Here is a 54,894-nt window from a genome sequence, read left to right on the forward strand (position 1 = left end):
AGAAAAGCCCTGCTAGAAATAGCGGGGCTTTTTTGCGTTTAAATCTTAGTGTTTCGTCCTTAGACGAAAAGAGTCCCGAGGTAAACCCTCAACTATTTATCAGAAAACCTAGTCTTACGACTAGGCTTTCATCGTTCTGGCAATGATTTGTATGAGGTTGCTTACCTTCCATTCCCCTTGAACCTATTGAGATCAGAAAGCTCGATTACTCATTGTGATCTCTATGTCTTCAGGGTCTGATAACAAGTGAGCTTTATTTAATGAGTTGATCGTGACAAATTCTAGCGATGGTATTTAAGTAATATATATTCACTTTTATGAAGCAAGAGCTACTTGGATTGCTGACTCTATAGTTGGAAATGGATCGTCGAACTCTGAGTTCACACCTAATCTAAAATCTTCTTAGGTATTTGATCTTTCTCCGGTATAGCCCTAGTCAGGCTAGATGTTCGTATAGCGAATATTTGTCAGCTCTTATCGCTTCTAAATAGTTTGTTTTCTATTTAAACACTATCGCTAGAATTAGAGCTAAAGTCTCTCTAAGTTTCATTGGAGAGACCCTAATTGAATCATCTTATACAGCTCAACTCTTCTAGCTCTGAATTCGCACTTAAAGCTGCTTAATCGATTGGATTCGTTCCTCCGTGTGGTGTCTAGTCTAGTTCCTAGTGGGATATTTAAGCTTAAACTGAAGTTGATGAAAGGTCGTATAGTTGGAAGTTATCTAGGGCAAGCTGCAGATACAAAAAAGCCGATGCTTAGCATCGGCTTCATTTTAGGTGTACTAGATTAAGCTGGTTGAACTAGAGTGAGTGCCTTACGAGATACCTCGTGAGCTGCTTTGGTTAAGTTTTGCTTCTCTAGTGCATCTGACAGGTATCCGTAATCTGACACATTAGAGCGAAGTGCGAGTGCTTTTTCGAAGTGACTTTGCGCTTCTGCCCATTTTTGCTCTCTTAGGTAGAACTGAGCCAATGCACTGTGTGCTTCTGCATTGTTGCTATCTTTACTGATTGCGCGCTCTAGCATCACAACCACTGGATGGTGATCGGCTAGATTAAGTTCAGGAAGCAACATGTAGAGTTCATTTGAACCATTCTTTGCAATGTTCTCTTTTATCACAGTGAAGGCTTCAGAATCAGCTCTACGAGCGATCAGTTGCTTCACAAAGCAGGAAACAAGGTGAGAGCTTTGTTTTTGCTTTCTTGAAAGCTTATTCCAGTGGCTTATTAAGCCTTCGCTACCTTGTTGTTGTGCGACGTCGTGAAGCAAACCGCATTGTGCTTTTTGTTCTAGATCTCGTTGATCATCAGCAGTCATAAGTTTGTTTTTAACGAGCTTAGGCGTTAATTCTAACAGTGGCTGCCATAACTTAAGCTGTATGTAGGTGGCTTTTAGTAGGCCAAGTACTGCTGTGTTGTTAGGGTGCGAGCCTTTTAGGTTTGAGAGAGTATCGAATGCTGCTTCGTAGTTTGATTCACTGATTTGCTGTTTCGCTTTGGTTAGTTCAACAGCCAATAGAGAGTCGTCTTGTTGACTAGCAAGCTCGATGTACTTATCTCGCTCAGCCGTATTGCCTTGTTCATGCGCGGCTTGAGAAGCCACTAGGTAACAAAGCAGAGGCATGTCGTGGTGGTTAGCCCAACGAGTTACCTTCTTCTCTGCGCCTTTCCAATCTCCTTCAAGAAGTTTGATGATGCCTTCATTGGTATAGCGACGAGAGTGTTTCAGTTTACGAACGCTGAACCAGTTCCAAGTGGTTGAGCTCGCGTAAATAAGCTTTTTAAATAGGTATTCCAAGCCAAATAGTGCAGCTAAAAGGGCAATCACAAAGATAGCCATTGTTGTCACACTCATTTCAATCGTCTTATTAGCAATTGAAATCAGTACATAACCTTGTTGGCCAGAGAACTGTGTACCGACAAACAAACCTGCACCTAGAATGAGAAAAAGAAAAATCAAACGAATCATTATTTTTCCTCCGAGGTCATTACCGTTACCTCACGGCGTAGACGTTCGCGAATCACATCCGACAACTCATTTTGAGACTCAAGTTTTACTGGGTATTTAACCGAGATGTTCTGCTCACTTAACTGTTTAATCGCCTTTTCGAACTCGATTACTGAGTTGTTATCTTGGTTTAGGTATGATTTCGACCACTCGTTAGCTGTTTGCAGTGCAGCACTGTAGATATCGCCTTGTTCTTTATAGACTGCGCGAATGGCTGTCTCTAGTTTACCTTTGATATTTTCACGTAGGTAGAAGTGCTGCTCTGGTGATAATAGAGGAACGGCTTCTCCATCACGGCTACGGAAAGTGATGAAGTTTTCTGAGAAGTCTTTCATCGATGTCATCAGGTTATTCTGCCAATCATTAATATCTTGCGACACCGCCTTTTTCTCAACAACTGTCGCTTCAGGGAGAATCGCATTAGCAAGCGGTAGAATATCGACTTGTTGCTGTAGGCTTGTGATATGCAGAACTAAGCCGTCACGGTCGATGAGAGGAACAGTACGAAGCTTAGTAATGTCATTGGTCATGGATTGACGCAGAGACACTAAGCTAGGGTCATTCAGTGCGGCGATACGTTGATCGGCGCTTTCCATTAGTTTGGTTGCACTAACAACATCATGTTCTAGGAAGAGTTTACGGCCGGCAAGTTTTACGAGGTAATCGGCTTCGGCAAGTAACCAGTCGTTCGGGCGACGTCCTTTCACATCTGCAACCGCTAGTTGTAAGCTTTGAATACTCTGTTGTTGTTGGGTTTGTACAACCTGAGTTTTCTCTACTGCTTGCGATGCTTCTTGGATGGTCTCTTGCTTGATGGTTTGTAGGTCTTTATTTACTGCAGATTGGGTATTTTGTAGTTGCGCTTGAAGCGCTGCGATTTGAGCTGAATAATCTGCGCTCTTTTGTTGCATTTGAAAGGCAATGCCACCGCTGAAAAGAATAGAAATAGCGATCGCAATAGCGCCTAGTTTGACACCGCGCTTACCTTGCTTTTCCGCTTTCTCTATTTGGTCTTTATGTTCAGCTTGAGACTGCTCATTTTGAGTGGTGTTTGACGCAGAGGCATCAAGTTTTTGTTCGGGCTGTTTTGTCTCTGTAGATTCAGCTTTTTCGTCTTCAACAACGACTGGCTGAGTATCTTGTTTCTTTTCAGGTTCAATATGCTCATTATTTTTTTTGCTTGTCATGCTTATTTCCTGTTTCTAGCTAAGGCCGGAGAGCAGCCAGTAATATTTGGTTCGTAGCACTTTGAGTATTGGTCACATTGGAGAAGCCGAGCTGTTGTGCTCGTTCTGCTATGCGCTGGCTTGGGACAAATAGTTGTCTTGTTGAAAGCCAAGCCAAATACTCGTCAGGGGTTATTGAGCAGAGATACTCCAATTGTTCCTGACTAGTGATGACAACTTTAGATGTTTTTTTGTTTACCCATGTTTGATAGGTATTGTGGTCGTTAATAGGAATATATTCTCTACGGTAGGTCTCACAATAAGAGACTTGTGCACCTCTTTTGATTAAAGAATCCCTAATAAGCTCCCGCCCACCATTGCCACGCAGTATCAAAATGGATTTATTATTTACGCTATTAAGTTCAGCCAGTTTAAGAAGGTGTTCACTATCACTCACCTGAGGGTAGTTTACTTTTTGTTTGCAAGATTTGCTTAAAATATGCGCGGTTTTTTGACCGACGCCAAGATAAAGCGGCGAAGTTGGCCAAATAGAAGAGGTTTTCGAAAGGATGATCTGGGCAGCAGTCACTGCATGGTGACTGACTGCTATTACGATATCGCTGTTTTTGAGCTGAGAACCTAGGTTCTCGGCTAGGGTGCTATCAACGATTCGAATAAGCGGATGATGGATTGCTTGAATCCCTTCATCCGCAAGTTGTTGGCAAAGCGATTGCCCCTCAGAGCCGGGGCGAGTTACCAACACGGTCATGATTATTCTTGGTCTGCGTAGAGCTTGGTTAAGATTTCTCTCGCACCGTCATCTAGCAGTTGATTTGCTAGAGTAATGCCAAGCGCTTCAGCATCTTTACGAGAGCCTGAGATCTCGCCGCGAACCATTTTAGAGCCATCCGGCTCACCGACAAGTGCTCGCAGCCAAATGTTGTCGCCATCCAATAGTGAGTAGCTACCGATAGGAACCTGGCAACCACCTTCCAGAGTCAGGTTCATTGCACGTTCGCATAGCACACGATCAGCGGTGTCTTTGTCATTAAGTGGTTCAAGAAGTTTAATGAGTCGTTCGTCATCAAGGCGACACTCGATCCCTACCGCACCTTGTCCAACGGCAGGTAGAGATTGTTCGGGTGCGATGAAGCTACGGATGCGCTCTTCTAATTTTAGGCGTTTAAGACCAGCCGCTGCCAGTACGATAGCGTCATATTGTCCATTATCAAGTTTACCTAAACGAGTCCCCACGTTACCACGCAGTTCTTTAATGATTAGATCAGGACGGTATTCAAGTAATTGACACTGGCGACGCAGGCTACATGTACCAACGATAGCGCCTTGTGGTAGTTCGTCGATGTTGTTGTAGGTATTTGATACGAAAGCATCACGAGGATCTTCACGTTCACAGATAGTCACCAGACCTAGACCTTCAGGAAAGTCGACAGGGACATCTTTCATAGAATGAACGGCTAGGTCAGCACGACCCTCTAGCATTGCCACTTCGAGTTCTTTTACGAACAGCCCTTTACCACCGACTTTAGCAAGCGGGGTATCGAGGATGACGTCACCTTTGGTCACCATCGTTACCAACTCAACCTCTAAGCCAGGGTGAGCAGCTTGAAGAGCATCCCTTACAAAGTATGCCTGCCAAAGGGCAAGAGGGCTTTTTCTGGTGGCGATACGGATTGGTGCTGAATTTGTCATGGTGTTTCCGGTATAGGTTCTTTAATTGCTTAATCCTATCATTGTGAAAAGAAAATTTTTACTGTTTGATCATCCCATGCTTTGATAGCTGAGGGATTTTCATTAGTTCACCAAAATAGTGTGATTAGTATCTCATTTGAAACATGGGCTATTATTAGAAATAGTCAATAAAGAGGACACTACGGCGCCGTGAGTTTTACTTATTGTCATTAAGGAGTTGGTAGGCGAGACTGGTTCCTTTGCTTTACCATTAGAGGTAAAAGTGTTAAATTGATCACGTTTTGTTGCTTGTATCGCTTAGTAACTAAACAGAAGTGCATTTATCTTAAACCAAGGACTTACCTTGCAGGCTTACACTCAGACTTTGATTCAACGATTGGACAATCTAAACCAACAGCGCATTGATCGTGCGTTGGCGTTGATGACTTTGCAAGGTCAGCGAGTTTTCAACCTAATACCTGCACTGCTTCATTTTAATCATCCCATGATGCCTGGTTATTACGACGAGCAAGTTCCTTTTGGAATACGAAGCTTCACCTTAAACTCATTCCAAAAGCAATTTGTATCTGATACTGAATTAACGCTGGGTGGCAAACTCACCGAGGCTACTGAGCCTGCTATCCTGGGTCTGTACACCATGGGTAGCACTTCTTCTATTGGCCAAAGCACCTCTAGTGATCTCGATATTTGGGTCTGTGTTTCGTCGGATATGGATGGCGCGTCGCGTGATAGCCTGACGAATAAATGTCTGCTTATTACGGACTGGGCTGAAACCTTAGGCATTGAAGCTAACTTTTTCCTGATGGACGAAGAGCGTTTCCGTTCGAATCATTCTGAAGAGATGACTGGTGATAATTGTGGTTCGTCTCAGCACCTATTATTACTTGATGAATTTTATCGTTCTGCGGTTCGTTTGGCTGGTCAACGCCTGTTATGGCAAATCATTCCGCCAGAAATGGAGGAGTGCTATGACGAGTATGTTCAAGGCTTATGTCAGGGTGGGGCTCTTGATTGTTCGCAGTGGATTGATTTCGGTAAGTTGAATAGCATCCCTGCTGAAGAGTATTTTGGCTCCAACTTGTGGCAACTGTATAAGAGTATCGACTCACCGTATAAATCGGTGTTGAAGGCGATCTTGTTAGAAGCTTACTCTTGGGAATACCCAAATACACAACTTCTAAGTATTGATACCAAGCGTCGCTTTTTTACGGATGAACCTGATCTCTATGGTATGGATAGTTACTATCTGATGCTCGAGAAGGTGACTCGTTACCTAGAGCGGATAAACGATCATATTCGACTGGATCTAGTGAGACGCTGTTTCTACCTGAAAACCCATGAGAAACTGTCACGTGAAGCGGGTATGGGATCTGTGGCGTGGCGTCGTGAAGCTTTGACTGAGATGACAACATCTTGGAATTGGGGGAATGAAATCATTGCAGAGCTCGATAACCGCCGTAACTGGAAGGTTGAGCAGGTCAAAGTTGTGCACCATGCACTGCTTGATGCATTGATGCTGAGCTATCGTAATCTGATTCAGTTTGCTCGTCGTAATAACATTACTTCAGCGATTAGCCCACAAGATATCAGTATCTTAGCTCGTAAGCTTTATGCGGCTTTTGAAGTGTTACCAGGTAAAGTGACGTTATTGAACCCACAAATCTCACCGGATCTCCATGAGCCGGATTTGAGCTTTATTGAGGTTCGCCAAGGCCAAGCTAACAAGGCCGGTTGGTATCTGTACAAACAACCATTGATTGCCCATCGAATCCTTGGGCAGCCATCGCTCGAGCACCATGAGTACTTGAGTAAGTTGGTGGCTTGGTCATTCTTTAATGGTTTAATTACGGAATCAACTCGTTTGCATTCTGTCGTTCGTGATGCTCATATTGATATTGATAAGTTCTATCAAATGGTGAGTGATCTGCGTAATACCTTCTCGTTGCATAAGCGTCGTCCAAGCATGCAAGCGCTCGCGAGTCCGTGTGAGATAAGCCAACTGGCGATGTTCATCAACTTCGAAAATGACCCAACTTCGGAGTTAACAGGTCGTGCATTAAAAGTGGATGTGAAGAACGCTGATATTTTCAGTTTTGGAGAAGAAGGTAAGAGCTTAGTCGGCAGTGTTGATTTGGTTTATCGAAACTCTTGGCATGAAGTGCGTACACTTCATTTCCAAGGTGATACTGCAATGCTAGATGCTTTGAAAACGGTACTTGGCAAAATGCACCAAGATGCCTTGCCGCCAGAGTCTGTTGATGTTTTCTGCTACAGTAAAAATTTGCGCGGTGTGATGCGTAACACGGTTTATCAATTACTGGCTGAGTGTATTGATTTACGCTTGAAACCGATCGAACCAGAGAAACGTCGTCGCTTTAAGGCGATCCGCTTAGCGAACAAGATGTTCGGTTTGTTCTTCGAACGTCGTGGAGTATCGGTACAAATGCTCGAAAATTCGGTTGATTTCTATCGTAGTATTTCAACGAATAAGTTGAAGGGCTCACCGCTATTGATGCTCGATAAGGAACAAGAATACCAACTACCAGAAGTGGTGGATGGTTTTGCGAGTGAAGGTTTAATTCAATTTTTCTTTGAAGATACGGATAAAGGTTTCAATATTTACGTATTGGATGAATCTAATCAAATTGAGGCTTACCACCAATACAATGGTGAGAAAGATGAGATGATTGCGAGCGTGAACTCTTTCTATACCTCGGTAAAAGATGAGACAAAGGTGTCATCTAAGTTGATTAATTTCAATCTACCTCAGTATTACCAAATTGTTCATCCGGAAGAAGGCAGTTCTTATGTTGTGCCTTATCGCAACGATGCTATTTTGTCTTCGCGGAGTTCGAAGATAGTAAATATTTAGGTTTATATCAGCGGGTAGATATTAAAAAGGAGTGATTGATTCACTCCTTTTAGTTTTTCTTACAAATGATTAAACCCAATCAATTTCTTCACCTGCGTGTTTCACGCATTCTTCTTTAACCATCTCAAACAGTTCCATACCAGTCTTTGAGCATGTCCACTTGTCGCCAACTAACTTGAAGTGAAAGCCTCCTGATTTCGACGCCAACCAGACCTCATGCATTGGTTCCTGGCGATTGATGATGATCTGGCTGCGGTCTTCAAATTCCAGCGTCATCACGTTGCCTGTCACTTCGTAATCAACATCTGCCTCTGATTCATCGATGGCTTCTTCGATGTTTTGCATCTGTATATCGACCAGTTGATGAAATTCAGTATCGTTCATCCTTTCTATCCTATTGCTTTTCCTGAGTGTGGTGCGATTATAGGGGGCATTGAGTTAATAATCACGATATGCAAAATGAAAAAATTAATTACCGCTCTGTTTATGGTGTCCGTTATTGGACTTTCTGGTTGTGGTCAAACAGGTCCGTTGTACGATCCTGATGAAGTACAACAGGTAGAACAATCAGAATAAGTGAAACACGCAGAAATCGTTATTTATAAGGGATAAGAACTTTGGATTACTTCAACTATCAGGAAGATGGCCAGCTTTGGGCTGAGGACGTCGCACTTTCACAACTCGCAGAGCAATATGGTACACCGCTGTATGTATATTCTCGTGCAACATTAGAACGCCACTGGAACGCGTTCGATTCATCAGTTGGTGAGCATCCGCACTTGGTGTGTTATGCCGTTAAAGCTAACTCAAACCTTGGTGTATTGAATACTTTAGCTCGCTTGGGTTCTGGTTTTGATATCGTTTCTGGCGGTGAGTTAGAGCGTGTGATTGCTGCCGGTGGCGATCCGGCGAAAGTTGTGTTCTCTGGGGTCGGCAAAACAGCCGCTGAAATGAAGCGTGCGCTTGAGTTGAACATTAAGTGTTTCAACGTAGAGTCTGAACCAGAACTCGAACGGTTAAATAAAGTGGCGGGCGAATTGGGTGTTAAAGCGCCTATTTCACTGCGTATCAACCCAGATGTTGATGCCAACACTCACCCTTATATTTCTACTGGTTTGCGTGATAACAAATTTGGCATTGCTTTCGATCGTGCTCCTGCCGTGTACGCTTTTGCACAAACACTCGATAACTTATCTATCCATGGTATCGATTGTCATATTGGCTCTCAGTTAACGGATCTCGAACCATTCATCGATGCAACAGACCGTCTGCTTGCACTTATCGATCAACTGCGAACTGATGGTATTAATATCAAGCACCTCGATGTAGGTGGTGGTTTGGGTGTGGTTTATCGCGATGAATTGCCACCACAACCTTCCGATTATGCGAAAGCTTTGCTTGCTCGATTAGAAAATCATTCTGATCTAGAGCTGATTTTCGAGCCAGGAAGAGCGATTGCGGCGAACGCTGGTGTATTATTAACAAAAGTTGAGTTCCTGAAGCCAACAGAACATAAGAATTTTGCCATCATCGATGCAGCAATGAACGACCTAATGCGTCCCGCGCTTTATCAAGCATGGCAGGATATTGTGCCAGTGAGCCCACGTCAGGGTGAGGCTGTGACCTATGATTTGGTTGGCCCTATTTGTGAAACGGGTGACTTCCTAGGTAAAGATCGTGACCTTGTTCTTGAAGAAGGTGACTTACTAGCAGTTCGCTCCGCTGGTGCTTATGGCTTCGCGATGTCATCTAACTACAACACTCGTTCGCGTGCGGCTGAAGTGATGGTTGATGGCGATAAAACTCATTTGGTTCGTCAGCGTGAAGAGCTTACGAGTCTGTGGGAACTTGAAAACATTCTTCCGGAGTAATTTTAAGCGTTATGCACTTCCACTTTTCTAAAATGCATGGTTTGGGCAATGATTTCATGGTCGTGGACTGCATTACTCAAAATATCTTCTTTTCTCCAGATTTGATCCGTCGTTTGGCGGACCGTCACACTGGTGTGGGCTTTGATCAACTGCTTGTGGTTGAGGCTCCTTATGATCCAGAAACTGATTTCCATTACCGCATATTTAATGCGGATGGCAGTGAAGTGGAACAGTGTGGTAATGGTGCTCGTTGCTTTGCACGATTCGTTCGAATGAAAGGTTTAACGAATAGGTACAGCATCAACGTGAGCACCAAGAAAGGTAAAATGGCTCTTAAGATTGAGGATAATGACCAGATCACCGTCAATATGGGTGTGCCTGAGTTCGAACCTAGCAAGATTCCCTTTAAGGCAAAGCAGTCAGAGAAGACGTATATCCTAAGAACGGACGAGCACACTTTATTCTGCGGCGCTGTGAGTATGGGTAACCCACATGTCGTCACGGTTGTTGATGATGTGGACACTGCTGATGTTGAAACGCTAGGTCCACTTCTTGAATCACATGAACGTTTCCCTGAGCGTGTGAATGCTGGCTTTATGCAAGTGGTTAACCGTGAAGAGGTTCGCTTACGTGTTTACGAACGTGGTGCAGGTGAAACTCAAGCATGTGGCAGCGGTGCATGTGGCGCGGTTGCGGTTGGTATCATTCAAGGCTTGCTGGCTGAGAATGTGAAGGTTCGTTTACCTGGCGGTGACTTACACATTAGTTGGCAAGGCCCGGGTAAGCCTCTGTTTATGACAGGCCCTGCAACACATGTGTTTGATGGTCAACTTTCTTGTTAATAACGATTCATCACAAATAGATTCATAAAACATAAAGGATAGGTTTTGTCTTACGTTGAAGCCGACGCACTCACCGCAGAAGTGGTCGCGGAATATTTACGTGATAACCCAGATTTTTTTCAAGATAGGAAAGATTTGGTCGATCGCCTTGCTATCAATAATGTTGAGCAGGGCGCTGTTTCCTTAGTTGAAGTCCAGCTAAAACGACAACGTCATAGAATCGAAGAGCTCGAAGAAGAGATCACTGGCCTGATGTCGCTGGCGGCGAATAACGATAAAACTTTCTATGAGTTTATGGATCTTCAAGTCCAAGTACTGAAGTGCAACGACTTCATGCAGGTGATTAAAACCGTTGAACAGAAGGCATTGGATCTAGGTCTTAAAGCTTATATTCGAGTGCTTTCTCAAACTGGTTTCTATCAGCTTAATGAAGAGCGTTATTCGAAGTTTTGTTGGAATCATTTTAACGGTAAAGATGCTTATCTAGGGCGCTTGAGAAAAGCAGACAGACAAGATTTGTTTGGTAATTTTCAAGTACCAGAGCTAGGCTCTTATGTAGTACTACCACTTGCTAAGCAGTCTCCGTTGGGGTTGCTCGCCTTCTCTAGTGAAGATGGTGGTCATTTCCAACCGTATATGGATACGCTATTTTTACGCCATTTAGCGCTTGTCGTTGCGCATTTGGCGGACACCTTACCTTGGCAGATAAATAATGAGCCTAGAGCCCAAAGCACCTCTTCCTAATCGTCTTCAAACTCCACTTTCTCGCTTTTATGAGTACCTTAGAAGCGAGAAGGGGCTTAGCCTACACACTCAACGTAATTACAAACAACAGCTTGAAACTATGGCCGCACACTTGGTCACCCTCGGGCTGAAAGATTGGGGGCAAGTGGACGCGGCGTGGGTAAGACAACTTGCCAGTAAAGGCATGCGTGAGGGGATGAAAGCGAGCAGTATCGCAACACGCTTGTCTTCACTACGTAGCTTCTTTGATTTCCTTGTGTTGCGTGGCGAAATGACCGCCAACCCTGCCAAAGGGGTCTCAGCACCTCGCAAGCAGCGCCCTCTACCCAAAAACCTCGATGTCGACGAGGTTGGTCAGTTGCTTGAAGTGAGTGGAGACGACCCATTATCGATTCGTGACCGAGCTATGATGGAAGTGATGTATGGTGCGGGGTTACGATTGGCGGAGTTGGTCAGCATCAATCTAAAAGATGTGTTGGGTCGACAGGGTGAAATTCGCGTGGTTGGTAAGGGCGACAAAGAACGCAAAGCGCCTTTTTCTGGTTTGGCTAAAGAGTGGGTCGACAAATGGCTAAAAGTACGCGGTGACTTAGCTTCACCGGGTGAAAACGCTTTGTTTGTCTCTAAGTTAGGAACGCGCATCTCTCACCGTAGTGTACAAAAACGTATGGAAGATTGGGGTAAGAAGCAATCTGTGGCGAGCCACATAAGCCCTCATAAACTTCGCCACTCGTTTGCAACGCATGTGCTTGAGTCTAGCCAGAACCTTCGAGCTGTCCAAGAGCTGTTGGGGCACGAAAATATCTCGACTACTCAAGTTTATACCCACTTAGACTTCCAACACTTAGCCCAAGCGTACGATCAAGCTCACCCAAGAGCACGTAAGAAGAACAAAGGTTAGATAAGGGTTTACTATGCGAATTTATCGAGGGTTGAAGACCATCAAAGCGATGACCTTTGACTTGGATGACACCTTGTATGATAACTGGCCTGTGATAATGAAAGTAGAAAAAGAGATGGCGCAATGGTTGAATCAAAAACATCCGGTGTCGGCTTCTTTATCACAAGAAGAATGGCAGGGGGTGAAACAACAGGTCGCTGCTGAAAACCCCAATTTAAAGCACGATGTCACCGTATGGCGCGAGACTCAGATTAAGGTCGGCTTACTGCAGTTGGGTTATTCACAGCAGCAAGCAGAGCAGGCGGCTCGTGAAGGTATCGAACATGCATTATGGCTACGTAATCAAGTCGATGTCCCTCAAGAAACGCATCGAGTGATGACAGAACTTAGCCAACGTATTCCTTTGGTTGCGATTACTAATGGTAATGTGGATCCTCATCAAATCGGTTTGGGGCAGTACTTTCAACGAATCCTTAAAGCTGGCCCTGATGGCAGAGCTAAACCTTACCCAGATATGTTTGATAAAGCCCAACGAGACTTAGCGTGTGATGCTGAGAACATTCTTCATGTTGGCGATCATCTTAGAACCGACGTCTACGGTGCGAAGCGAAGTGGTTTCCAAGCATGCTGGTTTAATGACATTGGTTCCAGTTTATACCTATCTCCTAAGGCAAGAGTGCTACCTGATGTTGAAATAGACCAACTTAGCGATCTCGTGCGACTGATTTAACCGCTACTGTAAGCTCATTACGCCGCATTTATAATATGAATAGCTAGATTAGTCGCTATTCAAACTTGGTTTAGACTAGGCTTATTGGTGCGGCGTTATTCGCGATTCATTTCAGTCATAGCAGGTTATTCACTTTACTCGATTTGGAACAAGGGTTGGCATGCAAACATTTACATTTCTCGCACACACTGAGGAGTTATTCAAATCTCAATTCGATCAGCGAGAGTGGTGTGACAATAAGCAATACCTTATTCAACTTTTCTCAGATCAATCCTCTGATGTTGCTCGTGGTATTGCGAGTGTCGCCTTAAATCATTTAAACCGTGCCACTTTAATCGGGCAGAGTGCTCGTCATGTGATCTGTGATAACACTCTCAAGAGTGCATGTACCTTAGTCATTATCAGTGAATTTAACGAAACAAATTTAACCTCTACCGTTCAGCCTTTTACGGGCAACCTCAATCATGACAGCCAAGTACTGGCTTCCCAGTTGGAGCTATCTAAAGATACCAAAGCGGTGATAAGCCTGTGCGATCAGATTGAAGGTCGCGATTACCCTATCTATAGTGCTTTTGAAAACCTACCTTACGTATTCCCCATTGCTGGTGGGTTGTGTCAGGAAAGCGAATTTGGGCGTTGGGTTTTACATAACGAACAGACCTACCAACACGCTTGCGTAGCAGTGGCTTTGACTAACCCCAAACTGAAGGTGTGGTCGGATGCGTACTCTGAGTGGAATCCGATTGGGGTAAAATTGAGAGTGACTCACGCGGTGGGAAATCGCTTATATTCGCTGAATGACAAACCAGCTATCGACGTTTTCAAATATTATCTTGCTGATGGAAAAGACCTGCCTTTTAGCCAGTTGATGAGTTTTCCGCTCTATCGAGAGTTAGGCAGAAAGAAGGAAATCTCGACACCGCGGCGCATTAATGATGATGGCAGTATTGAGTTTGATAGCCCTTGGCATACCGGAGAGGAAGCGCAGTTTTGTTATAATCACCCATCTTTGAGCGCAGAAAAAGTTCGTCATGGTGCAGAGGTACTTGCTATGCATCAACCTGAATCTGTGATCATTTATAACTGTGTCTCTCGGCTGGAATTTATTGATAGTAAGCTTGAGTTGAAGCCATTTGAGGGGATAGTGGATGCGTGCGGTGCATACTGTATGGGGGAGTTATATCGTAATGAAGATCGCCAAGAGATACTTCACCACAGCCTCACCTACATTGCGATGCGCGAGTCGGACGAAATCAAAGAGTTTCACAGTGAAGATTTTCAGTGTGGCTCAACGGTGTCGCCACTGCTTAATCTTGTCAGAAACGCAGTCGCCGATCTCGATAGCGTGAACACTCAGATGGAGAAAAAACTTCACCTACAGGCTCGAAAATTAACGGAAAGCTATCGGATTGATTCTCGTACTGGCTTACCGAATCGTATTGTACTAAAAGAACGCCTCAATACGATTACTCTCACTGAACATTTGCTGACACTCAAGTTAACCAACTTTCATCAGGTTAACGAAAAATATGGTTACCAAGTAGGGGACCAGTTGTTACTCGATTTGTCCAATCACTTTGTTGAGCGATTGCAGCTTCGTGTGGGTAAGGCGTCTCAATTAAAAGTAGAACTTTTCAGTATTGGGGTTGGCGAATGGGCGATCATCTTTAATGCGCGCGTTGATAGCGTGAAGATAGAGCAAGGTTTCATTGAATTTGCTGATGATATTGAACACATTAATTTTGAGCCGTATGGATTAACCGATATTGATTACCTGTCGGTTTCTCTGTGTGGTGGTTTCGCCAGTCGTTGCGACTTCTTAACCGACACGGGCGATGAGATTTTGTTAAAAGCGATTGAAGCTCGACGTTATGGGGTGCGTAACAATACCCATATTACTAACGCCAAAGACATTCAAGTCAGTGAAGAAGATCGTAAGGAACAACTAGGTTGGTTGAGTTGCGTAAGCCGAGCGATCTTAGATCAGAATATTATCACTTACTCACAACCTATTGTGGCATCGGGCACTCACGAAATGATTGGCCAAGAGTGTTTGGTCAGAATCATGGAATCAGATGGTACTATTGTCCCACCAGGTAAGTTTCTACCTATGATTGCTGATACGCATCTCTATACTCGACTTAGCCGACACATGATTAAGAATACAATAGGTTATATGGCGGATAAGCAGAGCCCGTTCTCGATCAACCTTTCCCCACAAGACTTGTTGAGTGATAAGACACTTGAGGTTCTCGAGGCTGCCATCTGTGACATCAACGATCCCACGAGACTTGGTTTAGAAGTTCTCGAGTCAGAACAGATCAAAGATTATGGCCGAATGATTGAGGTGTGTGACCACTTCCGGGCTCTCGGGGCGAGAATCATTGTTGATGATTTTGGCTCTGGCTATTCCAACATTGATGAGATCATAAAGCTTGAACCACAGATTATTAAGCTTGACGGTAGTCTGATTCGCAATATCGATAAAGATAAGAAGCAACGTAAGATAGCTCAACAACTCGTCAGTCTGTGTCATATCTTAAACGCTAAGACGGTAGCGGAGTTCGTTCATAATGAACAGGTATGTCGAATAGCAGAGGAGATGGGGGTTGATTACTTGCAGGGTTACCACTTTGGTGAACCCCAGCGTCTGTTTTGATGGGGCGATTGACGTAGTAGATCGTTTCACGTGAAACATTAATTGGTTCAATAGATTAAAGTACGATGTAAAAAAGGGTGAGCTTATGGATCACCCTTTTGGATCACGCTACTTATCTCAAGCCTCTGTACTTAACTATTTGAGTAAGTGACCACACTTATCCGCTTGGAATACTTTGAGGTAATGTTGGTAGTAATCGTCAATCAGCCTTGCAGGCTCTTCTTCACCTAGTGCTCTGAGCAGTTCGACACCTACCTCACAAGTACATAGATGACCGCTGTCTTGATTGCGGCGTAGGGTATAGGAGGATTCGCTGGTAATATCGAGATGAACCTGAGGAATGGTTTTTAACCACGGGCTCTTGTTGAGCATCTTCTTCGCTTCTTGCCATGTGCCATCCAAGATGATGAATAACGGTTTTTGGTCATTAGCTTCGTTCAATACCGCTTGCTGACACTCCATACTCTCTTCACTTGGGAACAACAGAAAAGGCTGTCGTGTTTCATCTTCAAGTAATGTTATCAACTCGGCTGGTGGCATTTTTCTTTGCCACACGAACGACTCGCACTGCTTAAGCGATTGTTGCAGCAGCTTCCCGGTATTGGTGTCGCGCGACAGTTCATTCTCATGAGTCAGCAGTACAAGATCAGTTTGGCTTTCGACACTTGGTATACGATGACAAATACATTGATGAGTGAAGCCACAACCACCGCAAGCTTGTTGATTACTCATGGTTATAGCTTAACTCCGCTTTGTGCTGGTGAGACGCCATCAGCAAATAACACCACGTCGCTGATGTCAGCGTCATCGGCGACTGGCGCGACGCTTGGGTTGAGTGGGTAGCTAACCCCAGTGTAAGACAGAGTGTGTTTCGCGGGTTCTGCTCCGCCGCCGCTGACATTGAAGATCAGATCTTGCCAACCGTGGTTTTGTGATTTACCTAAGCGTATGTCGCCCTTAACCAATGTTACTCGACTATTGAAGCGCCAGTTATCTTGATGATTCTCAAAAATAAGCAGTGTACAGCCACCAGAGCCACACCAATCGAGCTGGGCAAACAGTTCTTCTTTACCATCGCCATTTAAGTCGTAGGTTAACCAGCGATACTTAGTATTGTCTGGTGAGGTGTTATTGATCTTAAAGTATTCGCGGATCGCTTGGTCGACTTTTGGATCAAGTTGATCACTTGAGTTAATCTGCTTTGCAGCTAGATCAACGTTTGTGGTCGCGTTCACTTGCGCCTGCTTGCTTTTGGCTTCAAACAATACCAGCCCACCATTGGCTATCGGGTAGACGACATTGCCTACTTTCTCTTTCTCAGCGACCAGCTTACCGTTATCGAGCGTGAAGATACGCTCAGAGAGCAGGTATTGTTGCTGGTGGCGAGTCATCACTACTTGAACCTGATTTTGGTTGAGTTGCTGCCAGAAGCCTTGTTCAACAATCGAAGGGTCACCATTGCTGTACGAGTAAGTCGTGATTGCGCTGTGGTCATCGTTGAGTTCTAGGTTGATAGAGAACCCTGAGTTTTGGGTTGAGCTTGCGAAGTAGAGTCCGCTCCAGTCCAGCGTAGGATCTTGGTTAGATACTGTTGCACAGCCGTTGTACTTGCTGTCATTAAGGTTGAGTTTCGCTTCCCAGCCATAGATAGAGTCGCTCATGCCATCGCTACAGCTCTCTTTCGTCAGGTTGAGTTCGCCTTGCGCTGATTGACCTTCTAGTTGGTAGTCACGAGTGCTTGGTGTGGTGCGGCTTGATTTGATATTGAGTCGCTGTGGCTGTTCGCCCATCTTGGTGTATTTGAGTTGGTCTTTATCAAAAGTCGCTGACCAGAATGGTTCATTGCCGAACACACGAGTAGAGCGCAAGGGTTGGTCACAGCGATCAGGGTTCTCTGCGGTTAGGATATTGACTTGGTCAACCACGAAGCGCGCGGTGAAGTCGGCATTATATCCAGTTTGGCTTGGTACCGTTAGGTGACCGATGAGCTCACCATACAAGGCTTGATAAGGTCTGGTTGCTAAGCCTTGAGCCTCGAGTGCTAGCTCTGGCGATAAGTCTAACCAGTATTGTTGCTGGCTACCGCAAGGGATGAAGGTTCGGCTCTCATGGCCAACCACAACCTGACCACGCATGATGAAGGTTTGCGGCTGAATGCTGAGTGGCTCATCTAAGGTTGCTGGTGGAACAACTTCAGGTTGTTGCGGCGTATCTGGCGCCGTTACGCAACCTTGTAGCGCGAATGCGACTAGCCATGTCACTGGGTTTTTCATTACCTTCATGTTATATCTTCCTCGAAGCAACCGTTAATTGGATTTATTATGGCATATTGGTTATTTAAAACAGAACCCGACACCTTTTCTATTCAAACTCTTAGGGTACAAAAAACCTCTTGTTGGGAGGGGGTACGCAACTATCAGGCTCGAAACATGATGCGTGATGACGCCAAACTTGGAGATCTGGTGATGATATACCATTCATCATGTAAAAAAGTTGGCGTAGCGGGGATCGCGAAAGTAACCAGAGAAGCCTACCCAGACCATTTTCAATTCGATCCCGAGAGTGATTACTACGATCCTAAATCTTCACCAGACAACCCGCGCTGGATTATGGTGGATGTCGAGTTTGTGCGAGTAACTGAGCGATTGATTCCTTTAGCAACCTTGAAAGCCATGCCAGAGCTATCGGAGATGCCGCTGGTGAAGCGCGGTAATCGCTTATCCATCATGCCTGTTACCGAACAGGAGTGGCAGGCTATTTTAAGTAAAGAAGTACTCAGTTCTCGTTAACGTTAGAGGAAGGTTTTAGCGTAAGGTTCAAAAAAGCAGCCAGTGGCTGCTTTTTTATTTACTCAGATGGCTTCGATTAGACCAGGCTAGATTAAAGCAGGTGTTTTTCTAAGTAGTGAGCAACCGCATCGTCTGCGTTGCTACCAATCACTTCATTGTCTGGCAGGGCTTTCATCACTTTCTCATGCGATGTGCCCATGATCAGGCCTTTACCCGCCATAGCCAGCATCTCAGCATCGTTCATGCCATCACCAAAGGCAATGCAGTTATCCAGTGTCAGGTTCAGAGATTTCGCGACAGCGTCTAACGCATGGCCTTTCGATACTTCTGCTGCCATCACTTCTAGACACCAAGGCGTTGAAAAAGCGATGTTCAGTTTGTCGCCAAACGTATCTCTTAGCTTTTGCTCAAACGTCACTAGGTATTCATGGTCTTGCTCTGGGTGTGTGAAGAAGACTTTCGCAATGCCGTCACTTGGTGCGTTATCCGCTTCGAAGCGCTTGTAGCTAAAGCCAGACTCACTGTGAAATTTAGCCAGCATCTCATCTTCACGATCCAGCAGCCAATCTTCATCTTGGTACATGTGAACAAAGATGTTTGGATCTTGACGAACAATATCAATAACCGGTTGTACTAATTCCTGAGGCACGTTCTGGCTATACATTAGTTGATCATTCTGGTCGTGCACACGTGCACCGTTTGAAGTGATCATATAGGCCGGAATCCCAGCGATCTCACGAATACCTGCCACATCGACATGGTGGCGACCTGTTGCGAAGATAAAGGTATAACCTTGGTCGTGTAACTTCGTGAGTGTTTGTTTAGTAAAATCGCTGAGCTGATGATCAGGTGCTAGTAGCGTACCATCTAAATCAGAGGCAACGATTTTCACGGAATCTTTTAGTGCAGGAATAGTCATTTAACCCTCATTGCAAAATGTTTAGCTGATATCGACACTAGCCAGTGCTAGCGTCCTCTAAAGTACAATATCTCTATGCAGAAATTGTATGCCAAATCTGCGCAAGAAAAGAGGGCAAAGCTCACTTACTTCTCTTCCTCTTTAGCGCTTATCTTAGTTGTAATTAATCTCTCTTGGTGTGCTGAGCTAAACAAAAAACTGAATAATGGCATCCAGAGTTTGGTTACGGTATTTATCTTGTTCAAATAACACCTCATGCCTAGAGCCTTCAATGACCTTTAATTGGCAAACGGGGTTGGTTTTTCTTAGCTTATTGATGAACTTTATTTGAGCATCGTTACTGACAATCTTCTCTTCCCCAGCCTGAATCAATAGCAACGGAATTTTGATTTGACGAGTTTGCTGGATTGACTGTTTTGCCGCCATTAACCCTTGCCATACCCAACGGGTACTCGCTCCGCCTACTTGTAATGCGGGAGACTCTTCATATAAGTTTCGGAACCATTGATAACGTACCTGACTGTGGCTTAGCAGGTTAGTTTCAAATGGCTTTGAGTTGTACGCTTGTTGACCTGGAGCATAGACAGGCTTGATATGGTAGGCGGTGAGTACTTGTCCAACAACCATCGCGATCGGCTTAAGATACCACTCGGTATTGATACCAAACATCGGAGCGCACAGGGTGACTTTGTCAAACGGCTGTTCGGGGTGTGTTTGCAAGTAGCGTGTAGCAATAGTGCTGCCCATTGAGTGAGCCAACAAGTAACGATTGTCATACTTGCTAAGGTCAAAACTGTCAATGATGTCAGACATGTCGGATACATAATCATCAAACTCATGAATGTGACCAATGTCAGAGTCTGTTACCATTCGTTCTGACTGACCTTGACCTTGGTGGTCAAATGAATAAACGTCATAACCTTGCTGGTAGAGATCATAAAATAGCTCTTGGTATTTTAAGCAACATTCGATACGACCATTGGCAATCACAATGGCTTTGGTGTGTGTTGATGAGGTTAAGCTACACCAATACAGTTTCTTTTTACCAGATGATGTTATATACCCTTCTTTTCGTTGTTGCCAAAGGGTAGGGATCAGGTGTCTAATCGCTTGCTCGAACTGAGGTTCTTGCGTGTAAGAAAACGGGGTGACACTGTGGTTTTCCATGGGAAGTTACCTGAGCTAATACGTGTGAGAGCTTTATTGCTACTAATGTTATTAGATTAAAGAACTAGTAAGGAAATGCAAATGGATACTCATGTTTGGCTTGCTTATGTCGTTACTGCGATTTTGTTTAGCTTGGCTCCGGGCTCCGGCACCGTGAATTCAATCAGTAATGGGCTAAGTTATGGCACCAAGAAATCACTCGCATCGATCGCAGGCTTACAGCTAGGCCTTGCATTCCACATCATGCTGGTGGGGGCGGGTATCGGTGCATTAGTGGCTAAATCTGCATTGGCGTTCATCATTATCAAATGGGTTGGCGTGGTTTATCTTGTTTGGTTAGGTATGCAAAAATGGCGTGATAGCTCTAGCTTAGTGGCTTCTGAAGAGAGCTCTACCCTATCGAGTGGCAAGCTGCTGAGAAATGCGGTACTTATTAACCTCACCAACCCTAAATCTATCGTATTTTTGGTTGCTCTGTTTCCTCAATTTATTGACCCGACACAACCGCAAGCACCGCAACTGTTAGTGTTAGGTGTTACGACGGTATTTATTGATAGTGTTGTTATGTTGGGTTACACCTCATTAGCTTCACAAATGGGGCGTTTTATCCGTTCAGATCGCATAATGGGTAAGATAAATAAAATATTTGGTGGTATGTTCATGGGCTGCGGTGCCTTGCTGGCTGCTGCCAAAGCTTAGTGAAAGCAATAGAGTTCTCGTTAAACCAATTAGAGTTATCAATAAATGACCGTTACGTACGTTGCTCGACAACCTATCTTAAATCGTAATAAGAACACGCTTGGTTATGAACTGTTGTTTCGCGATGGAGAAAGGAATGCCTATCCAGCGCATATTGAGTCCAATCGAGCAACGTATCGTCTGATTGTTGAGAACTTCTTGTCGGTTGGACTCAACCCTTCGATTCCGTCTTCACGTTGCTTTGTTAATTTTCCGTACCAGAGCCTGATTCGTCGGCTTCCTTTAAGCTTGCCTAAAGACAAGGTCGTGGTGGAAATTCTTGAAACCTGTACACCGACCGATGAGCTCTTAGAGGCCGTTAAAGAGCTCTATCAAGCGGGTTATATGATTGCCCTTGATGATTTCACCTCAACACCTGAGTGGGAACGTTTTCTCAGGTACACGCATATTGTTAAGCTCGATATTATGCAGATGGGTTTGGATGAGGCGTGCGATTTGGTGAAGGCTCATCAAGGGAAGAAGTTTAGCTTTCTTGCTGAAAGAGTCGAAACCGAGCAAGAATTCCAGCAAGCAAAAGAGGCCGGTTTTAAGTTCTTCCAAGGCTATTTCTTTAGTAAGCCAGAAATTATCAAGACTAAGTACATTAGCCCAGAGCAAGTGATTGCCATGGAGCTATTCCAGGAAGTATGTAAGCCTGACGTTGACTTCCAACGTGTCGAAAGCATCGTCGCGAAAGATATCGCTTTGTCCTATAAGCTGTTGCGTTTTGTGAACACCATGTCTCCACGACTTGAAGTTACCATTTCTTCATTCCGTCAGGCCTTGGTTTATCTGGGGCAAGATAAGCTGAAAATGTTTGTTTCGTTGGCGGTGGCCTCTTATGTCTCTGATAAAAAACCAAAAGAGCTATACGGTTTGTCTTTGCAGCGCGCACAATTTTGCCAGCGTATGTCTCGCTACCAAGCATTTGAAGGGCACCAAGAGCAAGCCTTTATGATTGGTTTGTTTTCGTTGTTGGATGCGCTGCTCGACCTGTCGCTAGAGAACCTTGTCGAGCAGTTACCGTTATGTAAAAGCATCAAAGTCGCTCTGCTTCGTAGAGAGGCGCCTTATGGCACATTATTGGCGCTTGAAGAGAGTTTTGAACATGCAGATTGGCAACAGATCGATGAGCATTGCGCAAATCTAGGGCTGAACGTGGAGCAGGTTAAAACAGAGCTCACTGAGGCTCGACGCTGGAGCCATACGATCACCAACCAGCTTTGATTTATCTTTGTTAAACTTTAATGACAATTGAAACGCACGCCTTGACGTGCGTTTTTTTATAACTAGTATATATGCATATCCATATATGAGTATGTAGTTATGCTTCCTCACCAATTTTTCAAATTACTGTCTGATGAAACGCGAGTGCGTTGCTTAATGTTGATTGTGCGCCAAGAGTGCCTTTCTGTTGGTGAGTTGACTCAGGCATTGCAAGAAAGTCAGCCAAAGGTTTCTCGCCACCTTGCGCAGTTGCGCTCAAACGGCATTTTGACTGATGTTCGCCAAGGGCAGTGGGTGTTTTACCGCCTGTCACAAGATTTACCGGGTTGGATGCTAAAGTTAATTGATGACCTTATCGCATCGAACTGTTTGAAAACTGAATACCAACAAGACATTGAGCGTCTAGAAGCGATGACTTCACGCCCTCAATGTTGCGTTTAAATACATTAAAACTTATTGCCGAAATAGTTGGAGTTGCAGCTAGGCGACAAGTGAGCTTATCCCTATGAGCATAGTGGTTCTATGTGATTTGGGCGGCCGGCGTTCCGGTAAGTGAACGTAGTCAACAACGCTGTGGCTTCAAATATGAAGGCAATTAACTGAGAGAAAATACGATGACAGTGAAAGTAGGTATCAATGGTTTTGGCCGTATCGGCCGTCTAGCACTTCGCGCAGCATTCGATTGGGCTGAGCTAGAGTTTGTGCAAATTAATGACGTTGCTGGCGACACTGCAACATTGGCGCACCTTTTAGAGTTCGATTCAGTACAAGGTCGTTGGAATCACGAAGTTACGGTTGAAGGCGATGAGATGATCATCAACGGTCAACGCATCAAAACCACCAAAGAGCGCGACATCGACGCGATCGATTGGTCTGGCTGTGATGTGGTTATCGAAGCGACAGGTGTTCACCGTAAGACATCTTTCCTAAACAAATACCTAGAGCAGGGTGTGAAGCGTGTTGTGGTATCGGCGCCAGTGAAAGAAGAAGGCATCGCAAACATCGTTGTTGGTGTGAACGACAACATCTTCGACCCAGCAGTACACAAAATCGTAACCGCAGCGTCTTGTACAACAAACTGTATCGCGCCAGTGGTTAAAGTGATCAACGAGAAGCTTGGTATCGAGAATGCGTCTTTCACGACGATTCACGACCTAACCAACACGCAAACTATTCTAGATGCGCCTCATAAGGACTTACGACGTGCACGTGCATGTGGCATGAGCCTTATCCCAACCACAACGGGCAGCGCTAAAGCGATTGTTGAGATCTTCCCAGAGCTGGAAAATCGTATTAACGGCCACGCAGTTCGTGTACCACTAGCGAACGCTTCTCTGACAGACATCATCTTCGAAGTGAAGCAAGGCACAACAGCAGAAGAAGTTAACGCGATGCTGAAAGAAGCGTCTGAGAACGAACTGAAAGGCATTCTTGGTTTTGAAGAGCGCCCACTGGTTTCTATCGATTACAAAGGCGACCAACGTTCAACTATCGTAGATGCACTATCAACCATGTTGGTAGGTAAGCGCATGGTTAAGATCTACGCTTGGTACGACAACGAGATGGGCTACGCGACACGTACAGCAGAGCTAGTACGTACAGTCGGCCTTGCATAATACTCTTCATACTTGAAGCTGCAGCGTTGTTAACTGCGTAAGTTCACCCTAATCACATAGAGCCCCTATGCTCATAGGGCTGAACTTCATTCCTTTGTAGGGAAAGGTTGCCTAGCTGCAACTCCAATTATTTTGAGTATTGGTTCTATAAGAATTTAAGAGATTACACAATGACACATCCAACATGGCAACTAGATTTAGAAACTGGTGCGTTAGTGCTTACTCCGTGCCCAGGTACCAAAGAAGCTGACCTAGATGCATCTCTGGCTCAACTTAAAGCGCAAGGTGTAGAAGCGATTGTGACAGCTTTAGACAGTCAAGAACTGGCGAGCAAGAATGTTTCTGAGTTAGGTGACAAAGCGCAAGCATTAGGCATGCAGTGGTTCCAGATCGAGATTGAAGACGATTGTGCGCCAGGCGATGATTTTTCTGCGAAATGGCAAGCGGCTAGCCCTGCGTTACACCAAGTGGTGGATAACGGCGGTAAGGTTGCGATGCATTGCATGGGCGGCTCAGGCCGTACTGGTTTGTTGGCCGCACACTTGTTGTTAGAAAAGAGCTGGGATCTGAGCAAGATTGTTCAAGAAGTACAGTCACTTCGTCCGGGTGCCTTCACTAAACCAATCCAGGTTGAGTATATCAACGGCGTAGCTTCTGCGTAGCTCTTCATACTTGAACCTGCAGCGTTGTTAACTGCGCAAGTTCACCCTAATCACATAGAACACCTATGCTCATAGGGCTGAACTTGCTTGTTGCCTAGCTGCAACTCCAATTATTTTGAGTATAAGTTAAGTGGAAAGTAAGAATTAGAGCTTTTGGACACCTATGATCTAAAAGCTCTTTTTGTTTAGATCGTAGAGATAGCATTATGTTTTCAAATCTAAGTAAGAGCGTTCGTCAATACATGTTAGTGACTTTCAACTACTGGAACTTCACCATTACTGATGGTGCACTCCGTATGCTGGTGGTCCTGTATTTTTACGATCTTGGCTACAGTTCGTTAGAGATCGCCTCACTGTTCCTTTTCTATGAATTCTTTGGTGTGGTCACTAATCTAATCGGTGGCTGGTTAGGGGCTCGTCTTGGACTTAATAAGACGATGAACATCGGCTTAGGGATGCAAGTCGTCGCCTTGGGGATGCTCGCGGTGCCAACGGCAATGTTGACCATTCCTTGGGTAATGGCGGCGCAAGCCTTATCTGGTATCGCCAAAGATCTCAATAAAATGAGTGCCAAGAGTTCGATTAAGACTCTGGTTCCTGATGAACAACAAGGCGCGCTTTATAAGTGGATCGCGATTCTGACTGGTTCTAAGAATGCGCTTAAAGGTGCAGGGTTCTTTATTGGTGGTTTGTTGCTTTCTACAATTGGCTTCCAATACGCGGTGTTGGCGATGGCGACTGTACTGACCTTGGTTTTCATTGGTAGTGTGGTGAGCTTAGAAGCGGACATGGGTAAAGCGAAAACAAAACCTAAGTTCAAACAGATTTTCTCTAAATCTGAATCCATCAACATCCTATCTGCGGCACGCATGTTCCTGTTTGGTGCTCGTGATGTGTGGTTTGTGATTGCTCTACCTATTTATCTAGGCAGCGTGTTTGGTTGGGACCATTCATGGGTGGGTGGCTTCTTAGCGGCTTGGACCATCGCTTACGGCTTTGTACAGGGCATTGCACCTAAGATTACTGGTAAAGCGCAAGGCAAGGTACCTGATGGCCATGCAGCGTTATTGTGGGCCGCTGCATTGGCTATTGTGACGGCTGGAATTGCGTATGCGGTACAGATTGGTTGGCAACCAGAGCTAGTTATCGTAGGTGGTTTGATGGTATTTGGTGCCATCTTTGCGGTGAACTCGTCACTTCACTCATATTTGATTGTGAGTTATGCGAAAGGCGATGGTGTGTCGCTTGATGTTGGTTTCTATTATATGGCGAATGCGATGGGCCGTTTGATTGGCACCATTCTGTCGGGCTTGGTATTTCAAATGGCCGGTTTGTCTGCGTGTTTGTGGGTATCGTTCGTGTTCTTAGCGATAACGACGGTGATTTCTTTGCGTTTACCTAAGGTGCCGCAAGCGTCAGCCGCATGATCTTCATTCGCAAGAGCTAAAGTCGCATAATCTAAAGTCGAATGATCTTAATGCGCGATATGCTTCTCCTTTAACAATAAGCTGACTTGGTATTTATTCCGGTCAGCTTTTTTATTGCTATAGTAGAATGATTGAATATTAATCAGGCATTTACATGAAGCAGCGAATTCTCTTTTTTGATTTAGCACGATGTGTCGCGGCCGTAGCGGTTATCGCGATTCATGTTTTGGCGCCTTATCGCAACGAACTAGGAACTATTCCTTTCGGCGAATGGTTAACAGCAATCACCGTCAATGGCTTCAGCCGCTGGGCGGTACCTGTCTTTATATTGATAACCGGCGCCTTGATGCTAAGCGACCAACGCCCGTTTGACGCCAAATACTACCTCAAGCGTCGCCTAGGTAAGGTACTGATACCTTTCATTGTGTGGTCGCTTTTCTATACCTACCTGTCTGGTTGGTCTGCGCTGGGCTTTGACGCCGACGTAAGTTGGGATGTGTTGCTCAATAGCTATCACCACTACACCTACTACCATCTTGGGTTCTTCTATTACTTTATCCCGCTCTACTTTGTGATTCCTTTCTTACAGATCATGGTCAGAAAGTATGGCGACAAAGCTGTTTACGGATTCACGGCGGTGTGGCTGTTCACAACGTTATTGTTCTTACTGAGAATTGATGGCCCATGGAGTCATGAGTTATGGCTTTACACTGGCTACTTGCCATTGGGTTACCTGTTGTACAAGAAAGTGCCGCTGAACAAGTTCACCGTTGGTGTGAGTGCTGGGCTCGGTGCGCTGGCGTTGTTAACCACGGTCTACATGGTGGTTGATGCGAGCTTAATTGCTAAGGAGTACACGGTTGGCCGTTGGTTATCTTACAAGACGCTGAATACCGTATTAGCCGCGAGCATGGTGTTTATGCTGTGTCGCTATTTTGGAGAAGGGTTATCTGAAAAAAGCAATCAAGTGGTTGGTTTTATCAGTAAGCACAGTTTGGGGATCTATCTGCTGCACCCAATCTTCTTATGGCCAATGACAGCGTTCGGCTGGTATCAAGGGCATCCTGTTTGGGTCATTCCGTTATGGATTGTGATTAGTGGCGCAGGGGCTTTATGGATGAGTTGGTTGGTATCTAAGTCCGAAAAAACACGCTGGTTATTGCCGTAGAAGTAAGTCAAATAATTGTTTGAGACAGCTTCCGATTAGCGTTTCAACGCAAAGTGCAAGAATTTATCACCTTGATAGGTTAGGGTTCCTTTATCGCCTGGATTAAGCGCGTGAAAGTAGTGGATGCCGACTTGGAATTCTCGTTTCGGACCAACGACACCTCGTTGAACGTAAATCCAGTACTCTTGATCTTCTTGGCCTGGTTCTACGTCAGGAAGGTCGATGGACTGTTTATCTAGTACCGTGACGTTCACTTTCTTTTCTGGTGCATTTTCGCCTTGCATGTGTTTTCGGTAGAAAACAAGAAATGCCCAAGCCGCTAGAACTGCGAGTGCAAAGATAGAAAAAAAGAGTGAATTGGGCATATAACCTCCATGTTGTTGAGGTGGTTATTCTAGTCTTTCGGCAATCGATATGTGTGTTGAAAGCCGCTATTCGTGAACTGTTGTAAGCTAAGCTGATTATTTTTCGGTAGACTTCACATTTAATAGCCAGTTTGGTTTAAAGCATTGTTATTTATTGTCTCTTTCTCTCGTAAATAACAGTGATTTTGTATAAGAATAAGGAAATGCTCGACTAGAATTATAGTGTGGAGCGGGAGGCCAAGATGACCGACATTGAAAAAGTGGTGACAAGAGTTCGCAATATAGAAAAATTATTGAGACTACACTATCACGCTGAAGGCGAAGGCCTGCATGAGCTTGTAACAAGCTGTGAAGAAAGGCTACCACACGATATGATAATCAAGCTGCGTTATATCGCAACATGTCGTAATAAGGTAGTGAATGAGCATGATGCTCAATTGGAAGATCAACATCAATTTATAATGATGTGTAACGAGTGTGAGAAGGAGCTGACGCCACGTAGTGGTCGTTTTATTTGGCGAGTTGCGATATTACTTATGATGGTAATGACGTTAGCTGCTGCTGGTTTCTATTATGCGAATTGGGATGTATTAAAGTTGCACCTGTTTTCTAAGTGAAAAATTGAACAAAAAAGGGACGCTATAAGCGTCCCTTTTTTTATCTGTAACTTGCTTTAGTACATCATCGGTAGCGTCATGAGGCCTACAACTACCGCGATCATTACAAGTCCTTGCTTTTGCGAAGATGAAATCATAACACTACTCCTAAATTTGGTTGTCTTTCGCTATGTTTTAAAGAATAGCATTACTTATGGGTTTAGATCAATAATTACTTTCTAAGGCTTTAAAAGTGATAGATAACTGTTACTTTTCCTCTTGTTTTTCTATGTTTAACTGTGTTTTTTGGTGTGTTCTTATTTTGGTCGTTGTGGTTCATGTTTGTTCTGTTTGCTTTTAAGTTACTGTTTTTTAATGGTTGGTTTTTGTGATTTATATTGTTAAAGGTTGTTAAACTGTATTAATGGGGGTTGGTTGTATCTATGTTTGATTTTTGTTTTATTTTTTCATTTTTGGCTTGGTTTTGGTGGTAGTTTTTACAAAGAGTTTGGAGGCGGCTGACAAATATGGGGATAAAAAACAAGTTACTTACTTTAAGAGTTAACTCTTGTCTTCAATTATTACTTGTCTGTCAATTTTGTTTTTTTATACGCTAATCTCATGTATTTATTAGGTTTTAATGGGGGTGTTTTTATTTTTTAAGTATGAATATTAGCGAAACTCGATGGTTTACCATGATTTCGATAGGCTAGAAATGACCAAAATCGAATGCTGAAGGTTGTAATGTACTTTTAGGCGGTTTTTTCGATAAATCGCTTTAATGTTAAACCAGTAATCATGATCGTAGTGATAATTGTTACGACTTCAATCTAAAGAGGTTCTTTTTAGTGGAAGCGTAATCAAGATCCAATTTTGAAGGGCTGAGGCTTTACATCAACACTCGTGTGCCTAGACTGGCGACGATTTAAAGCAATAGGGCAAATGGTATGTGGAGTTGGTTAGCGGTTTCCTTGTCTGGTATTGGAGCAATAGCAGGAACGAAACATGGACATATCGGTCAGGCTTTATTGTATAAGGTCTTTACCTTTGTATTATTGGCGGTCATTGCTTTAACTCAGTCTGTCGTCGCTGATTTTACCTATTGGTTGGTGGCAGGGTTGGTTGTCTCTGCGATTGCCGATGTCCTTCACTCTCTCACTCAAAAACGTACTCTGTATTTTGTTTGTTTTTTGGTGGCTCAACTCTGTTACAGCAAAGCATTTTGGTTACAGCTGTCGGGAGAAATGGTCTGGTGGTTGTTCGCACTGCTATTGGCGGCATGTATCGTCGCTTTCTTCTTATTATTACCCCGTTTAGACAAACTTGTCTTTCCTGTGGTTATCATGGGTATGGTGCTTATTCAGCTGGCATGGGCTGCTGGTGAGGTCTGGTTGCTGGATCCTCAACTGTCGCATGCGGTTGGTTTTGTTGGTTGTAGCGTATTGCTGATTTCCGCATTGGCGTATGCTTTAAATTGTTATCGTAGCCCAATCAAGGGGGCCTATTTTTGGGTAACAGGCAGTTACTTTCTCGCACATGCTCTTATTGTTGCTTCCCTTACCATTTAGGGTAAACGTATCTCTATAAATACTCTTCTGGCTGTATAAATTACCGAGTTTGCTACTGTGTTCGAAAATCAATGTTGAGGCTGCTATACTTCCGCGCACTTACGTTTTTCGAGACAAACTTATGGAAATATTATCTGCAGCCACCATGCTGTTTCTTATTATGGATCCGCTTGGCAACTTGCCAATCGTACTCTCTATCCTTAAGCATCTCGATCCAAAACGTCGTCGTATTGTTCTTATTCGTGAGTTAATGTTCGCTCTCGTCATCTTGCTGTTGTTTTTGTTTGCAGGCCAAAGCATTATGAACTTCCTGCATGTACAACCTGAAACCTTAAGTATATCTGGCGGTATCATTCTGTTTATTATCGCGATTAAGATGATTTTCCCAAGTGCTGGCAGCATTACTGGTCTAGCGGCCGGTGAAGAACCGTTCATCGTACCTATGGCGATCCCTATGATTGCTGGGCCATCAGTGATTGCGGCATTGATTCTGCTTTCTACACAGCACCCTGACAACATGTTAGAGCTTTCTGCTGCTGTGCTACTGGCATGGGGAGCCTCTTTCTTCATTCTTATGTTTAATGGCTTCTTTTTACGAGTGCTGGGTGAGAGAGGTCTTAAAGCTGTCGAACGTTTGATGGGCTTGTTGCTCGTTATGCTCTCGACTCAAATGTTCTTGGATGGTGTGAAGAGTTACATGGGCTAGTATTGCTATCATCGTTCAATAAAAAACGCCGCTTAACAGAGCGGCGTTTTTGTATCTACTGTTTCTTAAGGATGCTTTCTGTATGTAAGCTGTGTAAATTTGATCTTTAAGCTCGATTACATCATGTGTTTACGACGGATATCGAGTAAGGCGAAGATTCCAAAAATCAGAATTGACCATTTTTCCCAACGCGACATTTCAATTTTATCGCCAAAGGCACCGATAAAGATCAGCATCTGTAGGCCGTGCATGAAGAACAAGAACGCTGTCATGATATAAAGCGCAATCGCCGCATTACCCGGGAATGGGTGAAAAATATTGACGATTAAGACAAACCAAACAAAGGCGATGGCTGCTTTTGCTAGTGGAAGTAAGATATTCATTCAATAACTCCTATTCTTCAGTCGTTCGATTGAACAGTCGGTAACTCGACTGGCCAGTCGTCTTATCGCGATGCAATTCCCAGTTTTCTGGCATAGCTTCGAGTTGCAGCTCTTTCTCTGTTTCGACGTAAATAATGGCATCATCTGCAAGCCAGCCATTGCTCTCAAGCAGTTGTACTGTCTCTGCTAGTAAGCCTTTACGAAATGGCGGATCGAGAAAAACCATATCGTAAGGAGTTCCAGGTTTCTTTAGAAAAGAGATAGCATCAGTGTTCACTACGTTGATGTTGTCTGCTTTGAGTTCTTTAGCATTATCAGAAAGCTGCTTGGCGGCCTTTTGATTCATTTCGAGCAGCGTCACCATTTTTGCTTGGCGAGACGCTGCTTCAAAACCTAGGCCACCAGAACCGGCAAATACATCCAAGCACGTCGAGTGTGGGATATCTTGTGCAACCCAGTTAAAGAGTGTTTCTTTTACTCGGTCAATGGTTGGGCGTAAGCCTTCTAAATCATGAACAGGCAGTTTTCTTCCTCTCCATGAGCCACTAATAATTCGAACAAAGCCCCCGGATGGCTTTTTTTGTGATGTGTTTTGCTGGCGACGTCTTACCATAGATTTTTTGACCGCTAATAAAGTGATACTATACCGAGCCCAATTTAAGTGGGTTCGAGTATTAAATAAATTTGCAATGACAAAGTGTATCAAGCTAAAAGCAAACTTATCACTGCTTTGTCATTTTTCTTTACTATTCGTTTGTACAAGATTGTATTGTATAACAATAGCAAAGAGTCGACGTGCATTAAGTCAATACAGTTAATTAGTAGATCTAGGGAACTCCTCGGATGACGGAAAAAAAGAAGCGCGGATTATTATCGTGGCTTGGTTTTGGTGAAGAAGAACAAAGCCCAAAAACGCAGAATGAAGCGAACGTAGAAAACGTTGAAGAGCAAACTGAAGTTGAATCACCAGTCGAGGCTGAGCAGGTCGCGCCTGAAACTGAAGTCGCTAAGCCAGTGGAATCTAAGATAGTTGAATCTAAGCTTGCTGAATCAGAGCAAGCGCTTGAAGAGACTCAAGAAGAGCAGCAACCTGTTCCCGCAGAAGCAGAAGCAGAAGCAGAAGCAGAAGCAGAACAGGAAGAAGAAGTAGCTCCTCAAGCTAAGGTTGAAGAAGTGCAAGAGAAGCCAACAGAAAGCTTCTTTGCTCGCCTTAAGCGTAGCCTTAGTCGTACTAAAGCAAACATTGGTGCTGGCTTCTTTGGCTTGTTCAAAGGCAAGCAAATTGATGAAGAGCTGTTTGAAGAGCTAGAAGAGCAACTTCTGATCGCTGATGTGGGTATGAATACCACCGTTAAGATCATTGAAAATCTGACAGAAAAAGCATCTCGCAATGACCTAAAAGACGGTGAGGCGCTTTATGGTCTGCTCAAAGAAGAGATGGCAGATATCTTAAGCCAAGTGGAACAGCCATTGGTTGTTGATACGACTAAAACGCCTTACGTTATTTTAATGGTCGGTGTGAATGGTGTGGGTAAGACAACCACCATCGGTAAGCTGGCGAAACAGTTCCAGAGTGAAGGCAAGAAAGTGATGCTGGCAGCGGGTGATACCTTCCGCGCAGCAGCCGTTGAACAGCTTCAGGTTTGGGGGCAGCGTAACGATGTGCCGGTTATCGCTCAGCACACAGGTGCGGACAGCGCGTCTGTTATCTACGATGCGATTGAAGCCGCGAAAGCACGTGGTGTCGATGTTGTGATTGCTGATACAGCCGGTCGTTTGCAGAACAAGAGCAACTTGATGGAAGAGCTACGTAAGATTGTTCGTGTAATGAAGAAGATTGATGACTCTGCACCGCATGAAATCATGCTAACACTAGACGCTGGGACTGGTCAGAATGCTATCAGCCAAGCAAAACTATTCAGTGAAGTCGCACCGGTAACGGGGATTACGCTCACTAAGCTAGATGGTACGGCGAAAGGTGGTGTGATTTTCTCAATTGCAGACCAGTTCCAGATTCCAATTCGTTATATTGGTGTCGGTGAAGGTATCGATGACTTACGTCCATTTGAGTCGAAAGACTTCATTGAAGCACTATTTAGTCGTGAAGAATAACGCGTGTGGCAGATGGTTTATTCTTAACCGGCTACCGTTTTAAATTTGATATGAGTGATCGTAAGAGGAATTTTCGGTGATCAAATTTCAGCAAGTGAGTAAAGCCTACCGAGGCGGACGACAAGCGCTCCAAAAAGTGGACTTTCATCTTAAACGTGGAGAGATGGCTTTTTTGGGTGGGCACTCTGGAGCTGGTAAAAGTACCTTGCTGAAGTTGATATGTGCGATAGAACGTCCAACCGATGGGCGTGTGTGGTTTAACGATCACGATATCACTCGTATCCCAGCCAAAGATATTCCGTTTTTACGTCGTAACATAGGAATTGTCTTTCAAGACCACCGCCTACTGATGGATCGTTCTATTTTCGATAACGTCGCCCTGCCGATGCGTATTGAGTCTATTTCTGAAAATGAAGTAAAACGCCGAGTCAGTGCTGCACTAGATAAAACCGGACTACTAGACAAGGCCCGTTGTTTGCCAAGCCAGCTTTCTGGTGGTGAACAACAACGCGTGGGTATTGCTCGCGCCGTGGTTAATCGTCCTACTCTACTGTTAGCGGATGAGCCAACAGGTAATCTAGATCCTGAGTTATCGAATCGTGTGTTGAGATTGTTTGAAGAGTTCAACCGCGCGGGTGTCTCGATTATCCTAGCGACGCACGATATCGGGTTAGTGAATACTCGCCCTCAATATCGTCACCTGGAGTTAAACCAAGGCTTTTTGAGTGAGGTTGAAGATTATGGCCGCGAATAAGCGTATCAAGAAACCTCAATCCAACCGAGCTAAAACCCGCACTTCAAGTGACGGATTTTTTGTTGTTCACTGGAAGCAAGCCAAGTCATCGTTCTCACAAATGTGGCAACGTCCGCTGGGTAATTTGCTTACGTTAGCGGTGATCTCAATGGCGCTGACAATGCCTGCTTGCTTATATTTGTTAGGAAAAAACGTTGGTGAAGTAGCTCAAGACGTCACAAGCCCGTCACAAATTAGTGCTTATGTGGAGGATAGTATCCCTGAGCCTAGGGTGATGGTACTTAAAGATGAAATAGAAAATTGGGATCAAGTTGACCGGGTGGAATACATTTCTCCACAGCAAGGGCTTGAAGATCTTAGCCAATACTCTGGTTTTGAAGATGCTCTGACTATCCTAGACGATTATTCATTGCCAGGCGTGTTGGTGATTACACCAAATGTGCACAGCGATACCTTAATTAAGGGGTTGGCAAGTACCGTTAAAGAACAAGAGTTAGTGACCGATGTCCGTTTAGACGAAGATTGGCTAGCTAGATTAGATGCTATTAAAGCCTTAGCGGCTGTCATTGTTATTACCTTAACAGTCTTGATGTTAGGCGCAGTATTTCTGATTATTGGTAATACATTGCGATTTAATGTGTTGGCACATAAAGAAGAGATTCAAACCATGAAGCTGATTGGTGCGACCGATAGCTACATTCTTCGACCATACCTGTACGCTGGCATGTGGTTTGGTGTATTAGGTGCGATTAGCGCTTGGGTCATGACGGCATTGATTACTGTATTGCTGAACAGTGCCGTTGACGATTTAGCGCAGCTTTATGATAGCCACTTTAGGTTAATAGGCCTGAGTTGGGATGAGTCTTTACTGCTTTTGATCGTTGGAACCTTGCTTGGTAGTGTGGCTGCGAAGCTCTCTGCGCAGCGTCACCTAAAAGAAATTGAACCAGTTTAGGAAAATAGAGTCATAATTAGACGAAAAATAGGCACTTCTTAACCAGACTTTGCCTTGTATAGAAGAATTGATTATGCATAATTACTTCCCCCGCCTTGAAACCTGTTCATTTTAGGTTCAAGATTGTTGGGTTTTAATAGATGTATTACTCCAGATCAGAGATTGATGAGGAACCGAATGGCAAACCAAGCGTATCAAATGGCTTTAGTCACACAAGATAGTTTAGATAGCTATATCCGATCAGCGAACAGCTACCCAATGCTGACGCCTGAAGAGGAACGTGGACTTGCAGAGCGATTACATTACAAAGGTGAGATCGATGCTGCGAAAGGTTTAATCCTTTCTCACTTACGATTCGTGGTACACGTTGCAAGAGGCTACTCAGGCTACGGGCTGCCAATGGCCGATCTCGTTCAAGAAGGTAACATCGGCTTGATGAAGGCTGTTAAGCGCTTCAACCCAGAAGTTGGTGTTCGACTGGTCTCTTTTGCTGTTCACTGGATCAAAGCTGAGATTCATGAATACGTGTTGCGTAATTGGCGTATCGTTAAAATCGCAACCACTAAAGCACAGCGTAAATTGTTCTTTAACCTTCGTAAGTCTAAAAAGCGCTTAGGTTGGTTCAATAACGGTGAAGTTGAGACCGTTGCTCGTGAATTGGGAGTTGAGCCTTCAGAGGTTCGAGAAATGGAATCTCGCTTAGCGGCCCAAGATGCTACGTTTGAAGCGCCAATGGACGACGACGACGGTGGCTCTGCTTACACTGCCCCTGTTTACTACCTAGAAGACAAAGCGTCAGACGTTGCTGAAACGGTTGAAGCGGCTAACTGGGAATCACATACCAACAATCGTTTAGGGCTAGCATTGGCAAGCTTAGATGAGCGTAGTCAGCATATTGTGCGCTCACGTTGGTTAGATGATAACAAAGCAACACTGCAAGATTTAGCGGATACCTACAGTATCTCTGCAGAGCGTGTTCGCCAGTTAGAGAAAAATGCTATGAAGAAGTTGAAACAAGCCGTTGGCGATTTCTAATAGTATCTAGCTTCTATCTAATAGTAGAGCTAGCAAGCTAAATTTTGAAAAGGCCGGGATCGAGAGATCTCGGCCTTTTTGTTTCGGATCGATTTCTCAAATTTTGCGATCGAAATTTGCAAAATGATTTTGTGGATAACTCTGTGAAAAGTTTATTCGTCAACTGTCTAAAAGCAGGGTGTAGTAAGGCTTTGAAGGGGTTTTAGTGGTGGGGATATGTTTCAACTAACCCACAGTTAGATCAGGATCATTACTACATGTTGTGGATCTATTTTTTAAAAAACACTTTATTCACGCAATCCACAGGTTTATCCACAAACGGTGTAAAAGTGATCGTTAGTGGATAACCTTATTAAGTGGATGTGATTGTTGGCCTTGGGATAGGTTACAATGGCAGCAAAGTAAATCAGCATAAAAGAGAGAGTCATGGACCAGTTTAAACATATCGACGTTAAAGGCGCTCAAGCCCTCATTGAACAAGGCGAAGCTCGACTTGTCGATATACGTGACCCGCAGTCATTTGCGGTTGCTCACTCAAAAACCGCTTACCATCTTACGAACGATACGATGGTGTCCTTTATGGATGAAGTCGAGTTCGAACAGCCTATTTTGGTGATGTGTTATCACGGTATTAGTAGCCAAGGTGCTGCACAATATTTAGTGAACCAAGGCTTTGAAGAGGTATATAGTGTTGATGGCGGCTTTGAAGCTTGGCATCGTGCTGAACTTCCAGTGATCGCTGGTTTATAGCCTTTAGTACTTTAACCACTTTAAGCGTCTCTATAGCATGAATAGGAAATAACAATGATTAGATTGATGGTGTTAGACAACCCGCGTCTTGCTCAAGCATTTATTGATTACATGGCTTCTCGCCAGATCCCTATTCAAATGTCTCCTGAAGGTGAGGGGCGCTTTGCTCTTTGGCTGACGGATGGTCAGTATCAGGTCGAGACGGAATCAGAGCTCAATCGTTTCTTGTCTGAGCCAAACCATAAACGCTACCAAGCAGCGTCTTGGGATATGGCGGAAACCAGAAAGAGCAACTTTCATTATCACACCCCGAGTTTCATGGGCATGATAAAAGCAAAAGCTGGCCCAGTGACGCTCGGTATCATGCTGGTATGTGTGGTTATTTTTGCTCTGCAGCAGATAGGCTTCGGTCAGGCGATTTTCAATGCCTTACATTTCCCAGCGCTTGATGGCCAACAATGGCAGTTGTGGCGTTGGTTGAGTCATGCTGTTTTGCACTTCTCTGTTATGCACATCGCATTTAATATTTTGTGGTGGTGGCAGTTAGGCGGAGACATCGAGAAAAAGTTAGGCGGTCTCAAACTACTTCAGATCTTTGCTGTCTCTTCTGCGCTTTCTGGCGCTGGGCAATATTGGGTTGAAGGTGCGAACTTCGGTGGCCTGTCTGGTGTGGTATATGCTTTGGTTGGTTATCTCTGGGTTGTTGGTGCGAAGGCTCCACAATTTGGTTTGGGTATCCCAAAACAGATCGTCGGCTTTATGTTGGTGTGGTTAGTTCTTGGGTACATGCAGCCGTTCATGGCGATCGCAAATACTGCTCACTTAGCCGGTTTAGTCGCAGGTGTGATTATCGGTTTAGTTGATTCCATGAAAGCGCCTAGCTCAGCAAGGAGCGAGTGATTAGTTACCGACAACTGATAGATACCAAAAAGCGGCCAGATGAGCCGCTTTTTTATTGGGATTCGTTTTTACATCGTTACTGATAAAGATATTTGGTAAACAGTAAGTCAGCAATGAGGGTTTTCCCCGTTTCAGGCAGCAGAATCTTGTTGAGGTGTTCAACTAAGGTCTTTCTCAAATCTTCACGGCCAGACAGAGATTTAATTGTTTCTTCGTTTTGTTTACCAAGCAATTCAATCACGGCATCGCGAATTAATGGTTGGTGATGCTCAATGGCAGCTAGATCATTGCTGTTCGCAACCATGATATCGAGGCGTACTTGGATATAGCCCAGTTTTTTACCTTTAGTATAAAAGTTGGTTGTCAGGTCTGGTTCTAGCGTGAAGTAAGCGAGTTTAGATATAGACTCCTCTTCAGCAAAACTTGATGCTGAAAAGAGTAGGCTAATCGCAAGAAATACTTGGGCTACATAACGTTTGTGCATATTTGTGACTTTTCTTTAGTTTATTCGCGATATTCGAAACGCGTTTGTCTTGTTACAATGAGCGGTCTAAATCTAAATACGTTTACAATTCAACAGCGCTTTGAGTTTGTTCGAAAATTGAAGCTTTATTGTACGTGTAAAGTCACCTATTGAATACTAGTATGAATCAGCCAATATCGCTGTATCTTAATTCGTTAATGAATGTAGATTGGCAAAACACAGAAATATTTGATTTTCCTAATGAAAACGCCAAAGAGTGGCTTATGGAGCAAGGATCTCTTTCTCGCAAATTAGGAAGGAGCTGCCAGCACTTATCGGTTGAGTTGCTTCATAACCAAGTTGTAGATCAATCAATGCTGCAACCCGATGAGGAACAGCTTTTATCATCGTTTGATTGCTTACTACGTAAAGTGATTTTAAAAGGTGATGATGCGCCGTGGGTACTAGGTCGAACCTTAATTCCCAGAGTGACTCTAGAAGATAAACACTCAGACTTATCTCAACAAGGGAACGTCCCGCTCGGTCTCACCGTGTTTAATGCCGAAAACGTAAAACGAGATGCGTTGCAAGTTGGTTGGGTTATTGTAGGCGAAGAGCGATTGCTCGCTCGTCGTTCTCGTTTATGGATGAATCACAAGCCTATGCTCGTTGCAGAACTGTTTTTGCCAACATCCCCCATTTACTCTAAGGAGAGTGTGTAAATGCTTGCCACCAAAGCGAAGGCGTACTGGCAATTAACACGAATGAATCGCCCAATTGGTACTTTGCTACTTCTTTGGCCGACCTTGTGGTCGTTGATTATCGCCGCGCAAGGCATGCCTGACTTTGATGTTTTGATTGTTTTCGTCTTAGGTGTGGTGCTGATGCGTTCAGCTGGTTGTGTGATTAATGATTTTGCTGATCGTAAAGTAGATGGTCATGTAAAACGAACCAAGCAGCGTCCATTGCCTTCAGGTTTGGTTTCTAGTAGAGAAGCCATATTACTTTTTTTAGCACTGGCTGTGGTCTCATTCTTGTTGGTGCTAACTATGAACCCTCTGACCATCAAATTGTCTTTTATCGGAGTTGGCTTAGCTTTCATTTATCCGTTCATGAAGCGCTTTACCCATCTTCCACAATTGTTCCTTGGGTTGGCTTTCAGCTGGGCAATACCAATGGCTTGGGCGGCACAAACCAATGAGCTACCAAGTGTTGTTTGGTTTATTTTTATAATGAATGCATTTTGGACGATTGCCTACGACACACAATATGCCATGGTCGACCGAGATGACGACCTTAAGATTGGCATTAAGTCGACAGCTATTTTGTTTGGCCGGTTCGATAAGCTTATCGTTGGCTTTTTGCAGTTAGTAACACTGACGATGTTGATTGCTGTGGGCATGCATTACCATCTGGGTGATATCTTTTATTGGGCTCTGTTAGCGGTAGGGGGCTTGTTTGTGTACCAACAGCACTTGATGCGTCATCGCGACCGAGATCTATGCTTCCAAGCCTTCCTCAACAACAACTATGTTGGGATGGCAGTAACTGTCGGTTTGTTCATTACCTTCTGGTAAAACTTAGCTTTTTTGAGTTGCTTGACTCAAAATGAAAAGGCACCTATTTGGTGCCTTTTTTGATCGTTTCAGTCTAGTGATTAAAGCGAATATTAGCTGAAAGATTACTCTACTTGGTGGATGCTCTCTTGAATAGTAATACGTACTTCTGGGTAGAGCATAGAGTAAAGAAGCTTAGCGAATTGCTGAGTCTTTTCTAAATCACAGTTACCATCGTTATCTAGGTATTGTTGCTGTTTCAGTGTCGCGAACATCGATGCGAATACACCTTTGTCGAAGAACTCTGGAGCGTTGATACCATGTAAGCGACCAAGGCGCTGTGCAATGTCTTGGCTCTTTGTTTCCAGATCAGATTTATCCAGTTCAGGATTTTCTGCCAATAGGTTTAGAGCAATAGAGTAGCGCTGCAGCGTTTCTGTAATCGTACGACCTAATAGCATCAGTGCTTGGCTGTTTGATTGGTTGATGGTGACTTCGTTGTTTGACACAACAAGCATACCTTGGCTGACTAGCTCTTCAATGATGTTTGAAACCACACCTTCAAGCTTGTCTTCGTCGTAGCTTAGGAACAACTCTTTCTTCAAGAATGGGTAGAGTGCAGCAACATTCTTTTGAATAGCTTCAATCGATAGACCACGCTGACGAATCGTCATTTGAGCAATTAACGACGGTAGAGCGAACAAGTGAATGATGTTGTTACGGTAGTACGTCATCAGAATAGATTGGTGACGATCGAGTGAAACTATATCGCCCATTGAGTCTGATTCGATCAGGAACTTGTTCAGTGATTCAGCGTGTTTGACCAGATCTTCAGCGCTGTCTTTTGGTACCGTGAATGTATTAGAGTAAGGTACATTTTTCAGCAAAGACAGATAACAGTTGATCTGAGAAACCAAAGAGTCACGAGATAATGCACGTTGTCGTGAAGCGAGTAGAGCGGTTGCACAAAGAGTTAGAGCGTTGGTCGCTGCTGCATCATTAATATGCGTCATCATCTTAGTTGCCAAACCATTAACCACTGGGTTCATCCATTGTGGTTTACCAGCCCCCATTGGGTCGATATCTTTGGTCCACTCTGGTGCGTGTTCGTTTAGATATTGGTTCAGTTGGATCGGCTCACCGAAGTTGACATAACCTTTACCAAAGTTGCGCAGTTTACGCAGAGTACGAATCACTAGGCTGGCGTTTTCTTTCTCTTTACGTTTGCCACGCAGCTCTTTGGCGTAAGTCGCTACTTCCATTACGTGTTCGTAACCGATGTACACAGGAACCAAAGTTACTGGGCGGTTCATACCACGCAGCATGGCCTGAATCGTCATCGCTAGCATACCGGTTTTAGCTTGTAGCAAACGACCAGTACGAGAACGACCACCTTCACTGAAGTATTCTACCGAGTAACCTTTTGCAAACAGCTCTGCTAGGTATTCACGGAAAATAGTTGAGTACAGCTTGTTGCCTTTGAAGCTACGACGAATAAAGAACGCACCACCATGGCGGAAAATAGGGCCGGCAGGGAAGAAGTTCAAGTTGATGCCCGCGGCGATGTGCGGAGGCACCATGCCTTCATGATATAAAACATAAGACAACAGTAGGTAGTCCATATGGCTACGGTGACAAGGTACATAAACGATTTCGTGGCCATCTTGAGCCAGTTTTCGAACCGTTGAAGCATTGTTGATGTGTAGGCCTTGGTACAACTTATTCCATAGCCAACCAAGGACTTTCTCTCCACGCTTGATCAGTGAGTAAGAGAAATTAGCAGCAATCTCATCCATGATGTCTTGAGCTTCTTTGCTCGCTTTCTCGACCGAGATGTTCTTTGATTTTGCTTCATCTTCAATTGCCTTTTTGATCGCCTCTGACTTCAGTAGGCGGTTAAAAAGAGCTTGGCGGCTGGGTAGGTTCGGCCCTGATGCTGCTAACTTTTGGCGAGAGAAGTGAATACGCGCCACGCGCGCTAATTTATGAGCGATGGTGCTGTCGGTACCGTGAGAGTTAGCCATGTAACGTAAAGAAACCACAGGGCTAAAGCGAACTAGGCAGTCACGGCCTGCCAGCAATACGGCTTTTGATTTCTCTAAGCCATTCATTGCTTGTAGGTAAGGCTTCTGGTTATTCTCTCTACCGGGTTTACGTCCCCACAGCACAGTGGCAGGGATAACTTGAACATCAAGCTCAGAGTCTTCGGCATGCAGTGAAAGCAGCTCCGAGAAAACTTCAATTGAAGAGCTTGGTACATAATCATCGTCTTGCAGTAAAGTTTTGCGAGAAGAGATAAAAACGTAGCGTTGCAGTGATTTACCGTTGATTTCAAGCTTGCTCAACGGATCAGGTAGCCCCAATTCAAGTGCATGTTTTTGCAATGTAAGCATGTCTACACTTGAGCGAAATGGTAAGGCGTATACAATCGGTTTGCCTAAATCAATGTTCAAATCCTCAACCGGGTTTGAAGGGATTGATGTGCCTTTTACCAATAAGGATAAAGGTAGCTTCATTAATGAACGTGAAAAAGATTGTCCAGAAGACATATAGGTTCACTGCCTCAATAGTTATTTCAATGTGCTTAAGCGTATCGCTATTTCTATGATGAAAGGATAAATCCTATGAGTGAAATAGGGGTAAGCCTAGGCGTAAATTTAATCGATGCAAGAATACCAGAAACTGGTCTAACCTTTTAATGGAAATAGTCATATTGACGTTAAGTTTGTGGAAAATCATTCATCGACTGATTGAGTATAGAGTTAAAAATGACTAAAAAATCAAGCACAGGATTCAAACGTATCGTTAAAGCTGCAGGCTTTTCATGGCAGGGCATCACGAGTTCGTTTAAAAACGAAGCTGCATTTCGACAAGAAGTGTTGCTGGCAGTTGTACTCATCCCACTGGCGTTTTACCTAGACGTAAGCCAGGTTGAGCGAATCTTGATGATCTCTGCCATCGTATTGGTGATGGTTGTCGAGCTAATAAATACTGCGATTGAAGCGGTCGTTGATCGGATTGGTAGTGAACATCATGAGCTATCTGGAATGGCAAAGGATGTCGGTTCGGCAGCGGTTTTTATCTGTTTAGTGTTAGCGGGTTACGTGTGGCTAGATATATTGTTTTTGTAATTCGCTTAAAATGAACTAAAAACAACCAATTGCTTTGCTTTTGTTCAGTTACTGGATATACTCACAGTCAACTGTATAAAAAGACAGGTGAATCATGAAGCCGTTAACGCCCCGTCAGCAACAAGTCTTTAACCTTATCAAAAGTAAGATCGAAGATTCCGGAATGCCACCGACGCGTGCAGAAATTGCACGTGAATTAGGCTTCCGTTCTGCTAATGCAGCAGAAGAACATTTGAAAGCTCTTGCTCGTAAAGAAGCGATTGAGATTATCCCGGGTGCGTCTCGCGGTATTCGTATTTTGCTTGAAGATGCCGCAAACGAAGAACAAGGTTTACCACTCATCGGTCAGGTTGCCGCTGGTGAGCCTATTCTGGCTCAAGAACATGTAGAAATGCATTACCAAGTTGACCCTGGCATGTTTAAACCACAGGCTGACTTCTTACTTCGTGTAAATGGCGAAAGTATGAAAGACATCGGTATTATGGATGGTGATTTATTAGCTGTTCATAAAACTCAAGATGTTCGCGATGGTCAGGTTGTCGTGGCGCGTGTCGATGATGATGTAACGGTTAAACGCCTAGAACGTAAAGGTGCAACGGTTCTGTTACATGCTGAAAATGAAGAGTTTTCTCCAATCCATGTCGATCTAGCGTCTCAACACTTATCTATTGAAGGGCTTGCGGTTGGTATCATTCGCAATACCGACTGGATGTAATCAATGCAAATAGCTTATTGATATTTATTCTCAATAACTTGTCATTGTAATTGATATTCATTATCATCTTCTTTGTCGAGATACAAGGAAGATGATGATGCCAAATCCAACCAAACCTCAAATTAAGCCGCTTATTCGTAAGTCGCGCTCCTTTGATCAAAAGGCTTATTCTGATCAAGGGTCTGCACATCAAGAATTTCAAGTTCCGACGAATCTCGTTCAACATCTTTGGTTTCGCAGCCGCGAAAGTCTTGCCGATGATGGCTTGGTTTATGATCCTATCGGAGCGCAAGCCTGTAAGCGTTGCCAATTGGCACCAGAATGTCTTACCGGTGAACTCGACCAACAACAACTCCTTTATGCGACACTGACTCAACTTTGTGATTCTCAAGTTCAACAGTTCTTATCTCACAACTCAGATGCTTGGATTATTAACGTGGGAGCAGGGCTCGATACCCGTTTCTACCGTTTAGATAATGGCCGCTGTCATTGGGTAGAATTGGATGTAACGGAAAATCTAGTTTGGCGGCAACGCTTGTTCCACAAAAATGAACGCTATCGTTTAGAGTGCGGCTCTGTTGATGACCTAACTTGGTTAGATGAACTAAACATCCCAGAGCAAGCATCAGTGATGGTGGTATGTGAACATGCTCTGCTTGACTGTAATGAACAACAGGCCGCACACTTTATTCAGTCTTTGAGCCGCTACTTTACTCATGCCCATGCGTGTTTAGTGTTAGCGGGAGACAAGAGTTCGAGCACTCTAGGGAAAAAACTTGGTTCTGGTGACTATGCACATGGCTTGTCTTCTCCAGTCGACAGTATTCTAAATTGGCTACCATGGGCCCAGTGGGTAAAAGCATTTTCTCCACTAGACCAACAATGTAATCGTTGGAAATTGTGGCAGCGATTATTGTGTAAGATCTCTCAGGTCAAAAAACGTTTAACTCCGCAATTAGTCCTCATCAAATGGTAATGCTAACAACTCTGCCCTTTAGAGTGCGTAATACACGCCTCGTTATAAGTAAAAGATAAGTAAAACCTCGCAACGTAGTGAAAGTACACCCACTAGGTTAAACTATCGCCTCTAATCGAAGAGGTGATCGTGAAGCTATCTAACTCCCAAACTATTTTTCAAACACTATCTAATCAAGCCGTGCACAAACAGGTGTTGTTGCTCGCGATCCCGATGGTTCTTTCCAATATTACCGTTCCACTTCTGGGTTTAGTTGATGCCGCGGTTATCGGTCACTTAGCGCATTCCTGGTATTTAGGAGGCGTGGCATTAGGTGGCACCATGATTAGTGTAACCTTTTGGTTGCTCGGATTTCTGCGTATGTCGACAACGGGGCTCGCCGCACAATCCTATGGCGCGAATGATGGCAAGCAGCTTGGCTTAGTCTTTGTGCAAGGCGTGACTATGGCCTTAGGGTTTGCTGGTGTCTTTTTACTATTACACAGCTTTGTTGCGGATCTCGTTTTCTCATTGAGTAGCGCCAGTGAGCAAGTGAAACACTATGGTCAGCAATATTTCTCAATTCGAGCGTGGAGTGCGCCCGCTGCACTAACTAACTTTGTAATTTTAGGTTGGCTACTCGGAACCCAGAATGCCAAAGCACCCATGTGGATGGTAATCATCACTAATATCACCAACATCGTTTTAGATATCGTATTTGTGATTGGACTCGGTTGGCAAGTTGAAGGCGCTGCGTTGGCATCGGTGATAGCGGACTATGCGGGTCTAACATTTGGCTTAGTTTGTGTTTACCGAATTTGGGCGAAGAAACAGTTACCATCGCCGTGGGATCTGCTTAAGAAAACCAGCCAAGGCTTGAGTCGTTTTGTGAAATTGAATCGCGATATCTTTCTTCGCTCATTGTGCCTACAAGCGACTTTCACTTTCATGACCTTCCAAGGCGCAAGCTTTGGCGACGATGTCGTCGCGGCTAATGCAGTGTTGATGAGTTTTTTGATGATCATCTCTTATGGGATGGACGGCTTTGCCTATGCAATGGAAGCCATGGTGGGTAAAGCGATTGGCGCGAAAGATAAAGATGAGTTAAATCAGTCTTTGATTGGTACTTTCTTCTGGAGCTTCAATATTTGTTTAGCGCTCACTATCGTGTTCGCGATTGCAGGGTCTAGCTTGATTAATATGATCACCACAATCCCAGACGTTAAGAGCCAAGCTCAAGTGTATTTGCCGTGGTTGATTGCGATGCCGCTGGTTTCTATGTGGTGTTTCTTGTTGGATGGTATTTTTGTTGGAGCAACCAAAGGTAAGGATATGCGCAATAGCATGTTCGTTGCGACCTGCAGTTTCTTTGCGATTTTCTACTTAGCTTCAGGTTTAGAAAACCATGCATTGTGGCTCGCGATGCTGAGTTTTATGGCGATGCGTGGGATTGGCCTTGGTGTTTTATTTGTTTGTCAGTGGAAGAAGGGTGAGTTTCTCGCTTAGCTTACTTAGGTAGCTCAGTTCAGAGAGCAATAAATAGAGGCTGTACAGGTAAAACAGCATTTAGAACATCATGATCTAATGACTATCATTATTATATTATTCAGTATCTTAAATAAAAACAGCAAGCGCGTGGCTTACTGTTTATGTATTTGGCCTATGGGTGGTCAAGTGCTCTTGTTGGTTATTTATTTAGAACAAACGGTTAAGTCCGTTAAGGGCTGCAACACGATAAGCTTCGGCCATTGTTGGGTAGTTAAACGTCGTATTCACAAAGTACTCAATGGTATTGGCTTTACCCTTCTGCTCCATGATTGCTTGGCCGATATGGATGATTTCAGCAGCACGCTCACCAAATACGTGGATACCTAAAATCTCTTTGGTTTCACGGTGAAATAGGATCTTCAAGCTACCAATATCTTTACCTGCGATTTGAGCGCGAGCTAAGTGTTTGAATGAAGAACGTCCCACTTCATAAGGTACTTTCGCAGCCGTTAGTTCTTGCTCGGTTTTACCCACAGAGCTGATCTCAGGGATGGTGTAGATCCCCGTGGGGATGTCTTCAATCAGGTGGTGTTCTGCTTCACCTTTGACGATCGCTTGTGCGACAAATCGACCTTGGTCGTAAGCAGCACTCGCTAAGCTGGGGTAACCAATCACATCACCTACCGCGTAAACATGGTCAACGCTGGTTTGGTAATTGGTGTTTATGGATACTTGTCCACGAGAGTCGGCTTCTAAGCCAACTGCACCAAGATTCAGTTTATCGGTATTACCTGTTCGACCATTGGCATACAGTAGGCAATCCGCGCGCATTTTCTTGCCAGATTCTAGGTGAATGATAACGCCATCGTCCGTACCTTCAATTTTCTCAAAGGTTTCATCGTTACGAATCACAACACCGCTGTTCCAGAAGTGGTAAGAAAGCGCATCAGACGTTTCATTGTCTAGGAATGAGAGTAGGCGGTCACGAGTATTGATGAGATCGGTTTTTACACCTAAACCGCGGAAGATTGAGGCGTATTCACAACCAATAACACCAGCGCCATAAATAATGATGTGTTGTGGGTCGTGCTTAAGAGAAAGAATCGAGTCGCTGTCGTAGATACGTTCATGCAAGAAATCAACATTATCTGGCTGATAAGGTCGCGAACCCGTTGCGATTACAAACTTGTCAGCACTGTAATGTTCTTCTGTCCCATCGCTTTGCATGACAGAGATAGTGTTGGTATCGATAAAACGTGCGGAACCGAACACCAATGTACATTGGTTGCGATCATAAAAGCCTTGGCGCAGTCGAGTCTGTTTATCGATGACTGATTTAGCATGGCCCAGAATACTGGAGAAGGTAGAGTGGATGCTTTTGTTATTTTGACAAAACAGCGGGTTACTGTTGAATTCGATAATACGACTTACAGCATGACGCAGTGCTTTGGAAGGAATGGTTCCCCAATGGGTGCAACCACCACCAACGCTGCTCTCTTTCTCAATGATTGCAACATTCAACCCTGCTTTGGTTAATCCCATCGCTGCCCCTTCTCCTCCGGGGCCACTACCAATTACGATTACATCAAAGTGGTTGGAGTGCGGCATAGATATCTTCCTTGTTATATTTAATTAACATTGCTTTAGTGAGATTTTAACTGATTCTGTTCTTGGGTACATGAAAAGGACATCAGAGAGTCGGTGGGATCACGCAGTGTTCTCAAAAAAATAACATTTGGTATGTTGTATGTCTCCAAATCACAGTGTGGAGATTGAAATTTTTTGTTCGAGCGTATTTACTTCGGTACGTGAACAAAGAGGTATGTTGAGTGTCTTATATAACCAGAGTGCCTTATATAAATAAGTGATTCGCGTTATATTGAAGAGAGTATGAGACATGCCTGTTTAGGCTGTAAAAGAAGAATTTGATAAAGTATGAAACCAATGGGCATTCGCGCACAGCAAAAAGAAAAAACTCGTCGTAGCTTAATTGATGCAGCATTTAGCCAACTCAGCGCTGATCGTAGTTTTTCCAACCTAAGCTTGAGAGAAGTTGCTCGTGAGGCTGGAATAGCCCCAACTTCCTTTTATCGTCATTTCAAAGACATGGATGAGCTTGGTTTAACCATGGTTGATGAAGGTGGCTTATTATTACGTCAATTAATGCGTCAAGCTCGTCAGCGTATAGTAAAAGAAGGCAGTGTGATTCGCACATCGGTTGAAACCTTTATGGAATTCATTGAAAGCAGTCCAAACGTATTCAGATTGTTATTACGAGAGCGCTCAGGGACTTCATTTGAGTTTCGTGCTGCGGTAGCTCGTGAAATACAGCACTTCTCTGCTGAGTTAACCGAATATTTGATTACGACTGGCATGACAAGAGATGAAGCTTTTACTCAAGCTGAAGCCTCCGTCATATTGGTTTTTAACTCAGGGGCAGAAGCACTAGATTTAGATCGACGTCAGCGAGATGAATTGGCTGATCGCTTGATCATGCAATTGCGAATGATGGCCAAAGGGGCTTTTTGGTATCGTAAAGAACGTGAACGTAACCGATTAAAAGGCGGGATTGAATAATGTCGAATGAAAATAATACTGTAAACCGTGGTTCTGAAAGAAAAACACTCGTACTAGCTGTTGTTGCCGGTGTGTGTGGTGATGCGCTGTTGTCTTGGGTCACAATGAGCGAAGTGGGCTTCTCTATTTTCCCGCTTATTGCTTTAGTGTTGACTGTACAAGCACTTTACCAGGAGTATCTAACTAACCCAGTTTCTGAAGATATTCCATTGGTAGGTTTAGCTTGCTTCTTTGTTGGTGCATTTGGCCACTCGGCTTTTGTCAAAGCACAACATCCTGATGCGGGTTCAAACTTCTTTGCGATTATTGTTGCGATGTTGCTGTTAGCTTGGGTAGGAAAAAAGCTCGGTTTTATCGGCAAAGCAACTTAAGCTGAATAACCTCAGCACTTCGCTTGGTAAATAGTGAAGGAAAGGCTTGGCTTTATCGCCAGGCCTTTTTTGTACACCATGTTACCTATACTAGGGAAGTGTGCGTGTTATAAGGAGAAACTGCATGATAGAGGTAAAGGCCATTGACCATATTGTATTGCGGACATCAAACCGTGAGGCGATGCTCTATTTTTACCAACAGGTGCTGGGTTGTCCTATTGAAAGGGAATTGCCAGACTTAGGGTTGACGCAATTAAGGGCGGGGGAGTCAATCATTGACTTAGTCGTCGTCGATAGCGAGCTAGGAAAGCTTGGCGGCAAGGCACCGCAACAAGACGGGAGAAACCTCGACCATTTTTGTCTGCAAATAGCGGCTTTTGATGAGCGAGAGTTGGTCAATTATCTGCACAAACACGATATTCAAGTTACCGAGTTTGCAGAGCGCTATGGTGCGCAAGGTTTTGGGTATTCTGCCTATATAGAAGATCCAGAAGGCAATATGGTGGAACTCAAACCACGGACTTGAAGTTGGCTGTATAGCGATATCAATAAAAAGCGCTCATCACGAGCGCTTAGAGATTTGAATCATGACTTACGCTTTGCGTTCCAACAGCACGCCCGCTTCCATGTGGTGGGTGTAAGGGAACTGGTCAAACAGAGCAAAGCGAGTGATGTCGTGTGTTTCGCTTAAAATGTCTAAGTTATCTTTCAGTGTCTCAGGGTTACAAGAGATGTACATGATGCGCTCATAGCCTTGAACCATCTTACAAGTATCAACATCCATACCCGAACGCGGTGGATCAACAAAGATAGTGTTGCAGTTGTAGCTCTTAAGATCGATGTTTGCTTGCTGTAGACGACGGAACTCACGTTTGCCTTCCATTGCTACGGTAAAATCTTCCGCAGACATACGAATAATCTGAACATTTTCAATCTTGTTCGCCGCAATGTTGTATTGCGCTGACTCTACTGATGGCTTCGCTAGTTCTGTTGCCAGTACACGTTCGAAGTTCTGTGCCAATGCTAATGAGAAGTTACCGTTACCACAGTAAAGTTCTAATAGGTCACCTTTGCTGTCTTGAGTACAGTCGACAGCCCACTCAAGCATTTTTTCTGCTACTTTACCGTTTGGTTGAGTAAAGCTGTTCTCTACTTGTTGGTAGATGTAGCTGTCACCATTTACGTCTAGCTTTTCAATGACGTAGTCGCGATCCAATACGATTTTCATCTTACGCGCACGACCAATCAGGTTTAGGTTAAAACCTTCATCATTCAATTGCTGCTTCAGTGCTTTAGCATCTTGAATCCATTGCTCACCCAATTGACGGTGGTAAAGCAGTGACACCAAAATCTCACCGCTTAGTGTAGAAAGAAAATCTACTTGGAATAGCTTGTGGCGCAGAGAGTGATTGTCTTTCATTGCATCTGTTAATAGAGGCATCAAGTCATTGATAAGACGGCTAGCTGCAGGAAACTGGTCTACGCGGTATTTTTCTTTGGTCTCTTGATTGAACATGACGTAATACATATCGTCACCTTCATGCCACACGCGGAATTCAGCACGCATGCGGTAGTGTTGTTCTGGAGATTCGTACACTTCCAACTCAGGCACATCATATTGTGAGAACATCTCAGTAAGACGCTCAGTCTTTTCTGTTAGTTGTTCTTGGTAGCGTTGCGGGTTTACATCTAAATTCGCCATTGTTATGCCTTTTTGCTGTCGTGCTTTTAAATCAAGAGCGCAGATTTTATTCAATCACAAGCGCTTGTCCAGTGTTGAGAGTCATTCAATGTAAATCGGCCATGAAAACTATAGCTTATAACTATCTTAGACTAGACAAATGATTTATAGGCCAATACTATCTCCGACAAGCTGGTGCCATTTAGATGTATAGATGGCTGAAGAGGGAATCTGGTGTAAATCCAGAACTGACGCGCAGCGGTAAAAGAGAACAAATATTCATAAGACACTGCAAATAGCTTTTTGTGGGAAGTCGAATATGAGGTAACCATAAGGTTGTGCTCTTAAGTCCGAATACCTGCCAGCAGCTAAACCATACAATGTGGTTTGGTAGGAATTTACGCGATTTAGGATCACAATATGAACAAGTCCCTTTTAGCAGTTGCCGTAGCATCGCTGCTTTCACCTATCTCCAATTTACACGCCCAAGAAGCCTCTGCCGACGAAACCATGGTGGTTACGGCTAACCGTTTTGAGCAGAGCACGGAAAGTGTTGTCGCTCAAGTTGAAGTAGTAACGCGCCAAGATATCGACCGAATTCAAGCTAAGTCTCTAACAGATGTGTTTAGACGATTGACGGGTATCCAGGTTTCACAAAATGGAGGCCGAGGTCAGCAAGCTTCGATCTTTGTTCGTGGTGCTAACTCTGATCAAGTACTTGTTCTAATTGATGGTATTCGTTTTGCACGAGCTGCAAAAGGTGGTGTCGATTTTAGCCAGTTACCAATTACATTCGTTGATCGTGTGGAATACGTTCGAGGAGCTCGTGCCGCTATGTATGGCTCAGAAGCGATCGGCGGTGTTATCAATATTATTACCGTTGCAAACTCTGACAATGAAAAAACGGCGGTAAGTGCGGGCTTGGGAAGCTTAGATTACGAAGAGTTGAGCTTTGTTAGTGGTACCAAGGTTGGTGAAAATGGTCACTTAAACGTATCTATTGGCTACGACTCCGATGAGGGATACAACGTTCATCCTATGCAGGGAATAAATGATGGTGATCGACATGGCTTTGAATCGCGTAATGCGCTTATTGGCTATGTTCATAACTTTGATCAGCAATGGAGTGGTTTTGCTAACTTCCGCATGTTCGAGACTATCTCTCAATATGATGGTTCGTATGTTGATTTTAATACCGGCAACCCAGTCCATTCTTACAAAGAAGCAGAGGTGCAAAACTCTACCTTTGCTACTGGTGTTAAATATAGTGGCAGTGAACTTAAGTCTGATTTCCTAGTTAACTATCAGAATCAAGATAACTGGAACTACGAACAGTCTTTAGGCAAGAACTCAGCGTCAGCAACATCTGATGAGCTTGAACAGCTAAATGTTCAATGGGTGAATTCATACAAACTGACTTCGGCACTGACTCTAAGCGGCGGTGTAGATTGGCGTGATGAAGCTTATATTGTGAAGCCTTCGAATACTGAATATGACAGAACGAATGTTGCGTACTTCGCAGCATTAAATGCAGACGCGGATAAAGTGTTTGGCGAACTGAGCCTTCGTGTTGATGATAATGAGCAATTTGGTACCGAAGCCACTTACAACACAGGGGTAGGCTATCGTTATGCGGAGTGGCTTGTTGTTAAAGCAGCTTATGGTACATCCTTCAAGGCGCCTAACTTGTATCAATTATATAGCTACTACGGTAATGAGCAGCTAGAATCGGAAAAAGCTGATTCGGTAGAGCTGACTTTTAGTGGCCTAGTTAAAGGCGTAGATTGGTCGATTACTGGGTACGATACAAATGTCGAAGACTTGATTGATTATAACTATGCGACGAGTAAGTACTACAACACAGATGGTGAAAGCCAGTTGCGTGGTGTGGAAATGGTCGTAGGGTTTGATACATACTTTATTAACCATCAAGTAAGCGCTAATTTTCAAGACCCTGAAGACCAATCAGGTGAGCAGCTAGTCCGCCGCGCTAAAGAGATCTATAAGTATAATGCGGTAACTAGTTTTGATGAGGTTGATGTTTCATTAGGTTATCAATACGTAGGTGAGCGAACAGACTTCTCTGAAGATCTTGCAGCATATAGCTTGTTTGATGTTTCAGTTAACTATTATGCGAATGAAAATCTTACTTTAAATGGTCGAGTGGATAACTTAACTGACGAAGAGTACGAGACTGCTGGTGGATACCCGTCACCAGAGCGTACATATTACGTGAATGCTACTTACCAATTCTAATTAACACCTAAACCGCCTTCGGGCGGTTTTTCTTATTGGGTATATCAATGAAAAAGAAAGTAGTCATAAGTTGGTCGTCAGGCAAGGACTCTACGTTAACGTTGGAGCGTATACTTGAAAGCTCTGAATATGAAGTTGTTGCTCTCTATACTACATATGTTGGAGATGAAGTCCCTTTCCAAGTGACTCCGATCGAAGTTGTTGCTATGCAGGCACAATTAATCGGTTTGCCACTCATCACCATAGAGCTTCCCGAAGTGTTCCCAAGCAATGAGATTTACCAAAGTACGATTGTCTCAGCATTGAAAGGGTCTGGCTTATCAATCGACGCGGTCGCGTTTGGAGACATGTTTTGTAATGGCATTGCCGATTATCGAAGAAGCTACATAGAACCAGCGGGTTGGGAGTGTGTATTTCCCCTAATGGGAGAGAGTAGTCAGGATTTAGCTAGTGAGATATTAAACAGAGGAATTGAAACCTTTCTCGTCACGGTTGATAGTGAGTCATTAGATGCTGGCTATTGCGGGCAACAATACACGCCTGAACTAATAGACAGTTTACCGAGTCATGTCGATCCATGTGGTGAAGATGGTGAGTTCCATACTCTAGTGACGTCAGCACCATGTTTTACAGGAAAGCTTAAGATAGAGTTAGAAAATGTAGAACAAGGTGAGCGTTTTGTTCATCAACGCTATCAAGCTTGCATTATATAGAGTGAGGATTGGCGAAAACTAAGCGAAGGGGTATCATTGCTGCGGAACTAATTACAGGTAATCGTCGTGTCGGATAGTCTACAAAAAAATATATTAGTCTTTGATTCTGGAGTGGGTGGTCTATCTGTATATAAAGAGATAAGCCAATTACTACCGAACCATAATTATACCTATGTATTCGATAACGAGGCTTACCCATACGGCGAGCTTGATCAACAAGTACTTATTCGCAGAGTTCAAAGTATTGTTGCCAGTTTTGTGGCTAGCCACGCGATTGATGTTGTGGTGATAGCCTGTAATACAGCAAGTACGATTGTCTTACCTACACTTCGTGCTAGTAACCTAATCCCTATTGTTGGTGTTGTCCCGGCAATCAAGCCTGCTTCCATCCTCGCCAATAAAGCGGTAGGTCTTATTGCTACTCCCGCAACGATCACTCGTGAATATACACATGATCTCATTAAAAACTTCTCGAGTAATAAAAGAGTCGAGCTTTTAGGTTCTACTCGGCTGGTGGATATGGCCGAAGACAAACTCAGGGGGGAGACGATTGACCTTGAAGAGCTGCAACTCATCCTTCAACCGATGATCAACACAATTGATGTGGCCGTTTTAGGATGCACACATTTCCCGCTGATAAAATCTGAGATTCAACAAGTCCTAGGTAAGAGTGTTTTATTGGTTGATTCTGGCAAAGCGATTGCGAAGCGAGTTCAAGATTTATTGGACTTGGAAAGTAGTGATAAAGAAGGGGGAGTGCGTGAGGTTTTTTGTAGTGCACTTCCTAAAAAAGAAAGTGCACTAAATAGAATGTTAAAGCAGTTAGGGTTTAGCTCAGTTCAGATTCGTCCGTTTCAGGATGTTTAGGATCATTTGCAACTCGTACTTTTAAAGTTCGTTGCATGTAATCTTTATCGTTAAGTGCAGAGATTGCATGATTCACATCATTACTCGCCATAACAACAAAACCAAAGCCTCTTCTTTTACCTGTTCGCTTGTCTTTCATTAAACGAACAGCAAATACTTCACCATACTCAGAGAATAATTCACGTACGTGTGACTCATTCGCTTTGTATGGAAGGTTACCTACATAAAGTGTTTTTGTTGATGCCTTAGGTTCTGAATCTGATTTTGAGTCGGTGCTTGAAAAGTTAACAACAAAAGCGGAAGCCAAGACACCAAGGATAAAGGTAATTGCAGGCGATATATCTACCTGAGAGAAAATAATGCCACCTAGAACAGCTAGTGCGACAATTAACAACATCGATTTTTTTGAGTTCATATCGGAATACTACATATTAATAAACGAAATAGACACATCTACTCTTAACAAAATAGATACATGAATCTTACGTTCATGGCTTCCATTTTTCCAATGTATTGCTGTGATACGTCTCAAATGTTTAGTTTTTATTCGAAAAATGTGGATCTGGTGGCTTTTTAGGCGAACAAAACTTTTATTCAAAAAATCCCTTGTGCTCTATGTCGATCTCTCTATAATGCCGCCTCACCGACACGGAGTGAGACGACAGTCACACAGTGAAATCGGTAGAGAAAAAGGAGTTTAAAATAACCCTTGACTCTCTAAACGGTGCAGGTATAGTACGCACCCCTAGCGATTGAGATGCAAATCACAAAACGCTAGC

The 54,894-nt window shown here is 43.9% G+C and carries 54 protein-coding genes and 1 riboswitch; of the genes, 37 read left to right on the top strand and 17 right to left on the bottom strand.

Annotated elements, in window-relative coordinates:
• Nucleotides 1-789 precede the first annotated feature (789 nt).
• From OCT63_RS16745 to hemC, 4 genes are read right to left on the bottom strand one after another with little or no spacing between them, the layout of a single operon-like run.
• On the bottom strand, nt 790-1,971 hold the full coding sequence (locus tag OCT63_RS16745; RefSeq protein WP_269984099.1) for a heme biosynthesis protein HemY: 1,182 nt from the start codon (nt 1,969-1,971) through the stop codon (nt 790-792).
• Nucleotides 1,971-3,197: a uroporphyrinogen-III C-methyltransferase gene (locus OCT63_RS16750; protein WP_161688407.1), complete on the bottom strand. Its 1,227-nt coding sequence runs from the start codon at nt 3,195-3,197 to the stop codon at nt 1,971-1,973. Before OCT63_RS16750 ends, OCT63_RS16745 begins: the two co-directional genes overlap by 1 nt.
• Nucleotides 3,198-3,216: 19 nt before the next feature.
• Nucleotides 3,217-3,945: a uroporphyrinogen-III synthase gene (locus OCT63_RS16755; RefSeq protein ID WP_269984100.1), complete on the bottom strand. Its 729-nt coding sequence runs from the start codon at nt 3,943-3,945 to the stop codon at nt 3,217-3,219.
• 2 nt (nt 3,946-3,947) lie between these two features.
• Nucleotides 3,948-4,886, bottom strand: coding sequence for a hydroxymethylbilane synthase (gene hemC / locus OCT63_RS16760; RefSeq protein ID WP_060468854.1), 939 nt, complete (start codon nt 4,884-4,886; stop codon nt 3,948-3,950).
• A gap of 343 nt (nt 4,887-5,229) precedes the next feature.
• Between hemC and OCT63_RS16765 the strand changes: the two genes are divergently transcribed.
• The gene (locus OCT63_RS16765) at nt 5,230-7,758 is read left to right on the top strand and encodes a class I adenylate cyclase (RefSeq protein WP_060468853.1); all 2,529 of its coding nucleotides are present in this window, start codon (nt 5,230-5,232) and stop codon (nt 7,756-7,758) included.
• A gap of 69 nt (nt 7,759-7,827) precedes the next feature.
• Here OCT63_RS16765 and cyaY read toward each other — a convergent pair whose 3' ends face one another.
• Nucleotides 7,828-8,142, bottom strand: coding sequence for an iron donor protein CyaY (gene cyaY / locus OCT63_RS16770; RefSeq protein ID WP_017055547.1), 315 nt, complete (start codon nt 8,140-8,142; stop codon nt 7,828-7,830).
• A gap of 75 nt (nt 8,143-8,217) precedes the next feature.
• Here cyaY and lptM point away from each other — a divergent pair, with 75 nt between their 5' ends.
• From lptM to OCT63_RS16805, 7 genes are all read left to right on the top strand, one after another.
• Nucleotides 8,218-8,334, top strand: a complete 117-nt coding sequence (gene lptM, locus OCT63_RS21570; protein ID WP_416317307.1) for an LPS translocon maturation chaperone LptM — start codon at nt 8,218-8,220, stop codon at nt 8,332-8,334.
• Nucleotides 8,335-8,375: 41 nt separating this feature from the next.
• Entirely contained in the window at nt 8,376-9,629 is a 1,254-nt protein-coding gene (gene lysA / locus OCT63_RS16780) for a diaminopimelate decarboxylase (protein WP_060468851.1), read from the top strand.
• Nucleotides 9,630-9,640: 11 nt separating this feature from the next.
• On the top strand, nt 9,641-10,471 hold the full coding sequence (gene dapF, locus OCT63_RS16785) for a diaminopimelate epimerase (RefSeq protein ID WP_161675099.1): 831 nt from the start codon (nt 9,641-9,643) through the stop codon (nt 10,469-10,471).
• Nucleotides 10,472-10,516: 45 nt separating this feature from the next.
• Nucleotides 10,517-11,215 carry a DUF484 family protein gene (locus tag OCT63_RS16790; protein ID WP_060468849.1) on the top strand — a complete coding sequence of 233 codons (699 nt, stop codon included), beginning with the start codon at nt 10,517-10,519 and terminating at the stop codon, nt 11,213-11,215.
• A complete protein-coding gene (gene xerC, locus OCT63_RS16795) occupies nt 11,184-12,116 on the top strand; it encodes a tyrosine recombinase XerC (protein WP_029626866.1) in 933 nt (310 codons plus the stop codon). Before OCT63_RS16790 ends, xerC begins: the two co-directional genes overlap by 32 nt.
• 13 nt (nt 12,117-12,129) lie before the next feature.
• Entirely contained in the window at nt 12,130-12,846 is a 717-nt protein-coding gene (yigB, locus tag OCT63_RS16800; RefSeq protein ID WP_060468847.1) for a 5-amino-6-(5-phospho-D-ribitylamino)uracil phosphatase YigB, read from the top strand.
• A 160-nt stretch (nt 12,847-13,006) separates the two neighbouring features.
• Nucleotides 13,007-15,505, top strand: coding sequence for a bifunctional diguanylate cyclase/phosphodiesterase (locus OCT63_RS16805; protein ID WP_161688413.1), 2,499 nt, complete (start codon nt 13,007-13,009; stop codon nt 15,503-15,505).
• Between the two features lie 135 nt (nt 15,506-15,640).
• Here the strand turns inward: OCT63_RS16805 and OCT63_RS16810 are convergent, their stop codons facing one another.
• The gene (locus OCT63_RS16810) at nt 15,641-16,237 is read right to left on the bottom strand and encodes a tRNA-uridine aminocarboxypropyltransferase (protein WP_269984101.1); all 597 of its coding nucleotides are present in this window, start codon (nt 16,235-16,237) and stop codon (nt 15,641-15,643) included.
• A 2-nt stretch (nt 16,238-16,239) separates the two neighbouring features.
• The gene (locus OCT63_RS16815; protein WP_269984102.1) at nt 16,240-17,787 is read right to left on the bottom strand and encodes a COG3650 family protein; all 1,548 of its coding nucleotides are present in this window, start codon (nt 17,785-17,787) and stop codon (nt 16,240-16,242) included.
• Nucleotides 17,788-17,826: 39 nt separating this feature from the next.
• On the opposite strand from OCT63_RS16815, the gene OCT63_RS16820 reads away from it, so the two are divergent.
• Nucleotides 17,827-18,294: an EVE domain-containing protein gene (locus OCT63_RS16820; RefSeq protein WP_269984103.1), complete on the top strand. Its 468-nt coding sequence runs from the start codon at nt 17,827-17,829 to the stop codon at nt 18,292-18,294.
• A gap of 91 nt (nt 18,295-18,385) precedes the next feature.
• Here OCT63_RS16820 and OCT63_RS16825 read toward each other — a convergent pair whose 3' ends face one another.
• Together OCT63_RS16825 and OCT63_RS16830 are read right to left on the bottom strand one after the other, a co-directional pair.
• Nucleotides 18,386-19,213, bottom strand: a complete 828-nt coding sequence (locus OCT63_RS16825) for a Cof-type HAD-IIB family hydrolase (protein WP_060468842.1) — start codon at nt 19,211-19,213, stop codon at nt 18,386-18,388.
• A gap of 186 nt (nt 19,214-19,399) precedes the next feature.
• The gene (locus OCT63_RS16830) at nt 19,400-20,380 is read right to left on the bottom strand and encodes an alpha/beta fold hydrolase (protein WP_060468841.1); all 981 of its coding nucleotides are present in this window, start codon (nt 20,378-20,380) and stop codon (nt 19,400-19,402) included.
• A gap of 81 nt (nt 20,381-20,461) precedes the next feature.
• On the opposite strand from OCT63_RS16830, the gene rhtB reads away from it, so the two are divergent.
• The 7 genes from rhtB (at nt 20,462) to OCT63_RS16865 (ending at nt 27,218) form a co-directional block, all read left to right on the top strand.
• The gene (gene rhtB / locus OCT63_RS16835; protein ID WP_269984104.1) at nt 20,462-21,079 is read left to right on the top strand and encodes a homoserine/homoserine lactone efflux protein; all 618 of its coding nucleotides are present in this window, start codon (nt 20,462-20,464) and stop codon (nt 21,077-21,079) included.
• Between the two features lie 45 nt (nt 21,080-21,124).
• Nucleotides 21,125-22,345: an EAL and HDOD domain-containing protein gene (locus tag OCT63_RS16840; RefSeq protein ID WP_269984105.1), complete on the top strand. Its 1,221-nt coding sequence runs from the start codon at nt 21,125-21,127 to the stop codon at nt 22,343-22,345.
• A gap of 99 nt (nt 22,346-22,444) precedes the next feature.
• Nucleotides 22,445-22,786 (top strand): metalloregulator ArsR/SmtB family transcription factor, encoded by a 342-nt coding sequence (locus OCT63_RS16845; RefSeq protein WP_136981726.1) that lies wholly within the window; start codon nt 22,445-22,447, stop codon nt 22,784-22,786.
• Between the two features lie 173 nt (nt 22,787-22,959).
• Nucleotides 22,960-23,961: an ArsJ-associated glyceraldehyde-3-phosphate dehydrogenase gene (locus OCT63_RS16850; RefSeq protein ID WP_161688421.1), complete on the top strand. Its 1,002-nt coding sequence runs from the start codon at nt 22,960-22,962 to the stop codon at nt 23,959-23,961.
• 170 nt (nt 23,962-24,131) lie between these two features.
• Nucleotides 24,132-24,623 (top strand): cyclin-dependent kinase inhibitor 3 family protein, encoded by a 492-nt coding sequence (locus OCT63_RS16855; protein ID WP_161688423.1) that lies wholly within the window; start codon nt 24,132-24,134, stop codon nt 24,621-24,623.
• A gap of 206 nt (nt 24,624-24,829) precedes the next feature.
• Complete coding sequence (gene arsJ, locus OCT63_RS16860; protein WP_161688425.1) at nt 24,830-26,050, top strand: organoarsenical effux MFS transporter ArsJ; 1,221 nt, start codon at nt 24,830-24,832, stop codon at nt 26,048-26,050.
• Between the two features lie 154 nt (nt 26,051-26,204).
• Entirely contained in the window at nt 26,205-27,218 is a 1,014-nt protein-coding gene (locus OCT63_RS16865) for an acyltransferase (protein ID WP_269984106.1), read from the top strand.
• Between the two features lie 35 nt (nt 27,219-27,253).
• Here the strand turns inward: OCT63_RS16865 and OCT63_RS16870 are convergent, their stop codons facing one another.
• A complete protein-coding gene (locus OCT63_RS16870) occupies nt 27,254-27,583 on the bottom strand; it encodes a DUF2500 domain-containing protein (protein WP_017055527.1) in 330 nt (109 codons plus the stop codon).
• Between the two features lie 242 nt (nt 27,584-27,825).
• On the opposite strand from OCT63_RS16870, the gene OCT63_RS16875 reads away from it, so the two are divergent.
• The 3 genes from OCT63_RS16875 (at nt 27,826) to OCT63_RS16885 (ending at nt 30,453) form a co-directional block, all read left to right on the top strand.
• Nucleotides 27,826-28,200 (top strand): hypothetical protein, encoded by a 375-nt coding sequence (locus OCT63_RS16875; protein ID WP_017055526.1) that lies wholly within the window; start codon nt 27,826-27,828, stop codon nt 28,198-28,200.
• Nucleotides 28,201-29,126: 926 nt separating this feature from the next.
• A complete protein-coding gene (locus tag OCT63_RS16880; protein ID WP_161675073.1) occupies nt 29,127-29,747 on the top strand; it encodes a lysoplasmalogenase in 621 nt (206 codons plus the stop codon).
• Nucleotides 29,748-29,868: 121 nt separating this feature from the next.
• Nucleotides 29,869-30,453: a YhgN family NAAT transporter gene (locus OCT63_RS16885; protein WP_029626862.1), complete on the top strand. Its 585-nt coding sequence runs from the start codon at nt 29,869-29,871 to the stop codon at nt 30,451-30,453.
• Between the two features lie 116 nt (nt 30,454-30,569).
• On the opposite strand, the gene OCT63_RS16890 is transcribed toward OCT63_RS16885, so the two are convergent.
• On the bottom strand, nt 30,570-30,836 hold the full coding sequence (locus OCT63_RS16890; RefSeq protein WP_017055523.1) for a DUF1145 domain-containing protein: 267 nt from the start codon (nt 30,834-30,836) through the stop codon (nt 30,570-30,572).
• A gap of 10 nt (nt 30,837-30,846) precedes the next feature.
• Nucleotides 30,847-31,449 carry a 16S rRNA (guanine(966)-N(2))-methyltransferase RsmD gene (rsmD, locus tag OCT63_RS16895; RefSeq protein WP_060468834.1) on the bottom strand — a complete coding sequence of 201 codons (603 nt, stop codon included), beginning with the start codon at nt 31,447-31,449 and terminating at the stop codon, nt 30,847-30,849.
• A gap of 230 nt (nt 31,450-31,679) precedes the next feature.
• On the opposite strand from rsmD, the gene ftsY reads away from it, so the two are divergent.
• The 6 genes from ftsY (at nt 31,680) to glpG (ending at nt 37,342) form a co-directional block, all read left to right on the top strand.
• Entirely contained in the window at nt 31,680-32,948 is a 1,269-nt protein-coding gene (gene ftsY, locus OCT63_RS16900) for a signal recognition particle-docking protein FtsY (protein ID WP_269984107.1), read from the top strand.
• A 76-nt stretch (nt 32,949-33,024) separates the two neighbouring features.
• Nucleotides 33,025-33,702: a cell division ATP-binding protein FtsE gene (ftsE, locus tag OCT63_RS16905; RefSeq protein WP_017055520.1), complete on the top strand. Its 678-nt coding sequence runs from the start codon at nt 33,025-33,027 to the stop codon at nt 33,700-33,702.
• Entirely contained in the window at nt 33,689-34,657 is a 969-nt protein-coding gene (gene ftsX, locus OCT63_RS16910; protein ID WP_161688431.1) for a permease-like cell division protein FtsX, read from the top strand. The genes ftsE and ftsX overlap by 14 nt, the downstream gene beginning before the upstream one ends.
• 177 nt (nt 34,658-34,834) lie before the next feature.
• A complete protein-coding gene (gene rpoH / locus OCT63_RS16915) occupies nt 34,835-35,692 on the top strand; it encodes an RNA polymerase sigma factor RpoH (RefSeq protein ID WP_017055518.1) in 858 nt (285 codons plus the stop codon).
• A 426-nt stretch (nt 35,693-36,118) separates the two neighbouring features.
• Nucleotides 36,119-36,442, top strand: coding sequence for a thiosulfate sulfurtransferase GlpE (gene glpE / locus OCT63_RS16920; protein WP_046224926.1), 324 nt, complete (start codon nt 36,119-36,121; stop codon nt 36,440-36,442).
• Between the two features lie 54 nt (nt 36,443-36,496).
• Nucleotides 36,497-37,342 carry a rhomboid family intramembrane serine protease GlpG gene (gene glpG / locus OCT63_RS16925; protein WP_269984108.1) on the top strand — a complete coding sequence of 282 codons (846 nt, stop codon included), beginning with the start codon at nt 36,497-36,499 and terminating at the stop codon, nt 37,340-37,342.
• Between the two features lie 76 nt (nt 37,343-37,418).
• On the opposite strand, the gene OCT63_RS16930 is transcribed toward glpG, so the two are convergent.
• On the bottom strand, nt 37,419-37,826 hold the full coding sequence (locus OCT63_RS16930) for a flagellar basal body-associated protein FliL (RefSeq protein ID WP_060468830.1): 408 nt from the start codon (nt 37,824-37,826) through the stop codon (nt 37,419-37,421).
• Nucleotides 37,827-37,987: 161 nt separating this feature from the next.
• Between OCT63_RS16930 and OCT63_RS16935 the strand changes: the two genes are divergently transcribed.
• Both OCT63_RS16935 and ubiA read left to right on the top strand, forming a co-directional pair.
• Nucleotides 37,988-38,527 carry a chorismate lyase gene (locus tag OCT63_RS16935; protein WP_167346769.1) on the top strand — a complete coding sequence of 180 codons (540 nt, stop codon included), beginning with the start codon at nt 37,988-37,990 and terminating at the stop codon, nt 38,525-38,527.
• Entirely contained in the window at nt 38,528-39,382 is an 855-nt protein-coding gene (ubiA, locus tag OCT63_RS16940) for a 4-hydroxybenzoate octaprenyltransferase (RefSeq protein ID WP_060468828.1), read from the top strand. It begins immediately after the preceding gene.
• Between the two features lie 104 nt (nt 39,383-39,486).
• Here ubiA and plsB read toward each other — a convergent pair whose 3' ends face one another.
• A complete protein-coding gene (gene plsB / locus OCT63_RS16945; protein ID WP_060468827.1) occupies nt 39,487-41,910 on the bottom strand; it encodes a glycerol-3-phosphate 1-O-acyltransferase PlsB in 2,424 nt (807 codons plus the stop codon).
• A 219-nt stretch (nt 41,911-42,129) separates the two neighbouring features.
• Between plsB and OCT63_RS16950 the strand changes: the two genes are divergently transcribed.
• The 4 genes from OCT63_RS16950 (at nt 42,130) to dinF (ending at nt 45,668) form a co-directional block, all read left to right on the top strand.
• Complete coding sequence (locus OCT63_RS16950) at nt 42,130-42,492, top strand: diacylglycerol kinase (RefSeq protein ID WP_161680270.1); 363 nt, start codon at nt 42,130-42,132, stop codon at nt 42,490-42,492.
• A 94-nt stretch (nt 42,493-42,586) separates the two neighbouring features.
• A complete protein-coding gene (lexA, locus tag OCT63_RS16955; protein WP_060468825.1) occupies nt 42,587-43,207 on the top strand; it encodes a transcriptional repressor LexA in 621 nt (206 codons plus the stop codon).
• A 97-nt stretch (nt 43,208-43,304) separates the two neighbouring features.
• Nucleotides 43,305-44,183: a class I SAM-dependent methyltransferase gene (locus tag OCT63_RS16960; protein ID WP_161680272.1), complete on the top strand. Its 879-nt coding sequence runs from the start codon at nt 43,305-43,307 to the stop codon at nt 44,181-44,183.
• 129 nt (nt 44,184-44,312) lie between these two features.
• Nucleotides 44,313-45,668 carry an MATE family efflux transporter DinF gene (gene dinF / locus OCT63_RS16965; protein ID WP_161688435.1) on the top strand — a complete coding sequence of 452 codons (1,356 nt, stop codon included), beginning with the start codon at nt 44,313-44,315 and terminating at the stop codon, nt 45,666-45,668.
• Nucleotides 45,669-45,857: 189 nt separating this feature from the next.
• Here the strand turns inward: dinF and sthA are convergent, their stop codons facing one another.
• Nucleotides 45,858-47,258: a Si-specific NAD(P)(+) transhydrogenase gene (sthA, locus tag OCT63_RS16970; protein ID WP_060468822.1), complete on the bottom strand. Its 1,401-nt coding sequence runs from the start codon at nt 47,256-47,258 to the stop codon at nt 45,858-45,860.
• A gap of 327 nt (nt 47,259-47,585) precedes the next feature.
• On the opposite strand from sthA, the gene fabR reads away from it, so the two are divergent.
• From fabR to OCT63_RS16985, 3 genes are all read left to right on the top strand, one after another.
• A complete protein-coding gene (fabR, locus tag OCT63_RS16975; protein ID WP_004736697.1) occupies nt 47,586-48,227 on the top strand; it encodes an HTH-type transcriptional repressor FabR in 642 nt (213 codons plus the stop codon).
• The gene (locus tag OCT63_RS16980) at nt 48,227-48,598 is read left to right on the top strand and encodes a YijD family membrane protein (protein WP_017055507.1); all 372 of its coding nucleotides are present in this window, start codon (nt 48,227-48,229) and stop codon (nt 48,596-48,598) included. Before fabR ends, OCT63_RS16980 begins: the two co-directional genes overlap by 1 nt.
• A gap of 124 nt (nt 48,599-48,722) precedes the next feature.
• Complete coding sequence (locus OCT63_RS16985) at nt 48,723-49,124, top strand: VOC family protein (RefSeq protein WP_161688437.1); 402 nt, start codon at nt 48,723-48,725, stop codon at nt 49,122-49,124.
• A gap of 66 nt (nt 49,125-49,190) precedes the next feature.
• Here the strand turns inward: OCT63_RS16985 and trmA are convergent, their stop codons facing one another.
• Nucleotides 49,191-50,300 (bottom strand): tRNA (uridine(54)-C5)-methyltransferase TrmA, encoded by a 1,110-nt coding sequence (trmA, locus tag OCT63_RS16990; RefSeq protein WP_161675059.1) that lies wholly within the window; start codon nt 50,298-50,300, stop codon nt 49,191-49,193.
• A 155-nt stretch (nt 50,301-50,455) separates the two neighbouring features.
• A riboswitch (cobalamin riboswitch) is annotated at nt 50,456-50,659 on the top strand.
• 40 nt (nt 50,660-50,699) lie between these two features.
• Here trmA and btuB point away from each other — a divergent pair.
• From btuB to murI, 3 genes are read left to right on the top strand one after another with little or no spacing between them, the layout of a single operon-like run.
• Nucleotides 50,700-52,535, top strand: coding sequence for a TonB-dependent vitamin B12 receptor (btuB, locus tag OCT63_RS16995; protein ID WP_161688440.1), 1,836 nt, complete (start codon nt 50,700-50,702; stop codon nt 52,533-52,535).
• A gap of 47 nt (nt 52,536-52,582) precedes the next feature.
• Complete coding sequence (locus OCT63_RS17000; protein ID WP_269984109.1) at nt 52,583-53,248, top strand: adenine nucleotide alpha hydrolase; 666 nt, start codon at nt 52,583-52,585, stop codon at nt 53,246-53,248.
• Between the two features lie 60 nt (nt 53,249-53,308).
• A complete protein-coding gene (murI, locus tag OCT63_RS17005; RefSeq protein ID WP_060468816.1) occupies nt 53,309-54,115 on the top strand; it encodes a glutamate racemase in 807 nt (268 codons plus the stop codon).
• Here the strand turns inward: murI and OCT63_RS17010 are convergent.
• On the bottom strand, nt 54,078-54,530 hold the full coding sequence (locus OCT63_RS17010) for an RNA recognition motif domain-containing protein (RefSeq protein WP_060468815.1): 453 nt from the start codon (nt 54,528-54,530) through the stop codon (nt 54,078-54,080). The genes murI and OCT63_RS17010 overlap by 38 nt on opposite strands.
• Nucleotides 54,531-54,894 lie beyond the last annotated feature (364 nt).

The sequence above is a fragment of the Vibrio sp. RW genome (assembly GCF_027587105.1).
GTDB lineage: Bacteria > Pseudomonadota > Gammaproteobacteria > Enterobacterales > Vibrionaceae > Vibrio > Vibrio toranzoniae.

Bases quoted from the DNA above. Each gene is read 5' to 3' on its own strand.
- OCT63_RS16745 (WP_269984099.1), bottom strand. From the start codon at position 1,971: ATGATTCGTTTGATTTTTCTTTTTCTCATTCTAGGTGCAGGTTTGTTT.
- OCT63_RS16960 (WP_161680272.1), top strand. From the start codon at position 43,305: ATGCCAAATCCAACCAAACCTCAAATTAAGCCGCTTATTCGTAAGTCG.
- OCT63_RS16845 (WP_136981726.1), top strand. From the start codon at position 22,445: ATGCTTCCTCACCAATTTTTCAAATTACTGTCTGATGAAACGCGAGTG.
- OCT63_RS16950 (WP_161680270.1), top strand. From the start codon at position 42,130: ATGACTAAAAAATCAAGCACAGGATTCAAACGTATCGTTAAAGCTGCA.
- rpoH (WP_017055518.1), top strand. From the start codon at position 34,835: ATGGCAAACCAAGCGTATCAAATGGCTTTAGTCACACAAGATAGTTTA.
- ftsX (WP_161688431.1), top strand. From the start codon at position 33,689: ATGGCCGCGAATAAGCGTATCAAGAAACCTCAATCCAACCGAGCTAAA.
- OCT63_RS16985 (WP_161688437.1), top strand. From the start codon at position 48,723: ATGATAGAGGTAAAGGCCATTGACCATATTGTATTGCGGACATCAAAC.
- arsJ (WP_161688425.1), top strand. From the start codon at position 24,830: ATGTTTTCAAATCTAAGTAAGAGCGTTCGTCAATACATGTTAGTGACT.
- OCT63_RS16930 (WP_060468830.1), bottom strand. From the start codon at position 37,826: ATGCACAAACGTTATGTAGCCCAAGTATTTCTTGCGATTAGCCTACTC.
- OCT63_RS16855 (WP_161688423.1), top strand. From the start codon at position 24,132: ATGACACATCCAACATGGCAACTAGATTTAGAAACTGGTGCGTTAGTG.
- yigB (WP_060468847.1), top strand. From the start codon at position 12,130: ATGCGAATTTATCGAGGGTTGAAGACCATCAAAGCGATGACCTTTGAC.
- OCT63_RS16980 (WP_017055507.1), top strand. From the start codon at position 48,227: ATGTCGAATGAAAATAATACTGTAAACCGTGGTTCTGAAAGAAAAACA.
- OCT63_RS16840 (WP_269984105.1), top strand. From the start codon at position 21,125: ATGACCGTTACGTACGTTGCTCGACAACCTATCTTAAATCGTAATAAG.
- OCT63_RS16820 (WP_269984103.1), top strand. From the start codon at position 17,827: ATGGCATATTGGTTATTTAAAACAGAACCCGACACCTTTTCTATTCAA.
- OCT63_RS16810 (WP_269984101.1), bottom strand. From the start codon at position 16,237: ATGAGTAATCAACAAGCTTGCGGTGGTTGTGGCTTCACTCATCAATGT.
- OCT63_RS16865 (WP_269984106.1), top strand. From the start codon at position 26,205: ATGAAGCAGCGAATTCTCTTTTTTGATTTAGCACGATGTGTCGCGGCC.
- OCT63_RS16825 (WP_060468842.1), bottom strand. From the start codon at position 19,213: ATGACTATTCCTGCACTAAAAGATTCCGTGAAAATCGTTGCCTCTGAT.
- OCT63_RS16850 (WP_161688421.1), top strand. From the start codon at position 22,960: ATGACAGTGAAAGTAGGTATCAATGGTTTTGGCCGTATCGGCCGTCTA.
- xerC (WP_029626866.1), top strand. From the start codon at position 11,184: ATGAGCCTAGAGCCCAAAGCACCTCTTCCTAATCGTCTTCAAACTCCA.
- OCT63_RS16815 (WP_269984102.1), bottom strand. From the start codon at position 17,787: ATGAAGGTAATGAAAAACCCAGTGACATGGCTAGTCGCATTCGCGCTA.
- lptM (WP_416317307.1), top strand. From the start codon at position 8,218: ATGAAAAAATTAATTACCGCTCTGTTTATGGTGTCCGTTATTGGACTT.
- lexA (WP_060468825.1), top strand. From the start codon at position 42,587: ATGAAGCCGTTAACGCCCCGTCAGCAACAAGTCTTTAACCTTATCAAA.
- OCT63_RS16885 (WP_029626862.1), top strand. From the start codon at position 29,869: ATGGAAATATTATCTGCAGCCACCATGCTGTTTCTTATTATGGATCCG.
- btuB (WP_161688440.1), top strand. From the start codon at position 50,700: ATGAACAAGTCCCTTTTAGCAGTTGCCGTAGCATCGCTGCTTTCACCT.
- rsmD (WP_060468834.1), bottom strand. From the start codon at position 31,449: ATGGTAAGACGTCGCCAGCAAAACACATCACAAAAAAAGCCATCCGGG.
- dapF (WP_161675099.1), top strand. From the start codon at position 9,641: ATGCACTTCCACTTTTCTAAAATGCATGGTTTGGGCAATGATTTCATG.
- OCT63_RS16935 (WP_167346769.1), top strand. From the start codon at position 37,988: ATGAATCAGCCAATATCGCTGTATCTTAATTCGTTAATGAATGTAGAT.
- OCT63_RS17010 (WP_060468815.1), bottom strand. From the start codon at position 54,530: ATGAACTCAAAAAAATCGATGTTGTTAATTGTCGCACTAGCTGTTCTA.
- rhtB (WP_269984104.1), top strand. From the start codon at position 20,462: ATGGATACTCATGTTTGGCTTGCTTATGTCGTTACTGCGATTTTGTTT.
- OCT63_RS16870 (WP_017055527.1), bottom strand. From the start codon at position 27,583: ATGCCCAATTCACTCTTTTTTTCTATCTTTGCACTCGCAGTTCTAGCG.
- OCT63_RS16890 (WP_017055523.1), bottom strand. From the start codon at position 30,836: ATGAATATCTTACTTCCACTAGCAAAAGCAGCCATCGCCTTTGTTTGG.
- OCT63_RS16875 (WP_017055526.1), top strand. From the start codon at position 27,826: ATGACCGACATTGAAAAAGTGGTGACAAGAGTTCGCAATATAGAAAAA.
- plsB (WP_060468827.1), bottom strand. From the start codon at position 41,910: ATGTCTTCTGGACAATCTTTTTCACGTTCATTAATGAAGCTACCTTTA.
- OCT63_RS17000 (WP_269984109.1), top strand. From the start codon at position 52,583: ATGAAAAAGAAAGTAGTCATAAGTTGGTCGTCAGGCAAGGACTCTACG.
- trmA (WP_161675059.1), bottom strand. From the start codon at position 50,300: ATGGCGAATTTAGATGTAAACCCGCAACGCTACCAAGAACAACTAACA.
- glpE (WP_046224926.1), top strand. From the start codon at position 36,119: ATGGACCAGTTTAAACATATCGACGTTAAAGGCGCTCAAGCCCTCATT.
- sthA (WP_060468822.1), bottom strand. From the start codon at position 47,258: ATGCCGCACTCCAACCACTTTGATGTAATCGTAATTGGTAGTGGCCCC.
- glpG (WP_269984108.1), top strand. From the start codon at position 36,497: ATGATTAGATTGATGGTGTTAGACAACCCGCGTCTTGCTCAAGCATTT.
- OCT63_RS16750 (WP_161688407.1), bottom strand. From the start codon at position 3,197: ATGACAAGCAAAAAAAATAATGAGCATATTGAACCTGAAAAGAAACAA.
- OCT63_RS16805 (WP_161688413.1), top strand. From the start codon at position 13,007: ATGCAAACATTTACATTTCTCGCACACACTGAGGAGTTATTCAAATCT.
- OCT63_RS16755 (WP_269984100.1), bottom strand. From the start codon at position 3,945: ATGACCGTGTTGGTAACTCGCCCCGGCTCTGAGGGGCAATCGCTTTGC.
- OCT63_RS16830 (WP_060468841.1), bottom strand. From the start codon at position 20,380: ATGGAAAACCACAGTGTCACCCCGTTTTCTTACACGCAAGAACCTCAG.
- cyaY (WP_017055547.1), bottom strand. From the start codon at position 8,142: ATGAACGATACTGAATTTCATCAACTGGTCGATATACAGATGCAAAAC.
- fabR (WP_004736697.1), top strand. From the start codon at position 47,586: ATGAAACCAATGGGCATTCGCGCACAGCAAAAAGAAAAAACTCGTCGT.
- ubiA (WP_060468828.1), top strand. From the start codon at position 38,528: ATGCTTGCCACCAAAGCGAAGGCGTACTGGCAATTAACACGAATGAAT.
- ftsY (WP_269984107.1), top strand. From the start codon at position 31,680: ATGACGGAAAAAAAGAAGCGCGGATTATTATCGTGGCTTGGTTTTGGT.
- hemC (WP_060468854.1), bottom strand. From the start codon at position 4,886: ATGACAAATTCAGCACCAATCCGTATCGCCACCAGAAAAAGCCCTCTT.
- OCT63_RS16880 (WP_161675073.1), top strand. From the start codon at position 29,127: ATGTGGAGTTGGTTAGCGGTTTCCTTGTCTGGTATTGGAGCAATAGCA.